This is a genomic window from Xenorhabdus sp. KK7.4, assembly GCF_963876465.1.
GTDB classification, from domain to species: domain Bacteria; phylum Pseudomonadota; class Gammaproteobacteria; order Enterobacterales; family Enterobacteriaceae; genus Xenorhabdus; species Xenorhabdus stockiae.
In genome coordinates this window covers 57,672-115,342 of record NZ_CAWNQF010000057.1, presented here as the reverse complement: position 1 = coordinate 115,342, position 57,671 = coordinate 57,672, and the positions used below count along the sequence as shown (strand labels likewise).

Below are 57,671 nucleotides of genomic sequence, written 5' to 3'. Positions count from 1 at the left end.
GGCATAAATCAGCTCTGTTGCACCGTTGCCTGCAATAACCTTTGCCTCATCGCATTTATGCGCTTTTGCTATTGCCTGATGTAAATAGCGATATTCCACATCGGGATATTTCTCAATATCGGTCAGGCTATTCTTTATCAACGTATTAACGCTTTCCGGCGGGCCTAGCGGATTAATATTTGCACTAAAATCAATGAGTGCATCGGCTGAAAGACCATATTGCTGAGAAATGCCGATAATATTGCCGCCATGTTCACTCATGGTATTACTCCGTCAATAGAATCTTCCAGTGCAGGGCAAAGCGAAGAAAGATTCAGATAAGAGGGAGAGAAGGCCAGCATTTCACTTAAATTAACCACATCACCGATCACAATCAGAGCAGGAGCATGAAGTTCCTTTTCTTCTGCCTTTGCCGCCAGTGTTTCCAGTGTGCCGATAACGCTTTCCTGTTTCGGATGGCTGGCATACATAACCACTGCCGCTGGCGTTGTCGCGGGTTTACCATGCTGAACTAATTGCTGACAGATATCTGTCAGGCGGGTCATTCCCATCAAAATGATCAGAGTGCCTTCCAGCTGAGCAAGTATTTTCCAGTTTTGTTGTTTGTCTTCCTGAGAGGTGTGCCCGGTCACTATATGAAAACCGGATGCGTAATTACGGTGAGTGACCGGGATCCCTGCATAGGCTAATCCGCCAATTGAGGAACTGATCCCCGGAACAATTTCAAATTTAATACCATGTTGTGCCAGAATTTCTGCTTCTTCTCCTCCACGACCGAAAACATAAGGATCGCCGCCTTTTAAGCGCACGACTCGTTTTCCGTCCAGAGCATGTTGTACCAGAATTTCGTTAATCGCCTCCTGTGGAATAGGGTGATAATCATGTTCTTTACCAACATTAATAATTTCGCAGTAATCGGGTATTTGAGCAATAAGTTCAGGATTAACGAGACGATCATGAACAATGACATCCGCAGATTGAATGCAATGTAATCCCTTGACCGTAATTAAACCCACATCGCCGGGACCTGCACCGACTAACCATACACATCCTTTATTCATGATATGACCTCTATGGATGTAAAATATAATGGAATTATATTTTTCTTTATCTCAGGGTTTTTACTATACACAATATAAATATGTTGATAATTATTACTGAAACGCTGAACAACTGAAATTGATTCAAATCAACTTTTGTATTTTTTGATAATGAATATTTTTCAGATTAGATGTTATCGTTTTAAATTAAGGTGTTTTATGTGAAGTTAATTTAATTAAAGATAAATGGGGTCTTTGCTTAAACTATAGAATGTCAATGCGCTACTGGTTTTCATTGCTATTTCATTGTTGTTATGTATTGTTTTTTATTTTATCTCACTATAAATAATCATTATAGGTTGTCATTAAAATTATTAATGGAATATTAATTGTTATATGACGGGTTAATTAAAAATCATTTTGTTTGATATATGTCAATGATTAGGAATGCATGAATTTAACATCCTATTACTAATACAAGATTAAAACTAAGAAAGTCTTAAAAACTAAATCTGATTTTAATATCAAATCAGAATTTATATGTTTTGGGGTCAGCACATGCAACAGAAATATGCTTTTGTTATCGCAGGTACAGGCAGCGGATGTGGTAAGACAACGGTAACGTTGGGCATTATGCGATCCTTGATAAACCGAAAATTACGGGTACAACCGTTTAAAATCGGGCCTGATTATCTGGATGGAGGATGGCATTGTGCGGTAACGGGGGTTGCTTCACGGAATCTTGATGCTTTTATGCTCCCGGAACCTATCCTGAACGGTTTATTTAACGAAGCTATAGCCGATTACGATGTTGCCGTCATTGAAGGCGTGATGGGGCTGTATGATGGTTATGGCACAGATCCTGACTATTGCAGCAGTGCAGCGATGGCAAAGCAACTGGGTTGTCCGGTAATTTTGGTGGTGGATGGTAAGGCTGTTTCCACCTCGATTGCTGCAACAGTGATGGGATTTCAGCTCTTTGATCCGGCAGTGAATATTGCAGGTGTACTGATTAATCGCGTTAATCGGGATAGTCATTTTCAGCTTTTAAAACAGGCAATTGAAAATTACTCCGGTATTCCCGTTTTGGGGCGGCTTCCCGTTATGCCTGAAGTGACACTGCCCTCCCGTCATTTAGGGCTGCTCCCAGCACAAGAACAGCGAGATCAACCTGCTGAACGCTGGTCCCGTCTTGCTCAGCAGGTTGCAGACTCGATAGATTTGGATAAGTTGCTGGATTTAACCCGGCTATCTTCGCTGCCAAAAGGCGATATAGGTTCTTTGGTTGATCCTACTCTAGGGCGGGGGTTAACGCTGGCACTGGCAGAAGACGAAGCCTTTCACTTTTATTACCCGGATAACCTGTTGTTATTGGAAAAGGCCGGTGTATCTATCAAACGTTTCAGCCCTCTGCATGATCACCAACTTCCTGAATGTCAGATGGTTTATCTGGGGGGAGGATATCCTGAAATTTATGCCCGTACTTTAGCTGCCAACTACACCATGCATACAGCATTACGTCAGGCACACCAGAAAGGTATTCCGATTTATGCAGAATGCGGGGGATTGATGTATCTCGGTGATGCCCTGATTGATGCGGATGGTGTGAGGCATAGCATGGTGGGGCTGATTTCTGGTGAAAGCCGGATGGGTGATCACCTGAAACGCTTTGGTTACTGCGAAGCCACGGCAATGTGCGATACGCCTTTAATTGCGAAGGGAGAAACGTTGCGTGGGCATGAATTTCATTACTCAGATTTTATTACGACTCAGCCTGCCGTTTTTCAATGCATTAAGAAAACACACACTAGAGAAGCCTCAGAGAAAATCCAGAAAAGCTGGCAGGGCAGTTACCTGAATGGCAATACACTGGCGGGTTATCTGCATATCCATTTTGCCCAACGGCCTCATTTGCTCCATCGCTGGTTAATGCTGGCACGGAGGCTGTTATGACCGTGTTATTGTGGTTCTCCGCTTTTATTCTGGATATGAAGTTAGGCGACCCTCTTCATTGGCCTCATCCCGTGCGCTGGATAGGGCGGCTTATCAGCCGGTCTGAGCAATTTATTCGTCGGGTTTGTCAGACCGAAACCAGCCTGAAATGGGGCGGTGTGTTGCTATGGCTTGTCGTTGTGGGAAGTACTTGGCTGGCGAGCTATTGGTTTTTACAACTGGCCTATGGGCTTATGTTCTGGCTGGGATGTGTAGCAGAAATCTGGCTGATTTATACCATGCTGGCAGGGCGCAGCCTGAGCGATGCAGCAAATGCGGTTTATCAGGCATTGTGTAAGGAAGCTACAGATCACAATAATTTGAATATCAGCCGACAGGAACTTGCCAAAATTGTTGGTCGTGACACTTCTCAATTACAACCACCACAAATCAGCTGCGCTGTGATTGAAACCGTGGCTGAAAACAGCGTAGACGGCGTTATTGCTCCCTTATTCTTCTTAATGCTTGGCGGCGCTCCACTTGCTATGGCTTATAAGGCAATCAATACCCTTGATTCAATGGTGGGATATAAAACTCCCCGTTATCAGGCAATAGGAATGTTTTCAGCCCGTATGGATGATGTCGCGAATTGGTTACCTGCGCGTCTTGGATGGCTCCTGCTGGCAATGGCCGCAAAATGGCAGGGGCAGGATTTTCGTCAGGCATTGCGCATTGGCTGGCGTGACCGCTACCAGCACAGCAGCCCGAATAGCGGCTGGTCAGAGGCAACGATGGCAGGGGCATTAGGTATCCTCTTGGGTGGGCCGAATGTTTACTTTAACCAGCTGGTTGAAAAGCCGTGGATTGGTGATGCAAAGCGCGAAGTCACACCAGAGGATATACCTCAGTCTGTTCGAATAATGCAAGTAGCATCAGTCATGGCGCTTCTGCTTTTTGCCCTGCTGTATAGTCTGTTCAGCGTGATGATATAAGGAGGGAATAACATGAGTGATTACATCCGACAGCCCCAACAGATTGAAAAAAATAGTTTCGATATCATCAGCCGGATTATTTTCGAGTCATATCCTGATTTTCATTTTGTCGATGAAGAGCAGGAAGCGGTCATCAAACGGGTCATTCATACCACTGCTGATTTTGACTGGCTTAATCTTCTCTATTTTTCCCCTGATGTTTTTCATCTTATTCGTAACGGTATATTGCGTGGCTGTACGCTATACACCGATACAACTATGGTACTGTCCGGCATCAACAAAACCCGTCTGGCTCAGTATGGAAGCAAATGCCGTTGTTATGTCAGCGATTGTCGTACTATGCACATGGCAAAAGCGCAGCAAATTACGCGTTCGATGGCGGCTGTCGATCTGGCTCTGCAAGAACCGGGAGAGAAGATTTTTATCTTTGGCAATGCTCCGACAGCCTTGTTTCGTTTGATGGAACATCAAGTTGCACCCATTGCTGTCGTCGGTGTACCGGTTGGGTTTGTTGGGGCAGAAGAATCAAAAAATGCCCTGATCCAGAGCGGAATAAGCTGTATTGCAGCAAAAGGCCGTAAAGGAGGCAGCAATATTGCAGCTGCGATAATCAACGCGATTCTGTACCGGATGCCAGAGGTGAGCCATGAATGATCTCATTGAACTCGGTACAGTCTGGCACAGAGGAAAGCAGTATCGTAAAGGCTATACTACCGGCTCTTGTGCGACCGCTGCGGCAAAGGTTGCTGCGTTAATGATCCTGCGTCAGCAGATTATCCATCAGGTTTCAATTGTCACACCTTCCGGCATCACTCTGGCTTTGAATATTGAACAACCCTTGATTGAAGGTGATCAAGCTGTCGCGGCTATCCGCAAAGATGGCGGTGATGACGTAGACGCAACTCACGGAATGCTGATTTTTGCCCGGGTATCCCTGAACGACAGCGGTGTTATCACACTGGATGGCGGTGACGGTATTGGCAGGGTAACGCGGGTGGGGGTCGGGTTACCTATAGGCTGGGCGGCAATCAATAAAACCCCGCGCCAGACCATAGAAGAGACGGTACGGGAGGTAATCGGTCCGAATCGAGGGGCAGATATCATCATTTTTGCACCTGAAGGTGAGGAGCGAGCGAAGCAAACTTATAACGACCGATTGGGAATTAAGGGCGGAATTTCGATTATCGGCACAACAGGCATTGTAACTCCGATGTCAGAAGAGAGCTGGAAACGTTCACTGGCGCTGGAGTTAGAAACGAAACGGGCCAGTGGGTTGGATAGCATTATTTTTGTGCCGGGCAATCATGGAGAGCGTTTTGTCAGCCAGCAGCTGGGTATTGATGCCAGCTATGTCGTCACCATGAGTAACTTTGTCGGTTACATGTTACAGGAAGCAGTACGTTTGGAATTCCGCCATATCGTGCTGGTCGGGCATGTCGGCAAATTAGTGAAAATTGCCGCAGGTATTTTTCATACTCACAGCCATATTGCCGATGGACGCATGGAAACTCTGATTGCCAGTCTGGCTTTAATGGGAGCTCCTTTCGAACTGATTCAGGCCGTGGATCAGTGTGATACCACTGAAGCAGCCATTGAATTGATTGCTGAACAGGGCTGGCAGGGAGTGTACCAGCAGATAGCGCAGAAGATATGTTGGCGTATCGACCAAATGCTGCGTTTCGCCAAGAGCAAGCCACAGTGTGACGCCATTTTGTTCTCCTTTGATAATCAGATATTAGGCTGTAACCGGCCTGTAGACCAGATAGTGCAGGATTTTATGGAGGGCGGCCGATGATCACGGTTGTAGGCGTTGGCCCGGGTGCTTTAGAAAATCAGACATTGTCTGCGCTGGATGTTATCAGTCAGGCCGATGTTCTGGTTGGAGGAAAACGTCATCTTGCCGAATTTCCTTACTTCGATGGTGAAACCCATCCTGTGAATGCTGATATGGATACGTTAATGCAGTGGCTGGAACAGAATCAGCATCGCAAAGTTGTTGTACTGGCTTCAGGTGATCCTCTTTTCTATGGCATCGGTAAACGGATTAGCCAGCATTTCTCAAAGCTATCTTTTACTACAAAAGAACCAGATGCTGATGAACAGCATCATAGTAGAAAAAATATCCGCATTATCCCCGGTATCAGTTCAGTCCAGTATTTGTGCGCGCAAATTTTGCTGGATATGAATGACATTTATCTCACCAGCAGTCACGGTCGCAAGCCGGATTTTGACTGGTTACTCCAACACGAAAAAATCGCCATGGTGACGGATAACGTTATTGGCCCTTACCAGATTGCCCAGGAAATTCTGGCGCGAGGGCAACATCGTTACATGGTGATTGGTGAAAACTTATCCCACAAACATGAACACATTCGTTGCCTGACAGCAGAGCAGATCGCGCAACGTGGCGACATTCATTATGGCCTGAATGTCGTGATTATCCTGAATGGTGATTTCTATGAAAGATGAACTGTTTTTGCGTGGTCATCGCATTCCAATGACCAAAGAAGTGGTTAGAGCGCTGGCACTGGAACGTTTGCAACTGGAAAACGCCCGACATTTTATTGATGTCGGTGCAGGCACTGGCAGCGTCAGTATTGAAGCGGCACTGCGTTATCCCGCACTGGATATTATCGCCATTGAGCGCAAAGAAGATGCATTACTGCTACTGGCTGAAAATGTTCAGCATTTTTCCTGCCATAAGGTCCGTATTCAATCGGGGGTAGCCCCTGTGCCACTGGAAATCAGTGCAGATGCTATTTTCATTGGCGGAACGGGTGGCCATCTGACCGAAATTATTGACTGGACGTTGCTCAACCTGAATTCAGGCGGGCGTTTGGTCATGACTTTCATTCTGTTAGAAAACTTCACACAGGCATTGTCCTATTTGGGAGCGTGTCCGGTAGCAGAGCTGGACGGGCGTGAAATTCAGGTGGGAGAACTGACAGCATTAGGACAGGGGCATTATTTCAGGCCTAACAATCCGACTTATCTATTGTCCTGCCTGAAGAGTTCTGATCAGGAGGTACAGAATGGATAACGTCAGCTTTGACACTGAAAAAGTCTGGTTTGTTGGTGCGGGGCCGGGAGATAAGAGTCTGATTACCCTAAAGGGATATCAATTATTACGTCAGGCCCAGATAGTGATTTATGCCGGATCACTGGTTAATCACGAGCTTTTGGATTACTGCCGACCCGATGCTGAATGCCATGACAGTGCCGGATTAACGCTATCAGAGATCACCGAATTAATGGTGAATGGCGTGAAAGGGAAAAAATTGGTGGTTCGTCTGCAAACGGGAGATTTATCGCTGTTTGGCTCTATTCGTGAACAGGCAGAAGAGCTGAAAAACCACGGGATCAGTTTTATCTCTGTTCCCGGCGTGAGTTCATTTCTTGGTGCCGCCGCGCAATTGGGCGTGGAGTACACCGTCCCTGAAGTTGCCCAGAGTTTAATTATTACCCGTATGGAAGGCAGAACACCAATGCCCCCGCAGGAGACACTGGAAGCCTTTGCTGCTCATCAAACCTCAATGGCGATTTTTCTTTCGGTACAGAACATCAGGGAGGTTGTTGCACGGTTAATTCAGGGAGGTTATGAACAGGAAACACCGGTTGCTGTGGTTTATAAGGCAACGTGGCCTGATTCACAGATTGTGCGTGGAACACTGGAAACCATTACTGAACAGGTCCGCAGTGCCGGTATTCGTAAAACGGCTCTGATTCTGGTGGGCGCTTTTCTTGGGCAAGAGTACCACTATTCAAAACTGTACGATGCGAGGTTCAGCCATGAATACCGTAGCGCCTGACATAATGATTGCTGACACTATAACAGATGGAGTGACAACGTCACTTAATGCAGTCGCACCTGATAACAAATATGCCTTGTTTTGTCTGACAGCGGGAGGCATCGCACTGGCTCGTCGTTTGCAGTCCTATTTAGCGATAGATTGCTTTACCTCTCCTGAGCTGGTGGAAAGTGGTTTTTTCACATTTGACGGCAGTTTTTCCAATACGGTACGCAAAGTATTCACACGATATAGCGCACTGATCATGGTTGGTGCAACGGGGATCGCCATTCGGGTTATTGCGCCTTTACTCCGGGATAAAATGACTGATCCGGCGGTTATCGTGCTGGATGAAAAAGGGCAGTTTGCTATCAGTTTATTGTCAGGGCATATGGGAGGAGCAAATAAACTGGCACAGCAGATTGCCGATATCCTTGATGGTCAGGCTGTCATTACGACTGCAACGGATGTCAATCAGGTCGCAGCGCTGGATCTCTTATCCCAACAATTAGATGGAAGAATGGAGAATTTCCGGGAGAGCGTTAAAACCGTTAATCAAATGCTGGTTAACGGTAAACGGGTTGGAATTTGGTTTCACCCTGATTTGAGTGATGAAAAAAATCGCTACGATATACGTGGGTTCATTCCCGTTGATTCTCTGGAAGAACGCCCTGAGCTGGATGCTTTGGTATATGTCAGTTATGAGCGAACTAATCTAATGCTGGCAATCCCTGTATTTAAATTAATTCCTCGCCGTATTGTGGCAGGAATAGGTTGCCGGTTAGGAGTAGAACCTGAGCAATGCGCCGAACTCTTAGAACGCCATCTGTTGGAACTCAACCTTGAACCACTGGCACTGAAAGCTATCGGCAGTATTGAATTGAAAAAAGACGAGCCAGCGTTAATCCAATTAAGCCAGCAGCATCAAATTCCATTCCAGACTTTTTCTGTTAATCAGCTTTCCCACTATGAGCAAGTATTTCCCACGTCTGAATTTGTCCGGAAAACGGTAGGCATCGGCAGTGTCTCCCAGCCTGTGGCCTGGCTAATGAGTAAAGGGCACTTGGTTGGCCATACTCTGCGAGAGCAAGGTGTCACCATCACATTAGGAGTATTGAGTCCATGTTAACTGTCATTGGAATTGGTCCCGGTAGCGAAGTCATGATGACGCAGGAAGCGATAATGGCACTAAAAGCCGCTGATATCGTGGTGGGTTATAAAACCTACACCCATTTAGTGAAACCGTTGGTTGGTGACAAGGAAATTATTAAAACTGGCATGTGTAAGGAGATAGAACGTTGTCAGACCGCTATTGAGCTGGCAGAACAGGGTAAAAATGTGGCGGTGGTTTGCAGTGGTGATGCGGGTATTTATGGCATGGCCGGTCTGATTCTGGAACTGGTCAGCCAGCAAAAACGTAATGTAGAAGTCAGGCTGGTGGCTGGAGTGACGGCAAGTACCGCCTGTGCTGCTTTGCTGGGGGCGCCGTTAATGCATGATTTTTGTCATATCAGCCTGAGTGATCTGCTGACGCCGTGGGAATTGATCGAAAAACGGGTGAAGGCGGCGGCAGAAGCCGATTTTGTCATCTGTTTCTATAATCCGCGCAGCCGTGAACGGGAAGAACATCTGGCCCGGGCATTTGCCCTGATGGAACCGTGGAAATCAACAGATACGCCTGTGGGAGTCGTGAAAGCAGCAGGACGTAAACATGAAGATAAATGGCTGACCACTTTTGGCTCAATGGATTTCTCCCGTGTTGATATGCGCAGTCTGGTGATAGTGGGTAATCAGTCAACATATGTACGTGACGGGCTGATGATCACACCAAGGGGATACCGGTTATGAAACGGCCAGCGACTCTCATTTTTGGCGGAACCAGCGATGCCCGCCAGATTTGTCAGATGATGGATACTGTCGGCATCAATTACTGCCTGTCAGTGGCGACTTCCGCAGGCGTACAACAGGCGACGGGGATCCGTGGCGAAATAATTACCGGCAGAATGGAAGCGGAACAGATGGTGGATTATCTGAAAAAGCGGGAAATGGAAAGGGTGATTGATGCCTCGCATCCCTATGCTGAACGGCTGAGCCAGAATATTGTCAGCGCCTGCCGAAAGTTAGGTATTCCTCTTATTCGTTATATCCGACCCAGCGATATTGATGCTGTCGAGAACCCGCTTATTCATAAAGTCACAACCATCAAACAGGCATGTGAAACAGCGGTCAGGCTGGGTACACGGATTTTGCTGACAACCGGCAGTAAACAGCTGGCCGATTATATGACGTACCTGAAAGAGAAAACGGTACTGGCCCGAGTCTTACCAACCGCAGAAGTGTTGAAAATATGTGAATCCTGTGGCTTATCTGTCGATCAGATTTTTGCCCTGAAAGGCCCGTTCAGTGCTGATTTTAATCGGGCTTTTTACCAATTTTGCCGGGCGGATGTTGTGATTACCAAAGAGTCGGGTGAGCAAGGAGGTTTCAGGGAAAAAGTGGAACCGTGTCTTTCTCTTGGGCTGCCCTGCATTGTGCTTTGTCGCCCGGAACAACAATTTGAAGGCGAGGGGATCACTCAGATTCATGGATTAGAAGAGATGGCGTGCTTGTTGGCAAATTAAAATAAACCAATAAGGAAAAACGAAATGAAAAAAGCACTATTGGTGATCAGTTTCGGAACCAGTTATCACGAAACACTGAAAAATAATATTGAAGCCTGTGAACAACAACTGGCATCTGTATTTCCGGACAGGGAACTCTTCAGGGCATTCACCTCCGGTATGATCATTCGCAAATTGCGCCAGCGCGATGATATTCACATTGATAACCCGCATGATGCGTTAACCAGATTACACCACGCCGGTTATAACGATGTTGCTGTTCAGTGTTTGCATATTATCAAGGGCGATGAATATGAAAAGGTGTTACATGAAGTTGAAAAATTTCGTCCTCGCTTTAGACGATTAGTGCTTGGCGCTCCGTTACTCAGCCATTTTGATGATTATCTGCAACTGATGCGGGCATTACACCACCAGCTTCCTGTACTGACGGAAAACGAACGTGTCGTCTTTATGGGACATGGCACAGAACACCATGCTTTTTCTGCTTACGCCTGTCTTGACCATCTGATGAATCATTATCACTTTCCGGCACGGGTAGGTGCGGTTGAAAGTTATCCGGAACTTCCCTTGATTATAAAAGGATTAAAAGAGCAACGGATCCGCAAAGTATATCTGATGCCATTGATGCTGGTGGCCGGAGATCATGCCATCAATGACATGGCTTCAAGTGAAGACGGTTCGTGGAAATCACAGCTGGAAAAGGCCGGAATAGCCGCAATCCCCTGGCTACAGGGATTGGGAGAAAATCCGAAAATTCGGCAGATGTTTGTCGACCACCTTACTTGTGCGCTGAACTGTCAGGAGAAAGCCTGATGGATAAAAAATCGTCGGATAATATGGGGAGACTGTATGTTATTGGCGTGGGGCCGGGAGCCAGTGATCTGATTACGGTACGGGCAGCCCGCATTCTTGCTGAACTTGATGTGATCTATACCCCAACGGGCAAAAAAGGAACCAAAAGCCTCGCTCACTCAATTATTGAAGAATATCTTTTGGCGGAAACCAAAGTTTTCACTTACCACTTTTTAATGAAAGCCGATATAGACGCTAAAAACGCAGTGTGGGATGAAGTCGCTCACTCATTGCAAGAAGAAGTGTTCAGTGGCAGAAAAGTCGGTTTTATCACTTTGGGTGATCCTATGCTGTTCAGCACATGGGTATTCCTTTTACAGCGTCTGGTATCGACGCAGATGGCCATTCCGCCGTGGCTGGAAATTGTGCCGGGAATAACTTCATTTTCTGCCATTGCCGCCGCCAGTACGATGCCATTGGCAATGGAAAACCAGACATTGGCTGTTATTTCCTGTACTGCTTCTGAAACCACTTTAGAACAGGCATTGCTTAATCACGATTGCCTTGTCCTGATGAAAGTCTATTCACGTTTCCCCCTGATCCGTAACTTGTTACAACGTCACAATCTTCTGGAACATGCATTGATGATGGCTGATGCCACATTGCCGGATGAACAATGCTGGCGCGATCTCACCACACTGCCGTTCAGTGAAAAAGATTGCAGACAGGAATTATCTTATTTTTCAACGATTTTAATTAATAAAAACTGGCAATTATCGAGGTGAGTTATGCAACAGAAACTGACGAACTCTACGTTATTGAGTGCAATTATCGCACTGTTGTTGGTGATGGCACCGCAGGAAGTTTTTGCTATGCATGTCATGGAGGGGTTTTTGCCCCCCATGTGGGCGATTGGCTGGTGGCTGGCTTTTCTGCCTTGTCTGGCGGTCGGGTTGGTAAAGTTACGCCAGATTGTGCAGGATGAGGGGAATCAGAAAGTGCTGCTGGCACTGTGTGGCGCATTTATTTTTGTCCTTTCAGCCCTGAAAATTCCTTCGGTTACCGGAAGTTGCTCACATCCTACCGGCGTGGCGCTGGCGGTGATTCTATTTGGCCCTTCTGTTGTGGCGATACTGGGTGCAATTGTCTTGTTGTTTCAGGCGTTATTGCTGGCACATGGCGGTATCACAACGCTGGGTGCTAACGGAATGTCAATGGCAGTTATTGGCCCACTGGCCGGGTATTTGATCTGGCGTTTCTCCTGCAAGATGGGAATGCGCAAAGATATTAGCGTCTTTTTGTGTGCTTTTGTCGCTGATATTGTCACTTACGCCATTACCTCCATTCAGTTGGGTGTTGCTTTTCCTGATCCGCAACTCGGTATGGGGGCGGCGATCCTTAAATTCATGGGTATTTTCTGCATAACTCAACTTCCCATTGCCGTGGCTGAAGGGTTACTAACCGTACTGATTTACGACCAGTTGGTAAAAAGACAATTAATTCAGGCCCGCAGTTTCTGAGGAGAACAACAAATGAAAAAGACCTTGATATTACTGTCCCTCGTTGCAGCACTGTGCATTATCCCGTTTTTCATTGAGCATGGCGGGGAATTCGGTGGAGCAGATGGACAGGCAGAAGCCCAGATTATGGAAATAGCGCCGGATTATACACCGTGGTTTGAGTCCCTCTATGAACCTGCCAGTGGTGAGATTGAAAGCCTGTTGTTTACTTTACAGGGAAGCCTGGGTACTGCCGTGATTTTCTACATTTTTGGTTACTATCACCGTAATCGGAAAGATCATGATCGGAATAGATAAACTCAGTTACCAGAGCCGCTGGCGTGATAAAGATCCCAGGGCGAAATTCGCCCTGTATCTCCTGTTCATGACTCTGGCAATGGTGCTTTCGCCATTGGGGCAGGCCGTGTTGTTGGTCGGGCTTGTGATGCTTAGCTGCTATCTATTGCGGATCAGCCTGCTGCGTTATTTGAAATGGCTGTTAATTCCTTGCAGTTTTTTGGTATTCGGCCTGATTGCGATTGTGTTGTCCGTTGGTATGCAGCCGGAAAAAATGCTGTGGGGATTTCGTATCGGGCAATATTGGCTTGGTATTGATACGCATGGAATTCAGATAGCTAATCAAACTCTCTGGCGCAGCCTTGCTGCGCTATCTGCAACATTCTGGTTCATGATGAATATGCCCTTTGAACAGATAATCAGATTACTGAAATTTTGCCGTGTTCCTCATTTGCTAATCGAACAACTCCTGCTGACATGGCGTTTTATTTTTATCTTTGTAGAGGAAGCAGCCGCAATTCATCATGCGCAATCATTACGGTTCGGTTACCGCACTTTGCGAACGAGTTACCACTCACTGGCAATGCTAATCAGTATGTTATTTGTGCGGGTAATGAACCGTTATCAGCAAATGAGCGTGGCATTGGAACTTAAGCTATATCAGGGGAATTTCCATTTAACAATAAGAAAACCATAAAGTAAGGTGAAATAATATGTTAGAAACTCGGGCACTGTCTTTCAGCTATCAGGATGATCCGGTCTTAAAAGATCTCACACTTGATTTCAGTCGCTTTCAGGTTACTGGCATTATTGGTGCAAATGGCTGTGGCAAATCCACCTTATTTATGAATCTTTCCGGTATTCTGCGCCCACAAAAAGGCGCAGTCTGGTGGAATAACACACCGCTGGATTACAGTAAAAAAGGTCTGATGGCTCTGCGCCAGCGTGTTGTGACAGTTTTTCAGGACCCCAACCAACAAATTTTTTATACCGATATCAACAGCGATCTTGCTTTTAGTTTGCGTAATCTGGGTGTTGATGAAACTGAAATTCAGCGCCGGATAGAATATGCACTGACACAGGTAGATGCACACACTTTTCGCAATAAGCCAATTCAATACCTGAGTTTTGGTCAGAAAAAAAGAGTTGCTATTGCGGGTGCGCTGGTTATGGATGCTGATTATTTATTGCTGGATGAACCAACCGCAGGGCTTGATCCGGCAGGTCGCCAACAAATGTTAGATATTATCCACACTATTGCTGCTGAAGGTAAAAGGATCATTATTTCCAGTCACGATATAGATTTAATTTATCAAATCTGCGATGGCTTATATGTGCTGGCAAATGGAGAAATGATCAGTTCCGGCAGCACTGAAACCGTGTTCCTGCAAAAAACTCAGCTTGAGCAGGCTGGATTGGTACAGCCGTGGCTGGTGAAAGTACACACTGAAGGTGGTTTGTCTTTGTGCAAGACAGAGCAACAGCTTTTTTCCATGCTTCGCAAAAATATCCCTCATCATTAACACTTTTGTAAAGCAGCAATAATGAAGTTTGCTATACCACTTTGTAATCGTCCAACTCCCAGCAAAAATAAAATCATTAACCAACTGTTAACGTAATGTTATTTTTCATTAACATTAATATTTTCTAAGTGTAATTTATTCGGAATGGAAAATAAAACTGGCTATTTATTAATGGATAAAACTATATTCTTTATACTTAGTGAGGTTATTGATGAAAATTGTTAATATATTTATTATAGCAATTGGCACCTTGGGGTTAATAACACAGGCTCATGCAAAAGTTGGATACGGTATAAGCCAAACAAAAACTGATCCACATTTGGTTATCGGAGAAAAAGACGGTGAGCCAGCTCTTGGTATCTCTTCAGTTCTGAACGGTCAGCTTTTCTCTGCATCTAACCTGAAAAACTGGGCAAAACTCGATCATAATGGCGTCTATGAGTTTGAAACACCCATGAGTGGTCACCATAAGATTGATATAGTGCAAATTCCCGATACGGAAGTTTACTTCGGTGAATGGGCACACGGAACGGGAGAGGAGGCAAACAAAACCCACACCGTTTTTTATGCGGGTAAAGATGTTACAACCAATATGCCAAAAAGTGGCAAAGCTACCTACAGCATTACCGGTATAAATCAATATGATGGTAGTAATCTCCTTCATGGTAAGGCAACCGCTGATTTTGATAGCCAAAAAATGGATGGTTCATTCAAAAATAACTCCACCAATATAGATATCCATGCTGATATTAATCAACAAGATGCTAGCTTTTCAGGTAAAGCCAAAGCCAATGGTAGTATCGATGGTATCACTTCCGGAAGATTCTTTGGTGATGGTGCTTCTGTTATAGCAGGGCAAACCCACTTTGATAGCGACAGCAGAAAAGATACTGCTTTTGGGGGCTCTAAACAGTAGTGATTAGTCTTACAGGATAACAGTGTTCTTAACACTGTTATCTTCTCTTATCTCCTCCATTTCATCTTCTTATAACGGCCTAATATCATTATTTCTTTTCGGAAGATGAATTCTGCAAATGGAGATTATCTCTATGATTTTTAATATAAATATGCCTGTATTGTTTACGTTACTACTGACACAATTATTTTTCTCAACAGGCTACGCCAGTAATATATCAAATGCGATTTTGCCAAAGGATGATATTTCATCAATTGTCATTGATGGGCAAAAATTTAAGGTTGAAAATAATCTTAAAGATATTTCTCAGGCTCTGTATCTGACTATTAACTATCAGCAATGGTCAGATGTAAAACGCTTTTTGGCGGCTTATCAAAAGTTATCGGGGCATGACGCTGTATTGATTAATTTTGCTCAGGGTGGATTGGCCCGTAATGAAGGAAATTTGGCCTTAGCCGCTTCCCTCTATCAAGAAATCTTACGTCAAAAACCCGATCTCACCCGAATTAAACTGGAGTTGGCCCGTGTTTATTTTGAGGATCAGAAAAATAGGGAAGCTAAGCAGTTAATGGAGGAATTAAGTAAACAGAAACAGTTGCCGAAGATTGTGCTGAAAAATATTGACGGATATATAAAAGCCATAGAACAAAGAGACCGCTGGCGCAGTTCATTTTCACTCAGTTCTGTCTATGACGATAATATCAATATGTCTTCAAGAAGATCAAAATACGTATATATATTAGACGATAAATGTGAAGGCAATGAATGTATTGTTAAAATGGAGGCACCAAAAAGGATCAAGGCATTGGGAAACGCTTATAATGGTACATTAAGCCGTCGTTACCAGCTTGTTGGTCATCATGGTATTTTTGGTCGTGGAATGTTTGATGGTGAGTTTTATCCTCAATATCATGATGGGAATGAAAATGTATTCTCGCTGATCGCTGGCTACAATTTTAAAAACAGAAACCATGATTTATCCATTGCGCCTTTGTTCGAATATAGATTAGATGCCGGTCGTCCCGAATACAACGCGGTCGGAACCCAATTAGACTGGCAATGGGCACTCACCGATCGAACTATTTTCAGTACTTTCCTTGAGCACGAACGATTCAGTTATCAGCCTCGTTTTCACTGGAAAAACGGTGATATTTTCTTATCTAATTTCATGCTCTCTCATGCCATAGCCCACGATGTTACCTTGTTTGGCGGGACTAACTGGAGCTATAGGACGAATAAACAATTAGTCAGTAGTTATCACCAATGGGGAGCTACCGTGGGAATATCCGGGCCACTCTATTATTCCGGCATTGAGGGTTCGTTGTTTGCTACACTGAAAAAACAACATTTTGGTGCTTACAACGGGTTTCTGGGGGCCAGACGTAGAGATAGCGGACAAATCTATAATGCCTCCGTTAAATTTCCTGTTGCTGAGATATTGGGGATGAGACCTTCTATTACCTTTCGCCACACACATAATCGTAGTAATGCTAGCTGGATATACAGCTATGATCAAAACGAAGTACGAATACAACTGGAAAAATATTTTTAGTCAAAAAGTGGGTTACTTGCCTAACCCCGTAACATCCGATTTGTGTATAGGATAAAGTAACCACACAGTGTGCAAGCTAATCTTTAATCGAGCGGGTTGCCATAAAAGTAGGTAAATACTGATCTATGACAAAACGGGGATGGGGTTGCCAATCCTCATAAAAATCAATTAACCGGAATCCAACACGTAGTTGCCCGCCAATTAAATCAGTTAAAGAGTGCCCGAAAACAAACGCTTCCTGTTTCTGGTTTTTATCAGTTATTTGTTCTGGTGTCAGAATATCCATTTCAGAAAAAGGCATTTTATACAGTGGCTTAATAATTCCTTGCTGCATATGTTCTTGATTGCGTTCTCCGACAAAAACGACAGGGTTGAAAAAGCTCGCTAATAATTTCCCTTTTCTTTTTAAAACCCGGTGACACTCTTGCCATACAGGATTGACATCGGGAATATACAAATTAGAGATAGGGTGAAAAATGAAATCAAATGTTTCATCGGCGAATATACTGAGATCCCGCATATCTCCCTGAACAGTCTCAATTCGGAGTTCGTCTCTTTCTGCAACGACTCTGTCTTGCTCCAGTTGTTTTATGGAAAGATCAAAAACAGTGACTTCAGCTCCGGCTGCCGCCAGTATTGGCGCTTGCTGCCCTCCGGCTGAGGCCAGACATAGGATACGTTTCTGGCTAATATCACCAAGCCACTCTTTGGGAAGCGCTTTCGGAGTGAGATGAACCTGCCATTCACCTTTTTTGGCTTGTGAAACCGTCTCGGAACTAACAGGAACAGACCACGGATGCTGCTCTTCGGCTTGTTTATCCCAGGCTATTTGGTTCGCAGTTAAAAAATCAGTCATAAAGAATACTCATTGGTAGGGGAGTGATGCAACTCAAAATCCATAGGGTATAATTTAAAAGTGTTGATTTAAGACTCTTTCTGATCCGAATCTCTTATTATATACGTCTTCTCATTCATCACCCCGAACTCTTCTTCGCTCACAGGAAAACATCCACCAGCACACGGGTTTCACATGATTAAAATGGTTTTGTCGGTAAATATTTACCGTCCAGAGTGATTACAGCCCGGCTTCCGCCTGCGGGATCTTCGATTTTCCTGATATCTAATTTAAAGTCAATTGCACTAATAATACCGTCGCCAAATTGCTCATGAATTAACGCTTTTAAGGTTGTTCCGTAGACTTGTAATATTTCATAGAAGCGATAAATCGTTGGGTCAGTCGGTATTCCGGTTGGGATTGAACCCCGCATAGGAATTGCCTGTAGAAGTTTTACCGCATCATCTTTCAGCCCCAATTGTTCGACAACCTTTTTGGCCGCTTCCATCGGTAATGAATGTTGCCCAAGTAAGGCCGCTGTAACAAAAGTCACACTCAGCCCTGTGCCCTGCGCAATGTCTTCCCATGAGAGGTTTTTTGCAAGTTTGGCTGTGATAATACGTTCAGTCAGCTCGAGACGAGAGGTTTGAGTGGTTAATGTTTGTTGCATGTTATTTTCCTGAATAGTAGTGAGAGGTAGAAAAGGGGTAAATAAGGAAAATAACCCGGATCACTATCCGTAATTCGGGTTATTGACTGCTTATTTTTTCATTTCAATAATATAGTGATGACTTCCTGTCAGGGAGAAATTAAGATTATATGCATTTGTTATAGTGAGGCCCGCTTGTCCTGCTATTGATTCGAATTCTGAGCGATATCGTGATTTACCCGATACTGTGACGTCCATATATAAATCAAAAGATTCTGAAGTCGCATTATTTTTCTCTTTAATCATCTCGATAATATATAAAACAGAATCTTTTCTCATTGCTTTATGGCAATTTCTGAGAATGTCAACGGCTTTTTGATCTGGCCAGTTATGCAATACGTTTTTTATACAATAAGCATCGTATCCTGAAGGAATATCAGCAAAAAAATCACCGTTGATTAAAGTCACACCTTCAGATTCTTTTTTGTCAAAATCATACAAATCCATGACGTGACACTGGATATGGGGATAGTGCGTTTTTATATCTTTTGCTAAAGCGCCAAGACCTCCACCTATATCAATAAATGAAGTAATGCCATCTAGAGGCATATTTTCAATAATTGGATCACTCTTTGACTCAGTTGCTTTTGACATAAAATCATCAAAAGTCACTTTGAAGTTTTTATTACTTTCATGACCCGCATAAGCGAAAAATGATTGATGATTGTGAATTTCAAACGCCGGTTTGTCGCTCATTTCATTCAGAGATGTGCTGTATTGTGACCATGCATTCCAAATGGCTGGGTTTAATTCGAGTTTTATGTGTAATGTCTCAAGGCTGTTTGGATCACTGAGAGTTGAGCATTCCTCAGTGAGATAAAATTTATCTTCTTTTTTTGTTAACACATTGAGTGTTTGCATGTAATTCAACAGCCTATGAAACCTATCCTCAGAAACATGACATAATTGAGCAAGGTGTTTCGCTGTTTTACCCTCTTGAGTGGTTAAATATAATGGTGCCTTACTTTCCACAAAGGCAAACAGTGCAGCAGACTTACGATAAGACACAGTCATTTCTGATAACATTATTTTCTCCCGCATATATAATTAATCAGAACTAAAATATATTCTTTTAATAAATCTTGCATTATCAAATTATGCCATAAGAGCAATAATTATTACCATGAAAAAACAGATTAAATATTATCAATCAGACTTTATGATTAGCTGTTAATTAAATAATTTTTCTTTGATTAATATCAATTAATTGCCATAAAATTTGATTTTATTATGCGATTAATAAAAAATGTAATGCAATGTAAAATAATACCCCTTGTGTTGAGTAGAGCGTGGTTCATAAAATAAAACACCCGAATTACGATGTAAGCAGTAAACCGCTATGAAAACTTCACAAGTAGTACCTCTTACCCAGTACCAAAAAGAAATTTATTATGAAACCCAACGTAATCCAGAAAGTAATCAATTTACTATAGCCATAGCACGGAAATTAAAAGAAAATATTAATTTTGAAAGGTATTTTCATGCAGTTAACAACACTATAAATTGCGATGTAACACGTCAAATACGTATCCTTGAACAGGATGGAGTGCTGAATCAGCAGATAAAAAACAGTGCTATTAATCAAGTAAAAATTATTGATGCTGAAGATAAGGATATTTCTGTTCTTTTCAAAGAATGGTCAGAACACATTTTTACTCTGAATGACAAATCATTACTTGAAGTTGTCTTACTGCGCAATTTGAAAAATAACCAGTCGGCTATTTTTATTCGCGCCCATCATATTGTTTGTGATGGCTGGGGAATAAATCAGTTAACAAAAAAAATCGCTAAATATTATCGGAATACTGATGATAATACTGAGTCATTATCCCTCAACACTGAAAAGTATATTTCATCGATCCTTGAACAAGAAAAAATTCTGTCACAGCCAGAAACCGAACAGCAAATAACACAACTGGCTGATCTTACACAACGTCATGAACCGGTTTTTTTTAATCGGAAAAAGAAAACGCATCAGTCTCATTTTATACAACATAGGCACCTATTAGCGCCCGCTAAAGTAGAGAAGATGCTTTCTCAGGGAATCAACCCTTATCAGGTTGTTATGGCTTCGGTGGCTATCTTGTTATCACGAGTACACAATAACACCCGATTAACCATTGGTATTCCATTTCTTAACCGTCGTATGAGTCAGCTTGATATTGCAGGGGAGTGGGCTAATACATTGCCACTGGCTGTTATGGTCAACGCACAGGATACGTTTATTGAACTGGCGGCGCGTATTAAAGCCGATATTTCAAATCTAAAAGCGTTTGAACATATTCCTCTTGGGCGTTTACTTAAATCTATAGGTGCCGGGAAACGTCAGTGTTTTGATGTCACTGTATCTTATAACTATTCACCCCTAACTGCGGCTTCCCGTGATCTCTATAACGACGAAGAGATTTATGCCGCAGCAACGGCCCATGAAGATGATGCTATTGCGATTCATGTTCATAGCTGTGGGAATAACAGGGAAGTTGCCATTGATATTACCGGGGCCGAGGATATTTTCGATGAAGATTACTCATTTGAAGCCTTTACTTCGTCTTTAGCACATATCATTGAACAGATGGTTGCATCGCCAGAGCAGACTATTGCTCATGTGAACCTCTCTTCAATCGAAGAAGTGGCACGACTTGTTCTTTTTGAACAAGGGCCGGTTACTGAATTCTCAAAACAAGAAACCTTATCAACGCTATTTGATACTCAGGTTGCATTAGATGGTGAAGCAATCGCTATCGCAAGTTCTGGCGGGAAACCAGCCCTGACTTATCTCCAATTCCAAAACCGTATAGATAATATGGTAGCCGTTTTACTGAAGGCTGGTGTGAGAAAAGGGGACATGGTTGCTATTTTGATGGATCGTAGTACAGATATGCTCACAGCGATTTTCGCGGTCTTGAAAGCCGGTGCGGCTTATTTGCCTGTAGATCCCAATTATCCGCAAGAGCGGGTTAACTATATGCTGAAGGACAGCCGTGTCACGGTCATCATTTCCGACCAGCTTAAACCGTCTTTGAGTGAGCAATCGTATGTTGTCATTGATGGAAGTCGCATTTCAATTCATGAGTATATAAAGCAGCCCAATTTATCTACCGCAGATTCGCTGGCTTATATGATTTATACCTCAGGTTCTACCGGGCAGCCTAAAGGTGTAATGATTAACCATAATTCAGCAGTAAACCGGATTGAGTGGATGCAGGAACGTTATCCACTCAATAGCACGGATGTGATATTACAAAAGACGCCTGTTTCATTTGATGTGTCTGTCTGGGAGTTATTCTGGTGGTCAATTTCCGGGGCATCTGTTCACTTATTACCTCCCGGTGCTCATAAAGATCCGCTGGAGATAATAAACGCGATAAGTGCACACAACGTAACAACATTGCACTTTGTTCCTTCTATGCTTCAGCCTTTCCTCGATATTCTGGAAGCTGAACCAGAGTTAGTGAATCAACTAACCAGCTTACGCCGCGTATTCACCAGCGGTGAAGCCTTGCCTCCGGCACGGGTTAATCAATTCCGTCAGATTTTTTCCGCTTTTGGTTTAAATGCACCGGCTTTGATCAATCTCTATGGCCCGACTGAGGCAACCGTAGATGTGTCATATTTTGAGTTTCTTCCCGAAAATAACAGTGTTATCAATCGGGTTCCTATTGGATTCCCGATCAACAATATTACACTGAGAATCGTGTCCCAGCATGGCACCCGGCAACCAATAGGTATTGCGGGTGAGTTGCAGATTAGCGGCATTGGGTTAGCCCGTGGTTACCACAATAAGACTGAATTAACAGACGAGAAATTCATTCTGGATGGAGGTGAACGCTGGTATCGCACAGGGGATTTAGCTAAATGGTTACCTGATGGCAGCATTGAATATTTGGGGCGAATTGATAATCAGGTAAAAATCAGGGGTAACCGTATTGAGCTGGGGGAAATACAAAATACGCTTGAGCGTATTCAGGGGATCAGCCGAGCGGAGGTTTTACCACAAGTAAACAGTAATGGTGATACTTACCTGTGTGCATATTATGTTATTAACCCGAATGTCATCAATAACCAGTATTTTACTCCTGAAAAACTGCGTGAAATGTTACTGGAATGCTTACCTGATTTCATGATCCCGCAGCAATTTATCTCCGTTTCTTATATTCCTCTTACTCCAAACGGTAAAGTTGATCGTCAGGCACTTATTACGCTGGTAAATAGCTCATTGGTAAAAACGGAGGTTTCGCCTAGCTATGATGATGCTCAGACTGAAACTGAACATCAATTGGCTGAAATATGGCAACGGGTATTAAAGATTGAGAAGCTCAGCGTGCAGGATAATTTTTACACATTAGGTGGTGATTCAATCCTGATGTTGAAAGTGCGTTCTGAGGCTGAAAAAGCAGGAATGAATGTCACGCTTTCTGAGTTATCACAATATTTGACGATAGTTGAGTTGAGCCAGCAAATTGATGCTGGCCGGAAAATTCAAAAACATGTTGAGCTATCTCCGTTTGCCTTGATTAAAGAAAAAGAGCGTGCAGCACTTTCACACTATGAAGATGCGTTTCCTGCCACTCAACTCCAGCTTGGTTTGATATATCACAGCCAGCAGAGCAAACATTCAGCCACTTATAAAGATGTTTTCCGCTATACGCTGAAAGGAAAGTGGGAGCCTGAAATTTTTCGCCAAAGTATATCAGCGATAATCCAGCGGCATCCTGTCCTGCGTTCCCACTTTAATCTGGCGGATTTCAGTGAACCATTACAAATTATCAACCACAATATCAGGCTTGATGATGTTGTAGAGATTCGTGATATCAGCTCACTGACACAGGATGATTCCGAAATAACGATCAAAGAGTGCATGGAAAAGGGACGTCGTCATAACTACCAGTTTGATTGTGCGCCATTGTATCGAATCAGCTTATTCAGAACGGCAGATACTATCGATATGGTATTCAGTTTTCATCATGCCATTCTGGATGGTGGCAGTGTGGCAAATTTGATACGTGAACTCTTTTCTCGTTACCAGCATGAGGGGATGTATTATTCAGAGGCAGATGTATTACCATCACCAGCTCTATATGTTCAGGATGAGATCCACGCATTACAGTGTCAGGAACACCAATTGTTCTGGAAAAACATGTTCAGAGGGCTGACCAGAACGCAATTACCTGCCTACCGGTTGTACGACAGTGAGTCAGAAGATCGGGTCTTCACTAAAAAAGCAATTATTCCCAAAGAAACTGAAGAAAAGCTGACGACGTTAGTCCAGCGTGAACGTGTTTCAGTTAAATCAGTATTCTTTGCCGCCCATTGTTTGACTGTGGCTAAAATTACGGCTCAGGATGAGATTGCAACCGGGTTAGTCACTCACGGCAGACCAGATGCACAGAATTCAGAGCAAACACTGGGTTTGTTTCTCAATACATTACCTGTCCGTTTTTCTGCGCAGAACAAAACATGGAAAGAGTGTATCCATGCTGTATTTAGCGCTGAACAGCGTCATGCTCCATATCGTAAATATCCGCTTAATGCTATCCGGCAAGTAGCAGGAGAAGGAGCGGAAATAAGTTCCGCGTTTAATTACATTCATTTTCATGTATTAAAAGACGTTTTTGACACTCCTGATTTATCTCTCATTGCATTTGATCCGTGGGAAGAGACTAACTTTGAATTACTGCTCAATGTCATGACCGATTTCAGTACCGGCCAACATTATCTGCGATGTGATTTTGATGGCAGGGTGTTCTCACAGATTCAGGCTGATACCTATATGGATATTTATATGTCCATATTGAACAGAATGGTCAGCCATCGTGATCAACCGGCAACGCTGAGCCAGCCGCTTACACAAAGCAACAAAGGCATATATTCTCAGGAATTTATCTCTGTACTGGCGATGATGGCCAAAAATGTACGGGAACAGCCGGATGCAATTGCAATCCGTCATCATGATCTGCAATGGAGTTACAGGAAACTCTGGTCGGAATCCGGGAAAATTGCTTCCGTGTTGATTGCTGGTGGCGTTGTGCAAAATACGCCTGTTGCCATTGCGCTTGAACGTTCTCCGATACTGGTTGCATCACTGATTGGCGTTATGAGAGCAGGCGGAGTTTGTCTTCCGTTGGATTTAAGCTATCCGGCTCAGCGTATTGAAGCCATGACGGAACAGGCTCAGCCAGCACTTGTCATTGTTGATGATAAATCCAGTCAGTTATTTAACGTGGCGGCAATTCCAACCGTCAGGGCTGACAAGTTGATACACAGGGATGTGCCTTTATCAGATACAGAGAAACCAGAGACAGAAATAGTGCCTGAACAACTGGCTTATTTACTGTTTACTTCCGGTTCAACGGGGAAACCCAAAGGTGTGGCAATGCCGCATCGTAGCCTGTCAAATATGATTATTTGGCAGAATGAAACCCAATCCGGTAAAAATATTGGTTCTACCTTACAGTATGCACCACTGAGTTTTGACGTTTCATTTCAGGAGATTTTCTCTACGCTGACTGCCGGTGGCGAGCTACATCTTATCAGTGAAGATGAACGACGCGATCCTTTGCAATTACTGCGTACTCTTGATAATTACCGGACAGAAAGAATTTATTTGCCTTATGTTGCGCTTCAGCAATTAGCTGAAACAGCCGTTGCACTGGAAACCTACCCGAAAAACCTGAAAGTTGTTATTTCATCAGGAGAACAACTTCGGGTGACTGATGATATTCGTTTGCTTATCGGTCAGATTAATAACGGTATTCTTGAGAACCAGTACGGTCCGACGGAAACCCATGTTATCACGGCATTTACCATGCAGGGTGATCCGGCAGTTTTTCCGGCGCTTCCTCCCATTGGTAAAAGCATCAGCAACGCAGATATCATCTTGCTTAATAGCCAGTTAGAAGAAGTCGCTATCGGTGAACAGGGGGAAATTTATGCCCGTGGTTTACCTGTTGCACAGGGCTATTACCGCCAGCCAGAATTAACCGCAGAACGCTTTATTGTCCTTAAAAGCAGCGAGGAGACACTCTATCGAACCGGTGATCTGGGTGTAAAACTCAGGGATGGCAATATCCTCAGCTTAGGCCGTAAAGATACTCAGGTTAAAGTACGTGGGTATCGTGTAGAACTGGCAGAAATAGAATTAGCGATATCGAGTACGCCCGGTGCTGATAAGGTTCTGCAAGACGTCGCTGTTGTCGTTCAGCAACATGGGGAAAATGATAGCCTGCTGGTGGCATTCTTGGTAGGAGAAAAGAATGAAGCCTTAACTGGGCGTATACAGCAACATTTGTCTGAAAAATTGCCTAAATACATGGTGCCTTCCCGAATAGAGTGGCTGAGTACTTTGCCTAAAACGCTAAGTGGTAAGCGTGATGATGCTGCATTACGTAGTATGAAGATTATGCAATACCATAACAACGCAGAAGATATTGCGCCACGAGACAATTATGAACAGGTTCTGTGTGATTTGGCCGCTGATTTGCTGAAAATTCCTGCTGTATCTGTTCACCAGAATCTGTTTGATATCGGGGCTACTTCATTAACTGCCATGAGAATGGTGGTCTTGATTGAAAAGCATTTCAGTACCAGTGTTCCTTTGTCTCTTTTTATCAGTTACCCGACGGTTGCCCAGTTAGCGGCACATATCAGGGAAGAGGGAGGGTATCCAAAATTCAGTCCGCTTGTCCCCATGCGAACGACAGGGCATAAACAGCCACTGTTTTTTGTCCATCCTATGGGGGGGAATGTGTTGTCCTATTTGCGGTTAGTGAAGTATTTCCCTGACGATCAGCCTTTCTATGCATTACAGGCGCATGGTGTAGACGCAGGATCTATACCGCTGAACAGCATACAAGAACAGGCTGCTAATTATCTGGAAGCGATACGTGAAATACAGCCACATGGCCCATATTCAATCGGAGGTTGGTCTTATGGTGGTTTTGTCGCATTCGAGATGGCCCGACAATTGAAAGAGCAGGGTGAAGATGTCACAGACCTTTTTATTTTAGATACGGTTGCTGTTAACGCATCGTCTCAGACAACAATAAATGAAGGCGCTTTGCTGCGATGGTTCTTTTGGGAATTATTGTGGCTGAACGAAGGCGCCACACTTCCGGAACAGACCTTACCGGAACAGATTACCTCTTTGCAGGAACAGTTTGAATATATCACCGAGCATGCTATCGCGACAGGTGCAATTCCTCAGGGTAGTTCCCGTGCAGTCATACAGCGGTTATTCGATGTGTATAAAGCTAACTGGAAAGCGGCTACAGATCATGTTGCTGATAAAGCGGATATCAATATGACTTTATTACATGCAACACGGCCGTTACCTGTCATTTTGCGCTCTATGCATGATGCGGTACGAAGTGAGTATCGTGATCCGAAAAATGGCTGGGAGAGCAAGACAAGCGGTTATATCAATGTCATTGATGTGCCCGGGGATCATCTGGAAATCATGGAAGAACCTTATGTACAGGAAGTGGCAAAGGTCATTCTTCAGGAAATGAAAAAATCGTCTACAAAACAAGTCATATCGGATTCGGAGAAAATATGTCCCGTCCATTGAAAGTTATTATAGCTGGTGCAGGTATTGGCGGATTAACGACGGCGGTTGTTTTACAGCGTCTTGGTTATGAGGTTGAAGTTTACGAACAAGCAACGACTTTACGAACGGCAGGCTCTGGCCTGTCTGTGATAACTAATGCTGTTGCGGCGCTATCCTCTATTGGAGTTAATCTGAAACTGGAAAACTTTGGTGCTCCGGTTAAGAATTTCGAAGTCAGGAACGTTAAGGATCAGCTTATACGCAGAATGCCTGTACCTGAAATCTCGTCTTCCAATGGATTTGATAGTGTCTGTTTATCACGTAAGGCACTACAGGAAGCTCTGTTGCAGCAGTTAGATCAGAGCATTATTCATGTCGATGCGAAAGTAGATAAAATTATCGAAAGTGATAATGCGGTTACTGTCCGTTTTGCTGACGGCAGAGAAACACAGGGTGATCTGTTGATTGGTGCTGATGGTATCCACTCTGTTGTCCGGGAATATCTACAGGGGAATCAGCCGCTCCGTGCTTCTGATTATATCTGCTGGCTGGCAATTACCCGTTATCAGCATCCGCAGATTACGCCCGGCTATGTTGTCCATTATTTGGGGCAGGGAAAACGAGTCGGTTTAATCGATATAGGCGGAGGGGAAGTTTATTGGTGGGGAACTGCAAACATGAGTAACGAGCAGGCCTGTCATTGGGAAGGGAGTAATCAGGATGTTCTGGCCTATTTTGAGGGTTGGCCGACAATTGTTTCCGACATTATTTCACAAACGCCATCGGAAGATATTATCTCCGTATCTGCGCAGGACAGGCCTTTTTCCCCGCTTTGGGGGAAAGGAAGAATTACTCTTTTAGGTGATGCCGCTCACCCTATGCTTACGACACTGGGCCAAGGTGCCGGGATGGCGATTGAAGATGCTGCTGTTCTGGGGCATATGTTGAAGCAGCAGCCAGATCCAGTTGCCGCTCTGCGTCAATACGAGAAAGTTCGTATCCCAAGAACCGAATTGTTTGTTGATGAATCAAAGATACAAAGCGATCTTGGACAGAAAGATGGTATTTTTGATTGTCAGCAGAGGGACTTATCTTTACAGTCTTTACCAGAAACGGCTCTCAGAGAAGACTTTGAAAGATTCTTACACTTTCCGGTGGGAGATCTTACTCTCCAGACCCTATAACGACTCTTTTGGTTAAAGCATTTTTGTCGTAAAAAATCTGCAACGGGCTGTGTTTAAAGTAAAATACAGCCCGTTATTATTCAACAATGATTGGCTCTGAGATCCCAAATTTTCATTATTTGTGTAATGGATGATTCAAGAACCTCCAGCGAAACGTCATCTCTGGCTAAAGTTGAAAATCCTAACAGAAGACCATTGAACATCGCCGCCATTGCTGAAGGATCACTTTCGCTTGCTAACTCACCGTTATCTATGGCGCGCTGTATACACGAAGCAAAACCTTTCCGCGTTTCTTCTCTGATATCTGCCAGCAGTTTTTGGATATGTTCATGCTCTGGTGAGCAAACACTAGCTGACAATACGAGCAAACAACCCGAGGGGTGATCGTATTCTGTTTGCATTCTCGCTGAGTGACGTAGTGCCATTTCAACCGCGTCTTTGGGAGGCATGTTCTGATCCCAAAGGCTTGCGGTTACCTGACCATATGTATCCAGATAACGGGTTACTACTTCTTTAAATAGTGCCTCTTTGGAGCCAAAGGCAGCATAGAAACTGGGAGCAGAAATGCCACCCATTCCAGCTTTTAGCTGACTCAGAGACGTTGATTCATAGCCGTGTTCCCAAAACAGAAACATCGCCTGATTGACCGCTACATCTCGATCAAAACGACGTGGACGCCCCATTTTAGCCATCATTATTTCCTCATTAAACTCTACTTAAATACTAATCGATATAAAAGTCCTTGACAAGGTAACCTTGTTATCTCTACTTTTATATCGATCGATACATATATTAAAAGGATCATTTAAATGCATGAAGACACCTCTGTATTATCAGTAACGACAACTGAGCGTCTTCCTATTTCCGGATTATTGGGGCTGGCAATGACAGGCTTTATTGCTATTTTGACGGAGACACTACCCGCAGGGTTACTACCTCAAATTAGCTTGGATTTTGGCGTTTCAGAAGCGTTAGCGGGTCAGTTAGTCACTCTTTATGCTCTAGGGTCATTATTAGCAGCAATTCCTCTTGTCGCCGCAGTACGCGGTTATCGGAGACGACCCGTTCTACTCTGCGCTATTGTTGGTTTTTTGATTTTTAATACGATTACTGCATTATCCTCAAATTATTTTCTGACGTTAACTGTACGTTTTCTGGCTGGAGTTGCAGCGGGTCTTGCGTGGGGGTTTTTAGCCGGTTATGCACGGCTGATGGTACCAGTTTCATTGCAGGGCCGGGCAATGGCCGTGGCAATGGTGGGAACACCAATTGCATTATCTCTGGGGGTTCCGGTCGGGACTTGGGCGGGTAATCTGGTTGGCTGGAAAGGAACCTTTGCGATTATATCTGGCCTGACACTAATACTGGCGATATGGGTCATACTTAAGGTACCTGATTTTCCTGGGCAAAGTGCAGAGCGGCGTGTTCCTGTTTACAGAGTTTTTACCACAGCTGGTGTTCGTCCGGTGTTGCTTGTCATTTTTTTCTGGATGTTGGCACATAACATTCTTTATACCTATATCTCACCTTTTCTTGTACCCGCCGGATTATCGGAACGTGTTGATTTCATTCTCCTGATATTTGGGATAGCAGCTTTACTGGGTATCTGGATCATCGGGTTATTGGTTGATAACTATCTGCGAATACTGGTGTTACTCAGCCTCAGCATATTCACCTTAACCGCTATTATGCTTGGTTTTGGTGGTAATATCCCTTCAGTCATTTATCTGGGAGTTGCTGTCTGGGGATTAACCTTTGGTGGTGCAGCGACATTACTGCAAACGGCTTCTGCTGACGCCGCAGGGGATGGTGCCGATATAGCGCAATCTATGGTTGTCACTGTATGGAATATTGCCATCGCTGGTGGCGGTATTCTGGGAGGAATTCTGCTGGAAACCCGTGGAGTATCTTCATTCCCCTGGGTGATCTGTCTATTGTTATTAGCTGGATTAACTTTAGTCTGGAAGTCTAAAAAATATGGTTTTCCCAGCAGCCGTAGGCTCCAATAATTTGAGGTTATTGGCGCAAAATAGAGTGTGTTTTTGGTACCTTCTTCATTATGAAGAAGGTACCTGAACAACATTCGTTAAGATCTGCTCCCCTGTTTTAAACGCAGATATTTTTGTATATGAGCATGGAAACATACAGTGATGATTACTCTGTGCCTGTGGCGCAATTCCCATCGATGTGCTCACCTGAAAAAGCTCGTTTAACAAAAATGGTAGAGTCGGGCAAAGAGCCTTTCATTGTGGCCGAGTGGCTCAAATCAGGATAGAGGTGCCACTCAATATGGCTGCCTCGTTTGCAGGCAGCAGTAACAAGCTTAATCTGTCCGGCTTTTGGTGAGTCTACATCCTGCCCGCCTGTTCCCCAGAAAATAGGAATGTCTGTTTTTATGGCGGGATAATACCTGACGCTCAGGATAGCTTGTATAAGTGGTGCTGGATCTTTCTTAAAACTATTTGCGCCGGTTAAGTTATCTGAAAATATCTGTTTTTCTATATCACGCAGACAGTGAGTCTGTGAAAGGCGAAAAGCCGGGATTGCTTTGTCACTCAGATAATCCTCAGGCGATAATGATGGTTTGACTAACGGTACAGTATTTACCGCTAATAAAAAGTAAGCAAGTGTATGCCTGACAGTATCGTCTCGTTTTACCATTTTCTTGATAGCGTCAGGCACACTGGTTCCCGTTGTTACAGCACCGACAATATCAAGATCAGGAGAGTAGCTTTTTGCGTATAAGGTAGCGGCAAATGTTGCTCCTCCGCCTTGCGATTGTCCAATGAGGATTGTTTTCTTTGATAGATGAAAATTGCCTTGCTGAACTGCGCGGATACTATCGAGCAGACTATAAGCTGTAGCCCGATAGTCAGAATATGGGTGCAATCCCGGCGTCCCCAATCCTTGGTAATCTGTAGAAACAATGGCGTATCCTTGTTTGAGCCAGTAGTTGAGGTAGCTAATATCACGTTTACTGCGGCCTGCAAACGATGGGGCACAAATATTTGCGATACCGACGGTACCATGTGCCCAGGCTAGCAATGGCCATCCCCCTTTTGGTGGTGTTCCTTTCGGTAAAAATAGCGCGCCAGAAACCGTAATTGGAGAGTGGTTATCGATCCCGTCGGTCGAACTATAGAGAATACGAATGTTTTGATCGGCATTTGACAGGCTTTGTGCAGAGTCTAATGGTTCGACACGAAGTAATTGACCGGCTTGTTCCGGTGTTTTCCCTGACCAATTATAAAATGTGGGTAGATTACGCTCTCCGGTGCTAATTGGAGTTCCGGCAAAGGCAAGCACAGGATTGATTGTTAATGCAAAAAATAACATGCTAATCAATCTATTACTGCACGATGATATTGTTGTCATAATTTTTCGTCCCCGATTTCTTCAAATATCACTCACCTTAGCAAACTCCACTTATCTGTAGATGAAATGCTTATCTGTTTAAATCACGTATCTGTGGATGGCAACGCAGGGGTTTTTGTCATTAACCTGAAATACCTTACATATGAATTGCAAGGTATTTCAGATTTGCTAAGAGGAGTTTTAGATATCCTGAAGTCGGAGTGATATTGTTAGAGTATTAACTGATAATCTCAATATCGTTTAAGTTACTATTTTGGATTGGCAATTTTCCATTAAAGAATTGAATAAGAATATCGGTCAGCACATCAGGCCGTTCTATCATAACAAGATGGTCTGATTTTTTTATTGTCGTAAATATAGAGTTAGGGAAAATAGAGGCACAACGTTTAATAATTTCTGGTGGAGTGATGATATCGTATTCACCCGTTATGAATAAAGTGGCTTTGTTAAAGCCGTTTGCTTTCTCATATTCTCGTTGGTTTAAAAGACGTTTTTGGAGATACTTATATCTTTCTGCATGATGGCGTGTTGATTCCAGTAATGTTTTCTTAACAAGTTTATATGTTGTTTCTCTGCCTAGTATGTCGACATCCGGATCAAGGCAAAGAATACTTGCAATGGTATTTTCTGTAAATTCTTCATAATTCCCTTCGGTCAGTGCCTTTAATGCTGTATCCAGCTTATCTTGAATATGAAGTGGCTGGGTGAGTGCAGTGCCAATAAATGCTGTTTTATTCACTCTTTCAGGCCATTTGTACGTAAACTCAAGCGCTGTAGCTCCGCCGTATGAAATACCGATGAGGTTTATTGTTTGTAAAGACAAGGTATCTAAAAGGTGTAGTGTGCATTCCGCCAGAAACTCAAAATTTTGATTAGGGGGAATATCGTCAGCAGAACCCGTCCCGGGAAGGTCAACAAAGATGAGAGGGCTGTCTTCTTTGAGGAGGTATTCTAGGTGAGGTAAGGAGTACATATCCTGAAAACCACCAACGATAATAAATGTGGGGACTACTTGGGGGTCACTGATGTCACCAATAACCCGAAAAGCATATTTTACTCCGTTCCATGTGATTTCCCTTCTGTCATGAGGCGGAATGCGAAAACTGGAATCAATAAAAGCAGAGAGTGATTGAACATTCCTGAATCTTAGAACATCGCTCCAGTCTATTTTCTTTCCTAGCTTATCCTCAATAAAGATTTGTATTTCAACTAAAGAAATAGAATCTGCGCCAAGACTGAAAAAATCATCATAAATATCCATTGATTCAACAAGTAGTACTTCACGACATATTTCCAGTACATCATGTTCAGTCTTATTTAACTTAGTTTTTTGCAATGACTCAGTCATATCTTCCTCCTATTGTCATCTAATCAATATTATATCCTATTTTTCATTCTGTGAAATATAGGAAGTAAAATGTAGCAACTTTAAAATAAATAATTTATTAATAGTATCCACTGGAACTAATGTTAGAATTTTTTATTTGATTAAAAATATCAATCTAAATAATATTTGATTGATATTGTCTCTATTAATTTTATTTTTCTTTTTGAAAAAGAAGATAGAAATAACTATATGTTTAATCGTCTAATCTGGCATTTTTTTATCTATATACGGTAAACTGATTCATTATTTTATATGAATAAAAAAAAGAGAGAGCTTCATGGAAAATTCCTTCCAGAAAGCACGCTGGCTACGAGATCTACAACGTTTTTTACCATTGAAAAGTCAGTTTATTTTATCTGGTAATGTCAGGGATCTTCAGGCATATGAAATTGCTCCAGAGGTTATGACTCCACTGGGGCTGGGACAAGTGTTACAAAATACACTGTTTGATATGGGCTATACCCATATCATGACATTTAATCCTCTTTCAGGATTTACGCTAATCAATCATTCATCCCAGTCTGAAGAGCAGGGAAAAGTATTATTACAACGCATGGGATTACCGATAAATACGAATAGTATTCCTGGTGGAATTGATTTACTAAATAGTGTACTAGAGAAATGGGTAGCATACCCAGACGAACCAATTGCATTATGCGTGGATTTTGCTTCCTGTCTGATTTCTCAGCGTGAAAATCTTGCCGCTATTGAACACCACTTATTTACCCGTGCCTTAGTTCTTTCTCATCAGGCAAAAGCCCGTCCGGCAGGCCTCCAGCGACAGCCATTTTTTAATACTATTTTCTGGGTAGTTGAAAAGGAGACTGATTTACCGGACTGGTTTCTGATTAACAATTCTCGAATACGCCATATTCCGGTCGCCAAACCTAATGGGCAAATGCGCCGAGCGCTGGCACCGACTTTATTACGTTCCTTACCGGATTTTGAACAAATATCGCATAATGAATATACCGTTTTATTAAGTGATTTTATTGATGAAACAGAAGGTCTGCTACTACTCGATTTAACTGCAATTATACAACTTGCCCGGCTTGAGAAAGTTCCGGTAACACGTATCAGCGATGCTGTCAGACGTTATAAAGTGGGTATTACAGAAGATCCATGGCAGAAGATTGATAAAAATAAAATCCGTAATGCATATGACATCATACAAAGGCGTGTAAAAGGTCAGCATCATGCAGTAACACATTTACTGGATATTATTAAGCGTGCAGTAACTGGTGTTGGTAGTAGCAAAAGTGGGCGCCCTCGTGGAGTATTGTTTCTTGCAGGCCCTACTGGTGTTGGTAAAACAGAGCTGGCAAAAACAGTCACTCAGTTATTGTTTGGTGATGAAAGTGCTTATATCCGCTTTGATATGTCTGAATTCAGTGCTGAACATGCCGATCAGCGCCTTATCGGGGCTCCTCCTGGTTATGTGGGATATAACTCAGGCGGTGAATTGACGAATGCGATTCGGGAAAAACCGTTCAGCGTTGTACTGTTTGACGAGATTGAAAAAGCACATCCACAATTAATGGATAAATTTTTACAGATTATTGATGATGGTGTTCTGACATCAGGCCGTGGTGATCGTGTCTATTTTTCTGAGTCATTAATTATCTTCACCTCAAACCTTGGCATTTATCGACTGAATAATGAAGGGGAACGGGTTGCTAACACCACTCCAGATGAACCGTTTGACACTGTACAACAAAATATAAAACGGGAAATCGAACGTCACTTCAAATTGGTACTAAATCGCCCAGAATTGCTCAATCGTATTGGTGAAAATATTATTGTTTTTGATTTTATCCGACCGGATGTGGCAGAGCAGATTTTTAACCAAATGGTCAGCAACATTCTGCGCGATCTGGAAAAACAAGGCTTGTTCATCACAATTGCGGATACCGTAATAACCATCCTTAAATCCCATTGTCTGGCAGATTTATCTAACGGCGGAAGAGGTATTCGTAATCAGCTTGAAATCCACCTTATCAATCCGTTATCAAGGGCGGTCTTTGACCTGAATGAATGTGCTAATAAATCTTTTTGTATCGAACAGATAGCATTAGGCGAAACAGGTGAAATAACAACAGTACAACTGATACCGGTTAAGGAATTAGTCTGATGGAGATTAGTTTATCGCGCCTGCATTTTCCTGTGACTTCTCTTGGTCCGGGAAAACGTATCGGGATTTGGACACAGGGATGTAGCATTCGTTGTAAGGGATGTATGTCTCCGGATACATGGAGACCTACACAACAACGCATAGCGATTAACACTCTGATGACACAGCTTACTCCTTGGCTGACAAAAGCAGATGGCATTACCATTTCCGGTGGTGAACCCTTTGATCAGCCAGAGGCACTTTATACGTTATTGAAATCGTTACGCCGTCACTTTTCTGGCGATATTCTGGTTTTCAGTGGCTACGAATACCGCATATTAAAAACAAGGTTACAGACTATGGTCGGCTTAATTGATGTGTTGGTTTCTGGGCCTTATCGGCAGGAAGCAACACAGGCTTTGCGTTTGCGTGGTAGTGACAATCAGGAATTGCATCTTTTAACGTCATTAGGCCGGCAGCTTTATCACTCTTATCATCTGCCATTAGAAAAGACAGATAAAGTTTTGGATCTCGCTTTGGATGCTCAAGGCCGGATATTTATTGCCGGCATTCCGGAAAAAGGAGATATGGAACGATTCAGGGATCTGCTTATCCAAGGGGATCATCAGGTAACACAGATTAAAAAATAGAATAACAACAGGTATGTTATGGTAATGATGCGTTTTTGCCCCCATTGTAAGACAGAGCGGCCCCTGACCGAAATTTTCTGTGAAGGATATATCAGTACACAGTCATGTGGATGGGACTTATCTGCTGAACCTATCCATAAATCAGGCTGGCGTCCACAATTACCAGAGTCAATATCCACTGATATAACAACAATACCTACAGAGGCAAGGCTTCAGGAGCAGGTTTACGTTTGTGTGAACGGTCATCCAATGGAAGAGGATGATCTTATTTGCCTGCAATGTGGTGGGGATGCAGCGGAATTCTCTGTGGAAGACAATGTTGATCAGGATACTCTTTTTTTATCAGCAGAAGCACTAATAGAATCAGCATTTACAGAACCAACATCAAATAACCTGATGTCCGTCGGAAACTGGCTAGTAGGTGAACGGATAAATAACAAGGGTAATTACCGTGAGCGCTATCATGTAACTCATCAGGACACTGGCAGACAGGGCGTTTTAACACTTTATCAGCAGGGAGAAGAACCAGACCTGTCTGTTTATGATGTGTACCGGATTTTACCAAACAGTCATGTTCCTGAGTTACTGGAAACCGGCCGTCAATACGACAGGTCATGGCATGTGACAGAATATATTCCCGGTGGTTCGCTGGAAGATTTTATTGCGCTGGGAAATGAATGGCAACAGGAAGAACTCCCTCAACTTATTCTGGAAATAGGGCAGGCGCTTAATGCCTTTTCGGAGCGTGGTTTACGTCATCGTAATCTTAAGCCTTCCCATCTAATGATCCGCCAGCGTTCGCCATTGGATATTGTCGTTATAGAGTTTGGTTCAGCCTGTTTGTCCGAGTTCGAGCTTGATATTGTTTCACCGTTGGATATCAGCCGATACAGTGCACCGGAAACCTTAGCTGGTGGAGTGTCTGCCGCTTCCGACTGGTGGAGTATGGGTATTATTCTACTCGAACAAATCACTCGTGGACGCTGTTTTGAGCAGGTTCATACTAATGCCTTTTTAATTCAAGTAATGGCACATGGGATCACTATTCCTGATGATCTGGATGAAAATATCCGTATTCTTTTGCTCGGATTATTAGCCCGCGATCGTACACAACGTTGGCAATGGCCTGAGGTGTCTGCATGGCTGGATGGTCGACCGATGGCTGCTCCTGCTGAGATAAATCAGCAACTACCGCAGCACGGACAACAAATTATTCTGGCCGGTCAGGAATATAATCAGCCTGCTCAATTTGCTCTCAAAGCGGCAGAGGCGGTGCAATGGAATGAGGCATTATCCCTATTATTACGCGGAGAACTCATTTCATGGCTTGCCGGAATGAGTCACTATGAATCAATTCATACGCAGCTGCGTCTTTTCCTTGATACTCAGGATATTGATGATAATTTCCGTCTGACGTTGACTTTAAAAGTACTAAATCCGGATATACCGTTTATTTACTGTGGTGAGATAATTACGCCTTCTTGGTTATTAGAACATGCAGATATTGGCTACAAATTAATTAATGACCCGCTGTCACAGTTGTTACGCCAAATTGAACCTGAACACTGGCTGGTACAACTTAACCATCGTCAACAACAGGTTTACAGTCAGGCAGAGAAGCTTGAAATCAACCTGAATGAAAATTCATTGAGAGTTTATCTGCTTATTACCTCTCATAGTCAGTTAATTACCCGTTGGCGGACACACTACCAGTTATTCCCCGATACACACCACAGTGGTTTACGAACCCTGATTGATCAGCAACACTTAAAGGATGAAGATCTTATTCTATTATTGAGTGCTGATATTGGTCAGTTTATTGCACGTCAGACATTACTGGATCAAGCCGCTAAACTTGCGAAGCGTTATCATATTAGTACGTTTGATCGTATACAGGCAGATGCGTTATTACAGTTACCCCGATTAACACTCCATCAGCAGGTAAAAGAACGAATCGGTGATTTTTGTCGTTGCGGGATTACGGACATTGACGATTGGACAGAGCAATTTTTATTGACCCAGCGTTTGTCACTTGAGCAATTTATTGTGATGTTGGCTGTTCCGGCAGAGCAATGGTTTGTGCCAGAAAAACAGCGTTACATTCAGCACGTCATGCAGTTTTTTACCCGGAAAATCACTGCAAGTACTCAACGGGGTAATTTGGTTCGTATGCGCCTGACCCCATCGGCAGGTCGGGTTGATATGACAGAACTGAATGGAGTTAAAAAAAGTGCTCTGGATTTGTTACAGCATCTAATTAACCGCCCTAAAAATACTATCGCAATCGATAGTCAAACTTTACTGCAAATGCCTAAAGTTAACGACAGGTTGCGGATATTGCAGATGAAAAGCGAGTTATACCATCGTGACACGGGTATAAACGGCATGTATCTGGGATTTCCTTTTCTACTTATTCATACTCGACCGTCACAAATGAAGCCCCGTATAGCACCGCTGTTTCTCTGGCCTGTTAATTTAGTCATGAATACCGGAATGCGCGGTATTGCCCGTTTACAGTTTGATAATGACCGCGGAGCAGTGAAACTCAATCCGGCATTAGCCAGCCTGAATGATATTCCGCCGATAAAAGAGTGGCAGACGATTTTAGAACAACTGATTGGATATGCGGGTTTGACTGTTGATGGGGTCATGGAGAAGCTCTCTACTATCATGCCGGTATCAGTAAAAGACTTATCAGCACTACCATCAGATGCGGAAATAGCGGAAAACAGTGCATCATTATGTTGCTCGGCTGTTTTGTTCCATGCATCGTTTATCGGACAAACTATAGGTGAAGATCTACAACAAATAGCCGGATTGCCTATTGATAACACAGCACTGGAAAAAGCACTGGGGCTGGTGGAGGCTGAAATATCAGAACCTTTTCCACTGAAAGCAGCAGAACGTTATTTTGTTAGTGCAACAGATCCCTCACAGGAAACAGTGATATCGGCAGCACGCCAGAACAAGGGGTTATTGGTTGAAGGACCGCCGGGTACGGGGAAAAGCCAGACCATCGTAAATTTGATTGCAGATACTATCGGTCAACAGAAAACGGCACTGGTGATTTGTCAGAAACCAGCAGCGTTGGAAGTCGTGTATAAACGTTTGATAGCCTGCGGCCTGATTAATCGTATTGTGCATGTGCGTCAAGCGCAGAAAGGGCGGGATGTAATTCAATCAGTACGTGAACAGATAGACTCTCTGTTTATGCTGAAGAAAACCGGCGATCAAATAATGAATTGGGAGTATAAACGTGACCTTATTGCTAAGCGTATAAATACACATGAAACTCAGTTAGATAACTATTACAACGGATTGTACCAGCATCATGAGACGGCAGGATGTTCTTATCGTCAATTGTTGGCATCTCTGATTACTTTGCGCGATAAGCATAATACAGCAGCAGTTTGTCTCGATTTACCGCAGATTTTACCAAAACTGCAGCTGTTCTTCCGTTCATCAGAGCCAATTGAAATAGCTAAGATCATTGATGATATCGTTCAGGCTGCTCCGCTCTGGCTGGCTGCAAATTATGAAAACAGTCCATTTTCACAATTATGTTATTTCTCTTCGGATGAGCTTAGCCTTCAGCAATTTAACCGGGTTTTAGCCGGGTTTATACAGGCCGAAACGGCACGTGAACAAACCCTGACACTACCTTATACACAGGTAACTATTGAGAAACTGACCGATCACCAGGCTGCCTTGGATGCCTGTAAAACAGCTTTCTCTTTGTTATCTACTCTGGAGTGGAAACAGTTTTCCCGTTGGTTGCCGTTATTTTGCGATGAAAAAGGACAGCGGTTACGTGGTCAGCAGATTATTAGTCAGTTGGAAGTTCTGATAGAACAGCTACAGCAGATAGATAACTCCTTGTGCGACCCTCGTTTCTTTAATCTTTTGGCACAAAGTGAAAGCCGGCTGCTGATGCAATTGTCACTGGCGCTAAAAGAGAAACAACTTACTTCATTCTGGTTGCACCTGAATCCGTTTTATTATAACCGTCAGCGCAAACTCAACTCATTTACTGCCACTCATGGGATCGAAAATAATCCGGCACCGCATAGCGCACTTCATCATTCCATTAAGGCTGAACAGGCTAGGCGCCTTATTCGTGATGAACTGAACCAGTTACATCTGCAACTTGAATTAGAAGCGCTTTCTGATTCTGATATCTTTTTATTACTTCAGCAGTCGATAAATACAACTGAAACTCTTCGCCAGATTGCTGAATTGGCGCAATTAGTGGTTAATTATCCGCAACCTGTTCATTTATTCGGTGCGATATGTGATCAAGAGCAGCTCGGTTTTTTACAGCAGGGTTCTGAGATTGAAGCCGCAATTACACGCGTTCAGGCAAAGGAAAAAAGTCGGAATGCACTTGGTTTGTTGGAACCATATCTGACCATTCAGACACAACAACGCTTTTCCAGCGCGATTGAACACCAAGCATCCATTAATCATTATCTTATTGCGTTACAGACTGGACTGCCGACATTAAAACCTTATCTGGAGTACAGTTTACTTTCTGCTGATTTCAGTGAAATTCACCGGGAGATTTTGGCTCTCTTACGCCCTTATGCTGATGCATTTTCTCAGTTCAGCGACACAGAACTCCGTCACACAATTGAGCAAACGCTTAAACACCACTATTACCTGGCCCTGAAAACATTATTTGAGAGCAGAACGCCGGCTTTATCTACTGAGCCAGATGTTCTGAATAACAACTCACAGCAGCTGGAAAAAGAATTAACGGAGCTTCAGACGTTAAACCGTGAATCACTCAATAAAGGATTAGAGTATCAGCAAATCAGCCCACGAAGCGTGTGGGAAGAAATTACCCGTTTAACCGGAAAACGAGCCAGAAGATTACGGGAGTTTATCGAAGAAGGAGAAGCACTTGGTTTGATGCATCTTCGCCCGATATGGCTGATGACTCCGGATATTGCCAGTCAGATTTTACCACTCAGACCCGGTTTTTTTGATACGGTTATTTACGATGAGGCATCACAAATGCCGATAGAGTATGCGTTACCAACGCTATATCGTAGTAAGCAAATGATAGTTAGTGGTGATGATAAACAGATGCCGCCTTCCAGTTTTTTTAGCGGATCGATAAATAATGATTTGGAAGACGGGGAAGAAAATGATTCCCCAGAGCAGCAACAGAAAAAGAGTGATAACGAATGGGATTATCGACAACTTGTCGAGTGTCCGGATTTATTGCATCTGGCACGCACAGTACTGCCGGTTTATACACTCGACATCCACTATCGTTCTGCTTACCGCGATTTAATTAATTTCTCCAACCATGCTTTTTATGAAAAACGCCTGAATATTCCGGCACAGCATTCAGAAACAGTACTCAGCAAGATAAAACCCCTGTCACTGGAGATGGTCAATGGAACATACCATAATCAGACCAATCCTGAAGAAGCAAAAGCCATCATAATACGTCTGTCTGAAATATGGCGGATACCATTTGAAAACCGACCGTCTGTCGGGATTGTCACCTTTAATCAAAAACAAGCCCAGTTAATACATCAGTTATTGATAGAACTGACTGAAACAGATACAAATTTTTGTCAGGCTTATATACAAGAAATGCAACGGCAGGAACAGGGTGAAGATATGGCTCTGTTTGTAAAAAATGTTGAAAACGTACAGGGCGATGAACGGGATGTGATTTTATTTTCCACGACATTCGGACGTAATAAACAAGGTACTTTTCGGCGTAATTTCGGTGTGTTAGGGCAAACAGGTGGTGAGCGCAGGCTCAATGTGGCGATTACCCGAGCCAGAAAACAAGTAGTTATTTTCTCATCGATGCCGCTGGATGAAATATCTGATTTGTTTGCAAGCTATCGCAAACCTGAAATTCCCCGGGATTTTTTGCAGGGATATTTAATGTTCTCCCGTAACCTGTCTATCGGACAAAATGAACAGAATCAGGCATTACTTAATAAAATGTGTCTTACTGATACAGGATTTAATGACCACAACCAGATGAGTGATGGCTTTGTGCAGTCCGTAATAGATTTTGTACAAAATCAAGGATGGCAGATAGCTAACGTGCAACAAGCCGGTGTGTTCTATTTTGATTGCATTATTGAAGATACACAAAGTGGAAAATATATCATTGGTCTGGAATGTGATATGCCGAATCACACGTTATTACAACAGGCAAGGGCGCGTGAAGTATGGCGTCCAACTGTATTAAAGAACGTTGTACCGGCCAGTTGCCGTATCTCTATTGTGGAATGGTTCCATCAACCGGATATAGCACAACAGAAATTGGTTACAGCAATTACACAGGCCTTCTCAGTCCAGCATATGAATAATTTATAAATAACGACAGGTATTGTTATGAGTTCATCTCTGCACAGAATAAAGGTAAGAAAACAACATTTTATTGCTTGTCAGCGTTCACATGCTCGATTAAAGAAATATTATCAACGCTTGCAGCAAATCAGTCGGTCACTTTCTCATATTGATGAGACACGAAATCAACCATTCTTTCTGGTATTTCAGGCATTAAATACGCGGATGGAAAAGGGGATTACTATGTCCCCCAATGAAATTGATACCCTGCAAAATAATATTGAGAAATTTACACAGGATATTCAAGGTGAGATAACTCTACTTGAGGCAGAATTGCTGGAAGAACAGGAGAGGGAAGTAAGGGCAAGTTATCATCGTAGTAAGAATCTGAAATTTGTAACTGACCTTCTTGACAATAAGTTACCGGACAGTCAACCATCATTAGATACGGCATTAATTCATTCATTGCAGAATGATGCAGAGTCAACGAGTGATTCACTTTATCAGGCACCAATAACGTTGTCTCCTCAGACAATAGCTCAGTTTGAGCAGATAGAAGCTATGATAATTAGGTTGGGTATTCTTGATAACCAGCAGGATCTCACACCATATCAGACCCAATATCAGAAGATTTTATTACTCAATGATAAAGCGCAAAGACAACTCAAAGCCGATTCCCTGATTTTTGAACTGGCAACCGAAATCAAACAGATACAACATTTGCAGAACCTTCGCGTTCAACTAGCTGTCACTATTGCTGAACTGGAAAGTCTGGAAGATGAAGAGGCGGTAATGATTGCTCGTGAAGCTGGCAATCTAGTACAGCAAGGTTCACTTGCTGAAATAACAAATCATCTTGCATCGGTAAATGACGCCATTACTCGGATAGAACAACGTATTACCGCAGCTGAACGTCGTAATGTTGTTCTGGCAGGGTTACGCGAGCTGGGGTATCAGATAAACGAAAATGAGGTTAATGCATGGTTGACTGATGGTCAGGTGGTTATCTCGCATCCGTTAACACCGGATTATGGTTTAGAGCTTGGTGCTGGTGGTGAAGAAAGTACTCGTTTTCAGGTCAGGACAGTCGCATTTTCAGAAGAAAGAGATACTACACGTGATAGGGATATTGATGCTATCTGGTGTCAGCAACACCATCAGCTACAAGAAAATCTGGCAAAAGCAGGTGCGGAACTGACCATTGATAGAGCATTACCTCCCGGTAGCGGGAAAATGAAAGTCAGAGAACCGCATAATGTTAGCCGGCAGCAGCGTGTAATGAACCATAGGAAGAAGACGAAGATGCATCAGAAGTAATAACTCATAAATGCAACACGTTACGTTAATCAACCTACCTTAAATAAACAGTAAAAGAGAATAGTAATGTAGCTATATTTCGGAGAAAAACGAGTGACAGATAATAATCCAAAGAAAGATTTTATAATCAGAAATATAAATGAAATTGAGCTGGATAATTTTGAACGTTCTCCATTGTATGCTTCTCATGGAGGTTCTCTCACAGAGGGGACTCAGGCTTCATTCAAATAAATACTTAGCAAAATCTGATGTAAATCTGATGTAAATGGGATGAAGAAATTCCGTGCCATGAATTTTATGGGCGAGAGTTTTGATTATTGGGAGAATGAGCCATAAAAAATCTGTAGTAGTAAGGTGATATATAATGAATTATCGCCATGGGGAATTGACTCACCATGGCGCATATATACACCTTACTTATCAATCGTGAAAGGTTACGCTTTCATTAACGGGAATGCGTTTCATACGAACATGGTGAGTAGGAGCGTTTGGGTCAGCATAACCAAATGAGATCCCGAACAAGAGTTGATATTGTTCTGAAACCCCAAGTATCTCTCTGACAGTATCAGCATGGAAACCAAGTAATGTTTGCGGAATTCCGGCATAACCTCTGGCTGCAAGCGATAAAAGGAATGTCTGAGCATACATACCTATATCTGATGCAACACGAACATTATCACCAAATTACGGCATAAATAGAAAAGCAGCATGAGGTGCGCCAAAAAATCTGAAGTTACGTAAATATGCTTCGTGTCGTTTAGTACTATCTTCACGTGCCACTCCCAGGGCTTCATAATACATTCTGGCCTGTTCCTGACTCCGGGTAAAATAGTCTCCATAGAAATCAGCATAATCAAAACTAAAATCAGGCTTAGCAAGGCCTTCCATATCTTTTTGGATCATAGCCTGCTCCAGAGTATCTTTTTCCTTACCTGATGCAATATGGACATGCCATGGCTGAGTATTACAGTTGGACGGCGAATATTGGGCATCTGACAGAACTTGATATATCTGCTCTTCTGTTAGCGGGGTTGGTAAAAATGAACGGGGAGAAAAACGATTGCGAACAGTTTCATCAAATGCTAGTGTTGTTGTACTCATCTAATTCCTCTTCTAGAACAGCCATTGCATTTCAAATTTTGAAAAACGCATCTTAAACATGCTAACCATTCAAAAAAACCATATTTTGCATAGATGAAAGATCTGACTCAAATAAATGCCCGTACGATGCAAATATTCCTTGCTGTCATTAGTGAGGGATGTTTTTCAGAGGTAGCCAGACAATAAGGTCTTTCGCCTTCTTCAGTTTCGAGAACGATACAGTTATTGGAGCATTCCCTTGGGATTCAGCTCTTTTACCGCAATACACGCGCTGTGATTGCGACGGATGAAGGGCGACTTTATGCGGATGCCTTCAGAAATATTCTTCGGCAGTTAGATGATACTAAAACGCTAATAGGTGAAAGGCGGCAGGCTCCGGGAGGGCACTTCCGACTTAATGCCCCGATATCCTTCGGGTTACGCCATCTTTCTCCATGGATTAGTGAACTTAGTCAACGTTATCCGGCACTGACTATTGAATTAAATCTGACAGATACTTTTGTTGATCCACTTGCTGACTCTACAGATTTATTATATAGAATATCTTCTATGAAAGATTCAGGGTTTCATGGAAGATTTATTTCTGATCAAACTTACTATCTGGTTGCCAGCCCGGAATATATCGAGAAATATGGAGCGCCAGCAACACTTGAGGATTTGAGTAAACATCGTCTTTTGGCCTACAAAGGTGTTATGGGTACGCAACGTTGGCTATTCACGCGTGGAGAGGAAAGGGTACAAATGCCCCCCGAAACTCGAATAGTTTCAGATAACGCTGAACTATTAACGCGAGCGGCTGAAGATGGTGCAGGAATTATTCTATTTCCTGACTGGCAGATAGGGGAGTTAATGAAACAAAAAAAGCTGGTGGAGATAAAAATAGATTTTGATGTTTCAACGGTGGCCTCTGAGAAATCCATATATATGCTGTATCCGGGAGGAAAATACCCATCTTTAAATACAAGAGCTGTTATCGATTTCTTTCTCGATAAATTTGGAACACCTCCATATTGGAAGTACACGCCTGTTTGATGAATGTATTTATGAAATTTTAACTTTGGAAAACGTATGAGCTGGTATTGTCAGAATCAATTTGAAGTACGTCTGGAATGGGGATTACACGCCGCTGAAAATCTGGCGCAATATGTTGATTGTGTCGTTATTGTTGATGTTATGTCGTTCTCAACCTGTGTCAGTATAGCAAACGACAATAATGCTTATGTTTATCCTTACTCGTGGAAAGATGAGACAGCTATTCAGTATGCGAGAAATTTAGGGGCACTTTCTGCCAGTTTCAACAGAAAATGTGCTGACAGTCAATTCAGCCTTTCACCAGTTTCTCTTCAGGCAATTCCTGAAGGTACTAAATTGGTTTTACCATCACCTAATGGTTCATCAATTTCATTCAAAGCAAAAGATTATGGTGTGACGGTTTTTAGTGGTTGCTTCAGGAACATAACTGCGTGTGCAAGAGCTTGTGAGGGTTTTAAGCGTATTCTCGTTATCCCGAGCGGAGAGCGTTGGCCTGATGGGAGTATCCGTTTTTCTATTGAAGACTATGTTGCTGCTGGTGGAATTATTGCGTCTCTTGGTGATCGTAAATTATCTCCTGAAGCATACGCTGCCGTTGCTGTCTATAAACAACAGCAGCATGGTTTAGCATCACTTTATAACTGTTCATCTGCACTTGAGCTGAAGGAAAGAGGGTTTGAAACTGATGTTAATCTATGCCTTGAGATTGATGTGAGTGTAAATGCTAATCGTCTTTATGATAATTTTTATATGGCCGTATAAGTAATCCATATATTGAATGACGTTAAAAATCAAAAAAATGGCTTAGAAAATGATATGTGACCAGTGTAGTAATAATTGCATACATGGGTTCGATCCATTTCCATTTTTTATTAAGAATTTTCAGAAGGACACACCAAAATACTAGTATCACAAAATAAGTCATAGAAAATGCCATAATTTAATTCCATAACAGAAGATGTATGTTGTTTTTATTCATTAATTTTTCTATCAAAACAAGGAGAGAATCGAGCCTTTATGGGCATTCGCTCCTTAATTCTTGCCATATTAACGCTAATATCTTCCTCAGTTACCTGATAATCGTTCCATAAATGGTGATAAACACTGACACCCTCTGGCCATATATTTACGACGGAAAAGCCTCGATTCAAACATTCCTGGTGTATAGCTTCATATCTTTTCTTCAAAAAGAACAGCTTATCTCTAAAAAAAATCACATGTCCTTTTCCTAGTAGGTATTTTTCCGATGTACTCAAGGTCACATTACCTTTCCTCCTAACTATCTCATTGGGAATTCTGGTTAACTCTCTATGTTCGGCAAGCAAGTGTTGATCACACAATTCACTTGGCTGGATAAGATTTATTCTGGTCATAATTTTTAATCACAAAATCGCTAAATGTTATTTTTTAAATTAGATAGGGTTTGGGAGGTAAAAGCTTTCTGTAGCCGTAGGTCTTAAACGCCTTACTATCTCACCGAGAGAGCACCTTTAAAAGACTTTGGCATGATGCAGAAATGTGGATTTTTGAAGTAGATCTCAAAAATGGCTCATAAGGCATGGAAGGGGACTGATACCGGAAACCGACGCGTAAATATTGACAGTTCGCTTGCCACCGAAGCATCACAGTTCCTTCCCCTATATTATTTCCTATGCCTTGTATGGCTATTAATCTGAAAAAGGAAAATACTCGTATGTATGATATTCATGTTGTTCTCAGTAATACTCCCGGTGCTCTTGCTTTGCTCGGTTCTTTGCTTGGTAAAAATGGCGTTAGCCTGGAGGGTGGTGGGGTTTTTACGATTGGCAATGAAAGCCACGCACATTTTTTAGTTGAAGATGGAGATCTGGCCCGTCAGGTTCTGATAGCTGCTGATTTAGATGTACGTGATGTAGTTAAGCCTTTAATCAGAAAACTAAATCAGGAACGGTCTGGTGAACTGGGTGAAGTAGCTGATGCTATTGCACGAGCCGGTGTTAATATAATTGCCCAATACAGTGACCACAATAACCGCTTAATTCTTCTTACTGAGAATAACGAACTTGCTGCAAATGCCACCATTAAATGGGATGTTTTCCAGGAATGAAAAATAAAAGCCATTAAGCCATATAAACGAATAAACCGACTAAACTGTAAAACATTCAATTCATCGTGGATTTGGTTGAATAAAAAGGCTTTATCATTCCGAAAAATTTTACAAAGTGGAGTATATGATGGCTGAACAGCAGCTTGAATTTGATGAAGTGATTGAAACGCTGCCATTGCACAGTTGGTCGGAAAACGTACCTCATTCAGTACAGCAGAATGCACTTACTTCTCTGGAACTGGGTAAGGTCCTCTATCTGCCAGAACTGAGTTTCTCTTTGATGCCAGAAGAACAGAAGCTGCTCAGAGAAGACGCGGTCAAAGCAGGGCGTAAGAATATCAGCTACCGCCCGGATGAACATAAAATAGCAGGAGTAGCGTTGCAGTCTGATGAAGAACTGGTGCATGTGCTGATGCAACGTTATTATGAACACTGTCAGCAATTGATTGAGCATCTGCTGCCAATATATACAGAAGTACTGCATACACCAGTCAATTCGCTGCGGGTTCATCCGGTAACCACATGGAAAACAGGTAACTCCTGGCGTAAAGACGATAGCCGGTTACATGTAGATGCATTTCCTTCCAGACCGATTCAGGGCCAGCGTATTCTTCGCATATTTACTAACATTAACCCAGCTGGCGAACCTAGGGTATGGCGAGTTGGTGATAAATTCCCTCAGATAGCCGATCAATTCCTTCCTGCGACCCGTAGTTATTCCCGTATTAATAGCTGGTTACAGCACAAACTGGGGATAACCAAAAGTCGCCGTACCCATTATGATCATCTGATGCTCGGGCTGCATGATGCGATGAAAGCCAACCAGCAATATCAGCAGCAGGGTGCTCAGTTAGAAGTTCAATTTCCTGCTGGTAGTACCTGGATTTGTTACTCAGATCAAACTCCCCATGCCGCGATGTCAGGGCAATTTATGCTGGAGCAGACTTATCTATTGCCAATATCTAAAATGGCTTCGCCAGAAAATTCGCCACTAAAAGTGTTGGAAAATAAACTCGATAAAGCGCTGCTGTAAATAATTTAGCCGGGCTAGATATTGAGCGTTTTTTTGTTAAAGTCCGGTCATTACTCATAATTAATACTCAATTTACATATATGGAGTAAGGCATTATATTAAATTGGTGAGCTTAAATAGGGTGTCACCAATTTATAAAAAAATGACACTATTATTCGAGTAATAACCAGTGATGAACCTGTTTAAGTATCGCATTTATCATATCAGGTTCTTTAATAGCTAACAGGATTGCAATGACAATTCCCACCATAACACCTGCTAAAAACCACATTATCTTGTACTTACATTCTCCTTTTTGTTTATACTGCCTGTCATGCCATTTTTTTCGGCCTCGGAATTCTTTAGGGTTGTAGTAGTAGTCTTTTTTAGCTGAATTTGTCATAGAGTCTTTAAACTCCCCCGTATTATTGCCCGTTATTTGTTCAGTTTTGTAATGAAATTGAATCAGACTAGCTGTAAATTTTTACTGTCCGACCATGATGTTTTTCTTTGTTAAGTGGAATGCATTTTCCTATAAAAGCAGTGTCAGACATTAATGTATTTTTTGATGGTTTTGCAACTGTGCGTTGATTAAGTAAAAATTTAGGGATTGAAAAGACGTAATAAATGAAGGGGAGGTTGGGGTTGTCTACTAACTGTTGAGAATTAGGAGGAAGTGCCAGAGTCTACACCGGTTTGCTTAAAAAGATGTAGGTTTAGATACGCCACAGTTTCGTGTGTGTAATGGGATAAAATAAGGCCGGAAAATCCGACCTTACTAATACTCGTAATCTTATTGATCTGCTGCTGGGCCACAGCCGCCAATGATCTTGGAGATAGATACTGCTGGATGCAGCAGGTAATCATAGCTACAATTATTTTTTTTATTTTCCACACGACCAGTACATGCAGTCAATGTTGCCAAAACAGTCCCTACTAATACAATTTTAATTAATTTTTCCATAATATTTAATAACACCTTGTCTTTTTTAGTTCCTATGAAAATTAAGCTAAATTAAATCATTAGCTTAATTAGGTTATATTAAGCCCATAATAATTTCAAGTATTATTGTCATCATCAATGGATGGTTTAGCATATTAAAAATATGAAATTAGGGGTTAATAAGAAAAGTTAGCCTATAAAAATAACACTATTTAGTTAAGAGTGTTTAGAGAGAACAGGGAGGTGGGCTTTCGATATACGGACAATCTGACTATACCGCTTAATTATTCTTCTCGATATCTGATTTTTTTGATAATAGTATGTAATTACATATCATAAAACTTCATTATGAATACCCTATAATTCCATAATAAAATTTATATTCACTATATTTATTTCGAATTGCACAAAATTATAAGCTAAAATAAATTAATTGAATTACATCTCTTACTTAAAGTAAATATCCAGCACATCCCGTGTAAGGTGCATTTCTGGTTCAGTGACCGGTGTATCATAGCTAAAAGGAAATAAGATATGCGTATTCGTTGTTCAGCGCGTCTGCTGATCATTAGCCCGTCTAATCGAGTATTATTGTTTAATTTTGTACATAATGAAGATGCATTAGCCGGTCGGTCATATTGGGCTACGCCCGGAGGAGGTGTTAAAAAAGGAGAGTCTTTTGAGCAAGCTGCGATTAGAGAACTTCGTGAAGAAACAGGTATCCGAAAAGATAATGTTGGACAATGTGTTGCTCAAAGAACATTTGAAATGATTCTCCCTAGTGGAGAGACTGTTTTAGCAAAAGAACATTTTTATATCGTCCAGTTTGATAAAGAAGATATCAACACCACTGAATGGACTGAAAATGAAAAATCAGTTATTAAACACCATCATTGGTGGAGTATTGATCAGCTTACCAATACAGTGGAAACTGTTTATCCAAATGATATAACAGAAATATTTTTTACTGCGGTAAAAAATAATATTCTTCAGGAGTCATGACAGGACTACTCAGGACTACTAAATATTTTTTCCAAATATCCTCGCGTCGTTTCAAAGTATCTAAACGTAGATTCCGATTTTATAAATCGGAATTGATAACGAGGTTGCTGGATTTTTGGTACGCATTGTTTATGCGGGATTTAGTTATGAGTGCCCGAACGGTTTCTTTTAAGAGATATAAAGAATGCAGACTAAGCCCAGATCGTCTTCAGCGATACAGGTTCTCATAATCTATATTATGTTAAATTAAAATCATATTCATAATCCAAGCATCATAAAGTAATCCTACTCTGCATTTTTTATTGATGAATTGGTGCACATTACACATTATATGTATCAGGGTTCCCTCCCTACTCTTCTCTGAAAATACGAGGGATTCAGATAAAACAATTAACCCTCAAAACATATCAACGACTAAAGCTTTGTAGCAGAGAATTAGAAACATCCAATGTCATGATTCATTCAGTAAATAGCGCTTATAATCTTCAAGATCACCCTCAAAGTCTCTTACATCCCCATTACCGACTAACCAGAATTCATCACATACTGAGCGTAACAGTGCTCTGTCATGACTCACAAGTAGCACTGTTCCGTCATACTGATTAAGAGCTAGCGACAGAGCCTCTCGAGTTATTAAATCAAGATGGTTTGTCGGTTCGTCAAGGAGCAGGAGGTTTGGTTTTTTCCAGACGATCATTGCTAGAACAAGACGCGCTTTTTCTCCGCCACTCATTGTACCCACGGGCCGTGTAATCACGTTTCCGCTGAAATTAAATGTGCCCAAATAGTTTCGTAACTCCTGCTCTCGGCTTGAAGAAATATGAGTAATAGAAAGCCGAATCATATGCTGTAAAGGAGAATCTTCAGGCTGTAAGACATCAAGTTCATGTTGCGCGAAATATCCAATGCTCAGCCCTCTCCCTTCAGTTACAGAACCGGATAATGGCGGAATTGTCCCTGCTATCGTTTTTATAAAAGTCGATTTACCCTGTCCGTTCGCCCCCAAAATACCAACCCTTTGTCCTGCAAGGATAGTACGGTTTATTCCACTTAGGATCAGCACAGACTTCTGATCACTAGCTCCAGCGTGTGGACTATAGCCAAAGTCAAGATCACGTAACACCAGCATCGGGTTAGGAAGACTAGCTGGCTCACTGAACAGCAAAGTAAATTCACTGTCCGCGATTACAGCAGACACTTTTTCCATTCGTTCGAGTGCTTTGATTCTGCTTTGGGCCTGCCTGGCTTTAGTGGCTTTATAACGAAACCGGTTTATATATTTCTGCAGGTGGCTGACCTGCCCCTGTTGTTTGGTGTAGGCAGCATGCTGTAATTCTAGCTGCTGTGCTCTTAGCGTCTCGAATAAACTATAATTTCCGCTATAGCGGATCAGCTGATTGTGCTCCAGATGAACGGTAACATTCGTTATGTTGTCCAGAAACTCACGATCATGACTGATAACTATGATTGTGCCTGTGTGAATACTTAACCATGATTCAAGCCATGATAAGGCATCAAGATCTAAGTGGTTTGTCGGTTCATCCAGAAGCATCAGATCAGAAGGACACATCAGGGTACGCGCTAGTTGCAGACGCATACGCCATCCTCCTGAAAACAGATTTACTGGCGTATTCATTTCTTCTGGTCTGAAGCCAAGTCCCATCAGAATCGACTGTGCTCGTGGCGCAGCATCGTAGTCACCCGCATCGGATAAATCACAATATGCCTGAGCCATAGCCATGCCGTCGTCCTGTTCTGTCGCTTGTATGAGGCGAACTCGGGCCGCCATCAGCTCTGTGTCACCGGCAATAACAAAATCGGTAGCACTTTCAGTAGATTCAGGCATGTTTTGATCAACTTGAGTTATTCGACAATATTTTGGTAGATCAACATCTCCGTTTTCTTCATTCATTCTGCCAGAGATCAAAGCAAATAAAGTAGATTTACCTACACCGTTTCTGCCGACCAAACCAACCTTCTCACCCTGATTTATTTTCAGGTTTGCTTTATTCAGAAGAACTTTGCTGCCGTGCTGTAGCATGATGTTTTTTAGATTAATCATATAATTGATTCTCTTAACGTTTCTTATTTGTACCAGTGGCCTGTTGCTCTCATATCAAACAAGGTGATGTGCGATCTATACCACTTCAATAATGCAACACAAACTCAAATGAATCAATATTGATTCATTTGAGTTTGTGTTAATACTGCGCCATTATTTTGGTCGGAACATCAGCGAAGCAAGCTTTGATCTGCAAGAAATTATTTGCATTCTCACTAATGAAATAGACGAAAGTAGAGTATTTAAGAGTGCATTGGAGTCAATTCTGATTTAAATGATTTATATATGAATCTTTTTAATTCAAAACAATATGATTACAATATGTTCATTTGATAAATGGACTAAGTAAGCACGAAAGGCGTCCCTAACATGGCAAATATGATTACAAAAGATGAAAAATTTATGGTGTCGCTAGCAATAGCGCTTGTTGATCATCCTAGGGCGACACTCAAGGAACTGGCTGAAGCGATGGGTATTAGTAAGGCGACTCTGTATCGCTTTTGTAAAACCCGTGAATTGCTTATCCAAAATCTGACAACCCACAGCGTGAAAGTTATGAACAAAGCCATCTATGGTGCACAACTGCAAGAACTACCCGTAGATATAGCTTTGAGAAAATTGATTGAAAACTACTATGAACACCGTGAAATATTATCATTCATGATATTTTATTGGGAAAATCTTCAGATCGAACAGGTGGTAGAGGATGAATGGAGCAACAATCTCGACAGTTTTTTCTTGCGTGGGCAAAAAGAAGGGATATACCGTCTCGACATCAGCTCAGCTGAGTATACCGAGATTTTCACCTCTATCATTCGTGGACTGGTGTATGCCGAACGCAGGGGTCGCGTGGGACGGGCTGGTTTAGTAGCCCTGACAGAAAAAGCCTTTCTCAACGGCGCAAAAGTTTAGAGCTCTTTGTTAAAGGCTGAAAATTAATATTTTTTATTATTTTCTTAATCAGCAGTATCACTTCAATAACACAAATATAAAAATTGAGATGCGGATAGGCAATTAACATGGTTTGTCATCCACCTCAAAAACTCTGAGGTTGTCGAGCACAGCCTCTGAGATACGTAACGCTTCTTCTTTGATCCGTACGGTAAGTAGAGCCACATTTGTGAAATCCGGTGACTCAACAAGTACCGTCTCTAATACACTGTACTGAGGCATTTCGGTGCGTTCTGCATTCCACGAACTATTCTTCAGAGTGCTCCAGTATGCTTTCTGAATAGTTGCGTTTTTCCCCATCAACCATAGTTCGAAGCGTAAAGCTTTATGATTCAGAACAATGCCAAAGCGTAGTTTTCGCTCCCGCAGATAGTCGTCAAAGAACGAAAAATACGTAAAGTCCAGATATCCGGGCGAGACATTTCCGAAAGAAAATTTATCAGCAAGATTATTTGTTAAATACGCTTTTAAATGCATCATGTACCGCAATAGATAATGATATGCTTTTTGGATATCCCCTTGTTCAAGCTGGGCTTTGTACACAGAGATACATTTATCGACATCTTGTATATTACTGATTATGTCAGTCGCAGAAAATGTGTAGAGCATTTGTTGTTTGTTATCGTCAGTCATGATTTATTCCATAGTTTTTACTTGGTACAGAATAGGCAGTTACTTGAACAATTCAGTTGGCAGATAGCCGGGATAGCCTTTAATTAGTTTAGATATTCTTAGCCTGATGTCTAATGATGGGTAGAAACAAGCTATATAGTTGTTTTACTGCTCTACCCTGCATTTTTTATTTGCATACATAATGTTGAAACTGCTTGGCAATAGTTTGTTGAGCTAATGTATTTACTCTTCTGATTGTTCTATCTATGATTCCATATTAATTCATTAGCTTATGATTTATTTATCAATGGAGCTTTCATAATTCATATCATTCTTGCACCAACCAATCTTGGGTTAAGCCCCCTATGGGAAGGACACATTCCCGGGACATGGCGGGCTCCGCAAGTATTGATGGAACACGGATTAGAGAAAAAACTGCGAGCTAATACTATCAGTAAATTAATGTCTCCAGTATATTCACTTGAAGCTCAAATTGGGACACGTATACGCAATGGTTATGGTATTCGTGACTTTAATTTACAGTTGGCGGAAGAAGTGGCTAAGGTACAAGAGAGTGGCAATTTTCCACTAGTTATTGGTGGTGACTGCTCAATCCTATTAGGCGCATTGGCTGGTTCTCGTCGTACAGGGCCTATTTCACTCATCCACATTGATGGACACAGTGATTATCGCCATCCAGACAACTACGATACAAATCAAATGCTAGGTGCAGTGGCGGGGATGGATTTGGCTTTGGCAACAGGTCGCGGTGAGGCGCTATTAACAGATTGGCCAGATATAGAAAGCCCATTAGTGCCAGAGCAGCAGGTACTCCAGTTAGGCGAGCGAGAGAACCGAGATGCCGATTTCGCTTGGCCTGATATTAACCAAACGGCTATTTCACAGATTGATGTATTCACAGCAAATTCAATAGGCGAAAAAGGTATCCTCAACAAAATTGAGCAAATGTTAGGTGCTCAACCGACATGGCGTTTTTGGGTACATTTAGATGTTGATGTTCTTGACCAAAGCATCATGCCTGCGGTTGATTCACCCGGGAGCCCTGGCATTGAACTGAGTTGGTTAAAAAATATCGGCGCACAATTAATTAATAACCCACTATGTTGTGGCATGACTGTTTCAGTTTTCGATCCTGATTTAGATCCCGATGGTTATTATGCAGAGCTGATTATTGAAATTCTAGAAGAAATGTTTCTGCGCTGTACATCCCCTTCCCTCTGACAATTATATTTTAGGGACTGCTTTTTTATTAGGATATCAAGTCTATTTGATATCCTATAAGTAGCATATAACCTTATTTGCGAATAAAATTATCGATAATCAAACCAATCGCTTCTTCGCTACGTCCGTGTAAAATAGCTTTTGCAGTATATAACCCCATTCCAACTACGCTATTTAATTCTACATTTGGTGGCATCACCAATTCATTGGGCGAAGTATGTACATCTAACACTGCTGGGCCATCATGATTTAGAAAGCGAATAACTGCTTCTTCTAATTTCTCCGGTGATTCAATTGATTCACCAAAGATCCCTAATGATGTCGCAAGCTTGCTAAAATCAGGGTTATCTAAGTTAGTATAGTTATTAAGAAGCCCTTCTACTTTCTGCTCCAGTTCTACGAAGTTGAGTGATTTATTGTTAATCACCACCACCTTCACAGCGAGTTTTTCTTGTGTCATTGTCAGTAAATCCCCCAATAACATCGTTAAACCACCATCACCAGAAATAGAGATAATCTGACGTTTAGGGAAGGCTTTCTTTAGCCCTAGTGCCTGAGGCATTGCGTTCGCCATTGTGCCATGTTTTAAGCTGGTTAATGTTCTTCTCTGACCATTAGTATTAATATAACGCAATAACCACACCACCGGAGAACCACCATCTGCCGTAAAAATAGCATCTGCATCTGCATGTTTATCCAACAACTGAACTAAATATTGAGGATGAATAATTTTTGATTTTGCGCCCTTATCCAGCCAATTTATTTTTTCCAATGTCTTTTTATGGAATTCGACAGATTTGCGCAAAAAACCATCATCGGTTTTCTTTTCAAGAAGTGGAAGTAACTCTAACAAAGTTTCTTTAACACCACCATTAATCCCTAAATGAACAGAATGGCGTTTCCCTATGTTAGCTAAATTAATATCAACCTGTATGATAGTCGCCTTTTTGGGGAAAAATTGAGGCCAGGCAAAATCAGTACCCAACAAGAGTAAAACATTGCAATTTTTTAGCATAGTAAAACCAGACTCCATACCAAGCATGCCTGTCATTCCCACATTATAGGGATTATCATATTCAATGAAATCTTTTACGCGAGAAGTATGTGCAATTGGAGCTTGTAGTTTTTCAGCAAGCTGAAGCAGTTCATCTCTTGCATCTTTACTTCCTATCCCTGCATAAATGCCGATTTTGTTACCTTTATTTAATAAATCAGCCAGTGATTTAATATCTTCTAAGGCAGGAATCACTTGTGGTGGATGATAATTAACAGTAATTTTTGATGTATATTCAATCTCTGTTTTACTAATATTGACAGGTAATATAATAACAGCCACCCCTTTTTGACTCAGAGCAGCACTAATTGCATTCTTTGTAATTTCAATCGCTTTTTCTGGGTTGCTAATTTCTTCACAAAACACAGAGCACTCACTATAAACTTTTTTAAAATCTACATACTGAGGAAAAGAACTATCATTCACATCTGTTGCTAACTGGCTTGCGATTAGTATTACTGGCGCTCCGTTCCGATGAGATTCATACAACCCGTTGATGAAATGTAAGCTTCCCGGTCCACAAGAACCAGCACATGCACTAATCTGCCCAGAAATGAATGATTCAGCGCCTGCTGCAAAGCCACCAACTTCCTCGTGACGAACATGGATCCATTCCATATCACTGGCATGAATAGCATCTGTTACATAATTAAGAGTATCGCCAACAATACCATAGCAATGTTTCACACCGGAATTTTGAAGGATATCAACGATAACACTAGCAATATTTTTTTTCATAAAAGTAACCTAGCAATCATATAAATAGTAGATAAAAATGTTAACCACCCTTTTATATTAGTTGTTAACCCCATAAAAACCATGAAAATAAAATTCCGTGAAAATAAAGTGGCATTCAACAATGATTTTAACAAGATATTACTACAAATAGATTTACTTTGTTTTTCTTTCTAAAAAAGACACTTCTCTATGATGACATTATTCCTATTTTTAATTAAATGAAAATTCAATTAAAATTAACACTGATGTGCTTTAATTCACATAATTGTGTGTAAATATAATTTAACAGGTATTTTTCTTTTATATGAAAGGTTCCACCTACTCTTGGCAGGTGGTTATTAAGTGGCAATTATCAAAAATATAAAAGGTCTACGTGATAATTCTTTTAATAATAGTCCGTGCCTTTTCCTTTTTATCTGGAGGCAGTTACGTTTATTTTCAGGATTTT

Annotated in this window: 48 protein-coding genes and 1 pseudogene (2 of these 49 cut by a window edge); 33 read left to right on the top strand and 16 right to left on the bottom strand. The window is 42.1% G+C overall.

Translation table 11 applies throughout. From position 1 onward, the window contains the following. On the bottom strand, positions 1-261 hold the 5' end (the start) of the coding sequence (cobD, locus tag AACS90_RS06120) for a threonine-phosphate decarboxylase CobD (RefSeq protein ID WP_099122128.1). It extends 828 nt beyond the left edge of the window; the window shows 261 of its 1,089 coding nt (coding positions 1-261); the start codon lies at positions 259-261; its stop codon lies beyond the left edge, outside the window. Then, positions 258-1,061 (bottom strand): uroporphyrinogen-III C-methyltransferase, encoded by an 804-nt coding sequence (gene cobA, locus AACS90_RS06115; protein WP_099122127.1) that lies wholly within the window; start codon positions 1,059-1,061, stop codon positions 258-260. Before cobA ends, cobD begins: the two co-directional genes overlap by 4 nt. 537 nt (positions 1,062-1,598) lie before the next feature. On the opposite strand from cobA, the gene AACS90_RS06110 reads away from it, so the two are divergent. From AACS90_RS06110 to AACS90_RS06025, 18 genes are all read left to right on the top strand, one after another. After that, positions 1,599-2,993: a cobyrinate a,c-diamide synthase gene (locus AACS90_RS06110; RefSeq protein ID WP_099122126.1), complete on the top strand. Its 1,395-nt coding sequence runs from the start codon at positions 1,599-1,601 to the stop codon at positions 2,991-2,993. Then, complete coding sequence (gene cbiB, locus AACS90_RS06105) at positions 2,990-3,964, top strand: adenosylcobinamide-phosphate synthase CbiB (RefSeq protein WP_099122125.1); 975 nt, start codon at positions 2,990-2,992, stop codon at positions 3,962-3,964. Before AACS90_RS06110 ends, cbiB begins: the two co-directional genes overlap by 4 nt. A 12-nt stretch (positions 3,965-3,976) precedes the next feature. Then, positions 3,977-4,618, top strand: coding sequence for a cobalt-precorrin-8 methylmutase (locus tag AACS90_RS06100; RefSeq protein WP_099122124.1), 642 nt, complete (start codon positions 3,977-3,979; stop codon positions 4,616-4,618). After that, positions 4,611-5,759 carry a cobalt-precorrin-5B (C(1))-methyltransferase CbiD gene (gene cbiD, locus AACS90_RS06095; RefSeq protein ID WP_099122123.1) on the top strand — a complete coding sequence of 383 codons (1,149 nt, stop codon included), beginning with the start codon at positions 4,611-4,613 and terminating at the stop codon, positions 5,757-5,759. The genes AACS90_RS06100 and cbiD overlap by 8 nt, the downstream gene beginning before the upstream one ends. After that, positions 5,756-6,433, top strand: coding sequence for an SAM-dependent methyltransferase (locus AACS90_RS06090; protein WP_099122122.1), 678 nt, complete (start codon positions 5,756-5,758; stop codon positions 6,431-6,433). Before cbiD ends, AACS90_RS06090 begins: the two co-directional genes overlap by 4 nt. Continuing rightward, the gene (locus AACS90_RS06085; protein WP_099122121.1) at positions 6,423-7,004 is read left to right on the top strand and encodes a decarboxylating cobalt-precorrin-6B (C(15))-methyltransferase; all 582 of its coding nucleotides are present in this window, start codon (positions 6,423-6,425) and stop codon (positions 7,002-7,004) included. The genes AACS90_RS06090 and AACS90_RS06085 overlap by 11 nt, the downstream gene beginning before the upstream one ends. Then, positions 6,997-7,773, top strand: coding sequence for a cobalt-precorrin-4 methyltransferase (locus AACS90_RS06080; RefSeq protein WP_099122120.1), 777 nt, complete (start codon positions 6,997-6,999; stop codon positions 7,771-7,773). The genes AACS90_RS06085 and AACS90_RS06080 overlap by 8 nt, the downstream gene beginning before the upstream one ends. Before the next feature lie 4 nt (positions 7,774-7,777). Next, a complete protein-coding gene (gene cbiG, locus AACS90_RS06075) occupies positions 7,778-8,881 on the top strand; it encodes a cobalt-precorrin 5A hydrolase (RefSeq protein ID WP_099122143.1) in 1,104 nt (367 codons plus the stop codon). Continuing rightward, positions 8,875-9,600 (top strand): precorrin-3B C(17)-methyltransferase, encoded by a 726-nt coding sequence (locus AACS90_RS06070; RefSeq protein WP_099122119.1) that lies wholly within the window; start codon positions 8,875-8,877, stop codon positions 9,598-9,600. The genes cbiG and AACS90_RS06070 overlap by 7 nt, the downstream gene beginning before the upstream one ends. Next, complete coding sequence (locus tag AACS90_RS06065) at positions 9,597-10,373, top strand: cobalt-precorrin-6A reductase (RefSeq protein ID WP_099122118.1); 777 nt, start codon at positions 9,597-9,599, stop codon at positions 10,371-10,373. The genes AACS90_RS06070 and AACS90_RS06065 overlap by 4 nt, the downstream gene beginning before the upstream one ends. A gap of 24 nt (positions 10,374-10,397) precedes the next feature. Continuing rightward, the gene (cbiK, locus tag AACS90_RS06060) at positions 10,398-11,186 is read left to right on the top strand and encodes a sirohydrochlorin cobaltochelatase (RefSeq protein ID WP_099122117.1); all 789 of its coding nucleotides are present in this window, start codon (positions 10,398-10,400) and stop codon (positions 11,184-11,186) included. Then, positions 11,186-11,950, top strand: coding sequence for a cobalt-factor II C(20)-methyltransferase (locus AACS90_RS06055; RefSeq protein ID WP_193757206.1), 765 nt, complete (start codon positions 11,186-11,188; stop codon positions 11,948-11,950). The genes cbiK and AACS90_RS06055 overlap by 1 nt, the downstream gene beginning before the upstream one ends. A gap of 3 nt (positions 11,951-11,953) precedes the next feature. Then, entirely contained in the window at positions 11,954-12,685 is a 732-nt protein-coding gene (locus tag AACS90_RS06050) for an energy-coupling factor ABC transporter permease (RefSeq protein WP_099122116.1), read from the top strand. Positions 12,686-12,697: 12 nt separating this feature from the next. Continuing rightward, complete coding sequence (locus AACS90_RS06045; RefSeq protein ID WP_099110259.1) at positions 12,698-12,982, top strand: energy-coupling factor ABC transporter substrate-binding protein; 285 nt, start codon at positions 12,698-12,700, stop codon at positions 12,980-12,982. After that, positions 12,966-13,658: an energy-coupling factor ABC transporter transmembrane protein gene (locus tag AACS90_RS06040; RefSeq protein WP_099122115.1), complete on the top strand. Its 693-nt coding sequence runs from the start codon at positions 12,966-12,968 to the stop codon at positions 13,656-13,658. Before AACS90_RS06045 ends, AACS90_RS06040 begins: the two co-directional genes overlap by 17 nt. A gap of 16 nt (positions 13,659-13,674) precedes the next feature. Then, positions 13,675-14,484 (top strand): ATP-binding cassette domain-containing protein, encoded by an 810-nt coding sequence (locus AACS90_RS06035; protein ID WP_099122114.1) that lies wholly within the window; start codon positions 13,675-13,677, stop codon positions 14,482-14,484. Positions 14,485-14,695: 211 nt separating this feature from the next. Further along, on the top strand, positions 14,696-15,400 hold the full coding sequence (locus AACS90_RS06030) for a Slam-dependent surface lipoprotein (protein WP_099122113.1): 705 nt from the start codon (positions 14,696-14,698) through the stop codon (positions 15,398-15,400). Positions 15,401-15,533: 133 nt separating this feature from the next. Then, positions 15,534-16,952: a porin family protein gene (locus AACS90_RS06025; RefSeq protein WP_193757205.1), complete on the top strand. Its 1,419-nt coding sequence runs from the start codon at positions 15,534-15,536 to the stop codon at positions 16,950-16,952. A 76-nt stretch (positions 16,953-17,028) separates the two neighbouring features. On the opposite strand, the gene AACS90_RS06020 is transcribed toward AACS90_RS06025, so the two are convergent. From AACS90_RS06020 to AACS90_RS06010, 3 genes are all read right to left on the bottom strand, one after another. Continuing rightward, entirely contained in the window at positions 17,029-17,808 is a 780-nt protein-coding gene (locus AACS90_RS06020) for a class I SAM-dependent methyltransferase (RefSeq protein ID WP_099122111.1), read from the bottom strand. 178 nt (positions 17,809-17,986) lie between these two features. Beyond that, positions 17,987-18,457, bottom strand: coding sequence for a cyanase (gene cynS, locus AACS90_RS06015; RefSeq protein WP_099122110.1), 471 nt, complete (start codon positions 18,455-18,457; stop codon positions 17,987-17,989). A gap of 90 nt (positions 18,458-18,547) precedes the next feature. Continuing rightward, positions 18,548-19,522: a methyltransferase gene (locus AACS90_RS06010; RefSeq protein WP_193757204.1), complete on the bottom strand. Its 975-nt coding sequence runs from the start codon at positions 19,520-19,522 to the stop codon at positions 18,548-18,550. Between the two features lie 313 nt (positions 19,523-19,835). Between AACS90_RS06010 and AACS90_RS06005 the strand changes: the two genes are divergently transcribed. Both AACS90_RS06005 and AACS90_RS06000 read left to right on the top strand, forming a co-directional pair. Then, complete coding sequence (locus AACS90_RS06005; RefSeq protein ID WP_099122108.1) at positions 19,836-27,062, top strand: amino acid adenylation domain-containing protein; 7,227 nt, start codon at positions 19,836-19,838, stop codon at positions 27,060-27,062. Then, positions 27,047-28,225, top strand: a complete 1,179-nt coding sequence (locus AACS90_RS06000; protein ID WP_099122107.1) for an FAD-dependent monooxygenase — start codon at positions 27,047-27,049, stop codon at positions 28,223-28,225. The genes AACS90_RS06005 and AACS90_RS06000 overlap by 16 nt, the downstream gene beginning before the upstream one ends. A gap of 80 nt (positions 28,226-28,305) precedes the next feature. Here AACS90_RS06000 and AACS90_RS05995 read toward each other — a convergent pair whose 3' ends face one another. Beyond that, positions 28,306-28,917 carry a TetR/AcrR family transcriptional regulator gene (locus AACS90_RS05995; RefSeq protein WP_099122106.1) on the bottom strand — a complete coding sequence of 204 codons (612 nt, stop codon included), beginning with the start codon at positions 28,915-28,917 and terminating at the stop codon, positions 28,306-28,308. Positions 28,918-29,034: 117 nt separating this feature from the next. Here AACS90_RS05995 and AACS90_RS05990 point away from each other — a divergent pair, with 117 nt between their 5' ends. Beyond that, complete coding sequence (locus tag AACS90_RS05990) at positions 29,035-30,234, top strand: MFS transporter (RefSeq protein ID WP_099122105.1); 1,200 nt, start codon at positions 29,035-29,037, stop codon at positions 30,232-30,234. 145 nt (positions 30,235-30,379) lie between these two features. Here AACS90_RS05990 and AACS90_RS05985 read toward each other — a convergent pair whose 3' ends face one another. Together AACS90_RS05985 and AACS90_RS05980 are read right to left on the bottom strand one after the other, a co-directional pair. Further along, on the bottom strand, positions 30,380-31,561 hold the full coding sequence (locus AACS90_RS05985) for a lipase family protein (protein ID WP_193757203.1): 1,182 nt from the start codon (positions 31,559-31,561) through the stop codon (positions 30,380-30,382). A 256-nt stretch (positions 31,562-31,817) separates the two neighbouring features. Continuing rightward, on the bottom strand, positions 31,818-32,948 hold the full coding sequence (locus AACS90_RS05980; RefSeq protein WP_099122103.1) for an alpha/beta fold hydrolase: 1,131 nt from the start codon (positions 32,946-32,948) through the stop codon (positions 31,818-31,820). Between the two features lie 316 nt (positions 32,949-33,264). Between AACS90_RS05980 and AACS90_RS05975 the strand changes: the two genes are divergently transcribed. The 5 genes from AACS90_RS05975 (at position 33,265) to AACS90_RS05955 (ending at position 43,619) form a co-directional block, all read left to right on the top strand. Beyond that, a complete protein-coding gene (locus AACS90_RS05975; protein ID WP_099122102.1) occupies positions 33,265-35,118 on the top strand; it encodes an AAA family ATPase in 1,854 nt (617 codons plus the stop codon). Next, positions 35,118-35,747 carry a 4Fe-4S single cluster domain-containing protein gene (locus AACS90_RS05970; protein WP_099122101.1) on the top strand — a complete coding sequence of 210 codons (630 nt, stop codon included), beginning with the start codon at positions 35,118-35,120 and terminating at the stop codon, positions 35,745-35,747. The genes AACS90_RS05975 and AACS90_RS05970 overlap by 1 nt, the downstream gene beginning before the upstream one ends. 18 nt (positions 35,748-35,765) lie before the next feature. Next, positions 35,766-42,098: a protein kinase domain-containing protein gene (locus AACS90_RS05965; RefSeq protein WP_099122100.1), complete on the top strand. Its 6,333-nt coding sequence runs from the start codon at positions 35,766-35,768 to the stop codon at positions 42,096-42,098. Positions 42,099-42,116: 18 nt separating this feature from the next. After that, positions 42,117-43,388 carry a hypothetical protein gene (locus tag AACS90_RS05960; RefSeq protein WP_099122099.1) on the top strand — a complete coding sequence of 424 codons (1,272 nt, stop codon included), beginning with the start codon at positions 42,117-42,119 and terminating at the stop codon, positions 43,386-43,388. A 93-nt stretch (positions 43,389-43,481) separates the two neighbouring features. Beyond that, positions 43,482-43,619 carry a hypothetical protein gene (locus AACS90_RS05955; protein WP_193757202.1) on the top strand — a complete coding sequence of 46 codons (138 nt, stop codon included), beginning with the start codon at positions 43,482-43,484 and terminating at the stop codon, positions 43,617-43,619. A gap of 189 nt (positions 43,620-43,808) precedes the next feature. Here AACS90_RS05955 and AACS90_RS05950 read toward each other — a convergent pair. Then, a pseudogene (locus AACS90_RS05950) lies at positions 43,809-44,489 on the bottom strand (nitroreductase). Positions 44,490-44,714: 225 nt separating this feature from the next. Here AACS90_RS05950 and AACS90_RS05940 point away from each other — a divergent pair. Both AACS90_RS05940 and AACS90_RS05935 read left to right on the top strand, forming a co-directional pair. Further along, positions 44,715-45,521, top strand: coding sequence for a LysR family transcriptional regulator (locus tag AACS90_RS05940; RefSeq protein ID WP_241538247.1), 807 nt, complete (start codon positions 44,715-44,717; stop codon positions 45,519-45,521). Between the two features lie 36 nt (positions 45,522-45,557). After that, the gene (locus tag AACS90_RS05935; protein WP_099122098.1) at positions 45,558-46,283 is read left to right on the top strand and encodes a 2-phosphosulfolactate phosphatase; all 726 of its coding nucleotides are present in this window, start codon (positions 45,558-45,560) and stop codon (positions 46,281-46,283) included. A gap of 209 nt (positions 46,284-46,492) precedes the next feature. On the opposite strand, the gene AACS90_RS05930 is transcribed toward AACS90_RS05935, so the two are convergent. Further along, positions 46,493-46,894 (bottom strand): pyrimidine dimer DNA glycosylase/endonuclease V, encoded by a 402-nt coding sequence (locus tag AACS90_RS05930; RefSeq protein ID WP_099122097.1) that lies wholly within the window; start codon positions 46,892-46,894, stop codon positions 46,493-46,495. A gap of 320 nt (positions 46,895-47,214) precedes the next feature. Here AACS90_RS05930 and AACS90_RS05925 point away from each other — a divergent pair, with 320 nt between their 5' ends. Continuing rightward, positions 47,215-47,607, top strand: a complete 393-nt coding sequence (locus tag AACS90_RS05925) for an amino acid-binding protein (protein WP_099122096.1) — start codon at positions 47,215-47,217, stop codon at positions 47,605-47,607. A 127-nt stretch (positions 47,608-47,734) separates the two neighbouring features. Further along, the gene (locus AACS90_RS05920) at positions 47,735-48,640 is read left to right on the top strand and encodes a Kdo hydroxylase family protein (protein WP_099122095.1); all 906 of its coding nucleotides are present in this window, start codon (positions 47,735-47,737) and stop codon (positions 48,638-48,640) included. Positions 48,641-48,791: 151 nt separating this feature from the next. Here the strand turns inward: AACS90_RS05920 and AACS90_RS05915 are convergent, their stop codons facing one another. Further along, complete coding sequence (locus tag AACS90_RS05915; protein WP_099122094.1) at positions 48,792-49,022, bottom strand: hypothetical protein; 231 nt, start codon at positions 49,020-49,022, stop codon at positions 48,792-48,794. A gap of 390 nt (positions 49,023-49,412) precedes the next feature. Beyond that, the gene (locus AACS90_RS05910; RefSeq protein WP_099110242.1) at positions 49,413-49,583 is read right to left on the bottom strand and encodes a YhfL family protein; all 171 of its coding nucleotides are present in this window, start codon (positions 49,581-49,583) and stop codon (positions 49,413-49,415) included. A 513-nt stretch (positions 49,584-50,096) separates the two neighbouring features. Here AACS90_RS05910 and AACS90_RS05905 point away from each other — a divergent pair. After that, positions 50,097-50,564, top strand: coding sequence for an NUDIX hydrolase (locus AACS90_RS05905; RefSeq protein ID WP_099122093.1), 468 nt, complete (start codon positions 50,097-50,099; stop codon positions 50,562-50,564). Between the two features lie 451 nt (positions 50,565-51,015). On the opposite strand, the gene AACS90_RS05895 is transcribed toward AACS90_RS05905, so the two are convergent. Continuing rightward, positions 51,016-52,626, bottom strand: coding sequence for an ABC-F family ATP-binding cassette domain-containing protein (locus AACS90_RS05895; RefSeq protein WP_099122092.1), 1,611 nt, complete (start codon positions 52,624-52,626; stop codon positions 51,016-51,018). Between the two features lie 369 nt (positions 52,627-52,995). Here AACS90_RS05895 and AACS90_RS05890 point away from each other — a divergent pair, with 369 nt between their 5' ends. Continuing rightward, positions 52,996-53,538 carry a TetR/AcrR family transcriptional regulator gene (locus tag AACS90_RS05890; protein ID WP_099122091.1) on the top strand — a complete coding sequence of 181 codons (543 nt, stop codon included), beginning with the start codon at positions 52,996-52,998 and terminating at the stop codon, positions 53,536-53,538. A gap of 102 nt (positions 53,539-53,640) precedes the next feature. Here AACS90_RS05890 and AACS90_RS05885 read toward each other — a convergent pair whose 3' ends face one another. Beyond that, the gene (locus tag AACS90_RS05885) at positions 53,641-54,210 is read right to left on the bottom strand and encodes a DUF7000 family protein (RefSeq protein ID WP_193757201.1); all 570 of its coding nucleotides are present in this window, start codon (positions 54,208-54,210) and stop codon (positions 53,641-53,643) included. A 255-nt stretch (positions 54,211-54,465) separates the two neighbouring features. Here AACS90_RS05885 and AACS90_RS05880 point away from each other — a divergent pair, with 255 nt between their 5' ends. Next, the gene (locus tag AACS90_RS05880) at positions 54,466-55,431 is read left to right on the top strand and encodes an arginase family protein (RefSeq protein ID WP_339373612.1); all 966 of its coding nucleotides are present in this window, start codon (positions 54,466-54,468) and stop codon (positions 55,429-55,431) included. 73 nt (positions 55,432-55,504) lie between these two features. Here the strand turns inward: AACS90_RS05880 and AACS90_RS05875 are convergent, their stop codons facing one another. Beyond that, positions 55,505-57,223: a thiamine pyrophosphate-dependent enzyme gene (locus AACS90_RS05875; RefSeq protein ID WP_099122089.1), complete on the bottom strand. Its 1,719-nt coding sequence runs from the start codon at positions 57,221-57,223 to the stop codon at positions 55,505-55,507. Between the two features lie 438 nt (positions 57,224-57,661). Next, positions 57,662-57,671, bottom strand: partial view of a YaiI/YqxD family protein gene (locus AACS90_RS05870; RefSeq protein WP_099122088.1) — the 3' portion only. It continues 443 nt past the right edge of the window; only the last 10 of its 453 coding nucleotides appear in the window; its start codon lies beyond the right edge, outside the window — the gene reads right to left on this strand; the stop codon is at positions 57,662-57,664.

Excerpts from the sequence above, each read along its gene's own strand:
- AACS90_RS05995 (WP_099122106.1), bottom strand. The coding sequence starts at position 28,917 with ATGGCTAAAATGGGGCGTCCACGTCGTTTTGATCGAGATGTAGCGGTC.
- cynS (WP_099122110.1), bottom strand. The coding sequence starts at position 18,457 with ATGCAACAAACATTAACCACTCAAACCTCTCGTCTCGAGCTGACTGAA.
- AACS90_RS05915 (WP_099122094.1), bottom strand. The coding sequence starts at position 49,022 with ATGACAAATTCAGCTAAAAAAGACTACTACTACAACCCTAAAGAATTC.
- AACS90_RS06020 (WP_099122111.1), bottom strand. The coding sequence starts at position 17,808 with ATGACTGATTTTTTAACTGCGAACCAAATAGCCTGGGATAAACAAGCC.
- AACS90_RS05875 (WP_099122089.1), bottom strand. The coding sequence starts at position 57,223 with ATGAAAAAAAATATTGCTAGTGTTATCGTTGATATCCTTCAAAATTCC.
- AACS90_RS06040 (WP_099122115.1), top strand. The coding sequence starts at position 12,966 with ATGATCGGAATAGATAAACTCAGTTACCAGAGCCGCTGGCGTGATAAA.
- AACS90_RS06110 (WP_099122126.1), top strand. The coding sequence starts at position 1,599 with ATGCAACAGAAATATGCTTTTGTTATCGCAGGTACAGGCAGCGGATGT.
- cobA (WP_099122127.1), bottom strand. The coding sequence starts at position 1,061 with ATGAATAAAGGATGTGTATGGTTAGTCGGTGCAGGTCCCGGCGATGTG.
- cbiD (WP_099122123.1), top strand. The coding sequence starts at position 4,611 with ATGAATGATCTCATTGAACTCGGTACAGTCTGGCACAGAGGAAAGCAG.
- AACS90_RS06070 (WP_099122119.1), top strand. The coding sequence starts at position 8,875 with ATGTTAACTGTCATTGGAATTGGTCCCGGTAGCGAAGTCATGATGACG.
- cbiB (WP_099122125.1), top strand. The coding sequence starts at position 2,990 with ATGACCGTGTTATTGTGGTTCTCCGCTTTTATTCTGGATATGAAGTTA.
- AACS90_RS06035 (WP_099122114.1), top strand. The coding sequence starts at position 13,675 with ATGTTAGAAACTCGGGCACTGTCTTTCAGCTATCAGGATGATCCGGTC.
- cbiK (WP_099122117.1), top strand. The coding sequence starts at position 10,398 with ATGAAAAAAGCACTATTGGTGATCAGTTTCGGAACCAGTTATCACGAA.
- AACS90_RS05990 (WP_099122105.1), top strand. The coding sequence starts at position 29,035 with ATGCATGAAGACACCTCTGTATTATCAGTAACGACAACTGAGCGTCTT.
- AACS90_RS06005 (WP_099122108.1), top strand. The coding sequence starts at position 19,836 with ATGAAAACTTCACAAGTAGTACCTCTTACCCAGTACCAAAAAGAAATT.
- AACS90_RS05895 (WP_099122092.1), bottom strand. The coding sequence starts at position 52,626 with ATGATTAATCTAAAAAACATCATGCTACAGCACGGCAGCAAAGTTCTT.
- AACS90_RS05885 (WP_193757201.1), bottom strand. The coding sequence starts at position 54,210 with ATGACTGACGATAACAAACAACAAATGCTCTACACATTTTCTGCGACT.
- AACS90_RS05980 (WP_099122103.1), bottom strand. The coding sequence starts at position 32,948 with ATGACTGAGTCATTGCAAAAAACTAAGTTAAATAAGACTGAACATGAT.
- AACS90_RS05935 (WP_099122098.1), top strand. The coding sequence starts at position 45,558 with ATGAGCTGGTATTGTCAGAATCAATTTGAAGTACGTCTGGAATGGGGA.
- AACS90_RS05960 (WP_099122099.1), top strand. The coding sequence starts at position 42,117 with ATGAGTTCATCTCTGCACAGAATAAAGGTAAGAAAACAACATTTTATT.
- AACS90_RS05975 (WP_099122102.1), top strand. The coding sequence starts at position 33,265 with ATGGAAAATTCCTTCCAGAAAGCACGCTGGCTACGAGATCTACAACGT.
- AACS90_RS06055 (WP_193757206.1), top strand. The coding sequence starts at position 11,186 with ATGGATAAAAAATCGTCGGATAATATGGGGAGACTGTATGTTATTGGC.
- AACS90_RS06030 (WP_099122113.1), top strand. The coding sequence starts at position 14,696 with ATGAAAATTGTTAATATATTTATTATAGCAATTGGCACCTTGGGGTTA.
- AACS90_RS06065 (WP_099122118.1), top strand. The coding sequence starts at position 9,597 with ATGAAACGGCCAGCGACTCTCATTTTTGGCGGAACCAGCGATGCCCGC.
- AACS90_RS06050 (WP_099122116.1), top strand. The coding sequence starts at position 11,954 with ATGCAACAGAAACTGACGAACTCTACGTTATTGAGTGCAATTATCGCA.
- AACS90_RS06000 (WP_099122107.1), top strand. The coding sequence starts at position 27,047 with ATGTCCCGTCCATTGAAAGTTATTATAGCTGGTGCAGGTATTGGCGGA.
- AACS90_RS06010 (WP_193757204.1), bottom strand. The coding sequence starts at position 19,522 with ATGTTATCAGAAATGACTGTGTCTTATCGTAAGTCTGCTGCACTGTTT.
- AACS90_RS05890 (WP_099122091.1), top strand. The coding sequence starts at position 52,996 with ATGGCAAATATGATTACAAAAGATGAAAAATTTATGGTGTCGCTAGCA.
- AACS90_RS05905 (WP_099122093.1), top strand. The coding sequence starts at position 50,097 with ATGCGTATTCGTTGTTCAGCGCGTCTGCTGATCATTAGCCCGTCTAAT.
- AACS90_RS05910 (WP_099110242.1), bottom strand. The coding sequence starts at position 49,583 with ATGGAAAAATTAATTAAAATTGTATTAGTAGGGACTGTTTTGGCAACA.
- AACS90_RS06100 (WP_099122124.1), top strand. The coding sequence starts at position 3,977 with ATGAGTGATTACATCCGACAGCCCCAACAGATTGAAAAAAATAGTTTC.
- AACS90_RS06085 (WP_099122121.1), top strand. The coding sequence starts at position 6,423 with ATGAAAGATGAACTGTTTTTGCGTGGTCATCGCATTCCAATGACCAAA.
- AACS90_RS06080 (WP_099122120.1), top strand. The coding sequence starts at position 6,997 with ATGGATAACGTCAGCTTTGACACTGAAAAAGTCTGGTTTGTTGGTGCG.
- AACS90_RS05920 (WP_099122095.1), top strand. The coding sequence starts at position 47,735 with ATGGCTGAACAGCAGCTTGAATTTGATGAAGTGATTGAAACGCTGCCA.
- AACS90_RS05925 (WP_099122096.1), top strand. The coding sequence starts at position 47,215 with ATGTATGATATTCATGTTGTTCTCAGTAATACTCCCGGTGCTCTTGCT.
- cbiG (WP_099122143.1), top strand. The coding sequence starts at position 7,778 with ATGATTGCTGACACTATAACAGATGGAGTGACAACGTCACTTAATGCA.
- AACS90_RS05970 (WP_099122101.1), top strand. The coding sequence starts at position 35,118 with ATGGAGATTAGTTTATCGCGCCTGCATTTTCCTGTGACTTCTCTTGGT.
- AACS90_RS05965 (WP_099122100.1), top strand. The coding sequence starts at position 35,766 with ATGGTAATGATGCGTTTTTGCCCCCATTGTAAGACAGAGCGGCCCCTG.
- AACS90_RS05930 (WP_099122097.1), bottom strand. The coding sequence starts at position 46,894 with ATGACCAGAATAAATCTTATCCAGCCAAGTGAATTGTGTGATCAACAC.
- AACS90_RS06090 (WP_099122122.1), top strand. The coding sequence starts at position 5,756 with ATGATCACGGTTGTAGGCGTTGGCCCGGGTGCTTTAGAAAATCAGACA.
- AACS90_RS06045 (WP_099110259.1), top strand. The coding sequence starts at position 12,698 with ATGAAAAAGACCTTGATATTACTGTCCCTCGTTGCAGCACTGTGCATT.
- AACS90_RS06025 (WP_193757205.1), top strand. The coding sequence starts at position 15,534 with ATGATTTTTAATATAAATATGCCTGTATTGTTTACGTTACTACTGACA.
- AACS90_RS05985 (WP_193757203.1), bottom strand. The coding sequence starts at position 31,561 with ATGTTATTTTTTGCATTAACAATCAATCCTGTGCTTGCCTTTGCCGGA.